This is a genomic window from Streptomyces sp. NPDC044921, from assembly GCF_056432865.1.
The window spans coordinates 1-57671 of the sequence record NZ_JBWKIF010000031.1; the positions used below are offsets into that span (position 1 = coordinate 1).

Annotated in this window: 60 protein-coding genes and 2 pseudogenes (1 of these 62 running past the window's edge); 40 read left to right on the forward strand and 22 right to left on the reverse strand. The window is 69.5% G+C overall.

Annotated features, from left to right (window positions below):
- Window positions 1-295: 295 nt before the first annotated feature.
- From AC07DA_RS33490 to AC07DA_RS33585, 20 genes and pseudogenes are all read right to left on the reverse strand, one after another.
- A complete protein-coding gene (locus AC07DA_RS33490; protein ID WP_351348540.1) occupies window positions 296-1318 on the reverse strand; it encodes a SpaA isopeptide-forming pilin-related protein in 1023 nt (340 codons plus the stop codon).
- Window positions 1319-1434: 116 nt separating this feature from the next.
- Window positions 1435-2145 carry an SPDY domain-containing protein gene (locus tag AC07DA_RS33495; protein WP_479132016.1) on the reverse strand — a complete coding sequence of 237 codons (711 nt, stop codon included), beginning with the start codon at window positions 2143-2145 and terminating at the stop codon, window positions 1435-1437.
- A gap of 33 nt (window positions 2146-2178) precedes the next feature.
- On the reverse strand, window positions 2179-2670 hold the full coding sequence (locus AC07DA_RS33500) for a hypothetical protein (RefSeq protein ID WP_351348534.1): 492 nt from the start codon (window positions 2668-2670) through the stop codon (window positions 2179-2181).
- An 18-nt stretch (window positions 2671-2688) separates the two neighbouring features.
- A complete protein-coding gene (locus AC07DA_RS33505) occupies window positions 2689-3549 on the reverse strand; it encodes an SPDY domain-containing protein (protein ID WP_351348531.1) in 861 nt (286 codons plus the stop codon).
- Between the two features lie 28 nt (window positions 3550-3577).
- A complete protein-coding gene (locus AC07DA_RS33510) occupies window positions 3578-4198 on the reverse strand; it encodes an HAD family hydrolase (RefSeq protein ID WP_470815039.1) in 621 nt (206 codons plus the stop codon).
- A pseudogene (locus tag AC07DA_RS33515) lies at window positions 4195-5312 on the reverse strand (MFS transporter). Before AC07DA_RS33515 ends, AC07DA_RS33510 begins: the two are co-directional and overlap by 4 nt.
- A gap of 32 nt (window positions 5313-5344) precedes the next feature.
- Window positions 5345-6571 carry an ATP-grasp domain-containing protein gene (locus AC07DA_RS33520; RefSeq protein WP_479132036.1) on the reverse strand — a complete coding sequence of 409 codons (1227 nt, stop codon included), beginning with the start codon at window positions 6569-6571 and terminating at the stop codon, window positions 5345-5347.
- Window positions 6572-6662: 91 nt separating this feature from the next.
- Window positions 6663-6983 (reverse strand): hypothetical protein, encoded by a 321-nt coding sequence (locus AC07DA_RS33525; RefSeq protein WP_479132017.1) that lies wholly within the window; start codon window positions 6981-6983, stop codon window positions 6663-6665.
- A gap of 29 nt (window positions 6984-7012) precedes the next feature.
- Entirely contained in the window at window positions 7013-8140 is a 1128-nt protein-coding gene (locus tag AC07DA_RS33530; RefSeq protein WP_479132019.1) for an MFS transporter, read from the reverse strand.
- 86 nt (window positions 8141-8226) lie between these two features.
- Complete coding sequence (locus AC07DA_RS33535; RefSeq protein ID WP_381079679.1) at window positions 8227-8727, reverse strand: hypothetical protein; 501 nt, start codon at window positions 8725-8727, stop codon at window positions 8227-8229.
- Window positions 8724-9575: a winged helix-turn-helix transcriptional regulator gene (locus tag AC07DA_RS33540; RefSeq protein WP_479132020.1), complete on the reverse strand. Its 852-nt coding sequence runs from the start codon at window positions 9573-9575 to the stop codon at window positions 8724-8726. The genes AC07DA_RS33535 and AC07DA_RS33540 overlap by 4 nt, the downstream gene beginning before the upstream one ends.
- A 39-nt stretch (window positions 9576-9614) precedes the next feature.
- Complete coding sequence (locus tag AC07DA_RS33545) at window positions 9615-10037, reverse strand: hypothetical protein (protein ID WP_381079683.1); 423 nt, start codon at window positions 10035-10037, stop codon at window positions 9615-9617.
- Window positions 10038-10059: 22 nt separating this feature from the next.
- The gene (locus AC07DA_RS33550) at window positions 10060-10509 is read right to left on the reverse strand and encodes a hypothetical protein (protein WP_391700684.1); all 450 of its coding nucleotides are present in this window, start codon (window positions 10507-10509) and stop codon (window positions 10060-10062) included.
- Window positions 10506-10973: a hypothetical protein gene (locus AC07DA_RS33555; RefSeq protein ID WP_479132021.1), complete on the reverse strand. Its 468-nt coding sequence runs from the start codon at window positions 10971-10973 to the stop codon at window positions 10506-10508. Before AC07DA_RS33555 ends, AC07DA_RS33550 begins: the two co-directional genes overlap by 4 nt.
- 105 nt (window positions 10974-11078) lie before the next feature.
- Window positions 11079-11414, reverse strand: a complete 336-nt coding sequence (locus tag AC07DA_RS33560; protein ID WP_203349077.1) for an SH3 domain-containing protein — start codon at window positions 11412-11414, stop codon at window positions 11079-11081.
- A gap of 152 nt (window positions 11415-11566) precedes the next feature.
- Window positions 11567-12313: a hypothetical protein gene (locus tag AC07DA_RS33565; protein ID WP_351348526.1), complete on the reverse strand. Its 747-nt coding sequence runs from the start codon at window positions 12311-12313 to the stop codon at window positions 11567-11569.
- Window positions 12314-12326: 13 nt separating this feature from the next.
- Window positions 12327-13022: a hypothetical protein gene (locus AC07DA_RS33570; protein WP_351348523.1), complete on the reverse strand. Its 696-nt coding sequence runs from the start codon at window positions 13020-13022 to the stop codon at window positions 12327-12329.
- 16 nt (window positions 13023-13038) lie between these two features.
- On the reverse strand, window positions 13039-13521 hold the full coding sequence (locus tag AC07DA_RS33575) for a hypothetical protein (protein WP_058082976.1): 483 nt from the start codon (window positions 13519-13521) through the stop codon (window positions 13039-13041).
- Window positions 13518-14066 carry a DUF4913 domain-containing protein gene (locus tag AC07DA_RS33580; RefSeq protein ID WP_058084157.1) on the reverse strand — a complete coding sequence of 183 codons (549 nt, stop codon included), beginning with the start codon at window positions 14064-14066 and terminating at the stop codon, window positions 13518-13520. Before AC07DA_RS33580 ends, AC07DA_RS33575 begins: the two co-directional genes overlap by 4 nt.
- Window positions 14067-14274: 208 nt before the next feature.
- Complete coding sequence (locus tag AC07DA_RS33585) at window positions 14275-15030, reverse strand: DNA-methyltransferase (protein WP_058082975.1); 756 nt, start codon at window positions 15028-15030, stop codon at window positions 14275-14277.
- A 519-nt stretch (window positions 15031-15549) separates the two neighbouring features.
- Here AC07DA_RS33585 and AC07DA_RS33590 point away from each other — a divergent pair.
- The 20 genes from AC07DA_RS33590 to AC07DA_RS33685 all read left to right on the forward strand — a co-directional run bounded on the left by AC07DA_RS33590 (window position 15550) and on the right by AC07DA_RS33685 (window position 33230).
- Complete coding sequence (locus AC07DA_RS33590; RefSeq protein WP_351348516.1) at window positions 15550-16668, forward strand: C40 family peptidase; 1119 nt, start codon at window positions 15550-15552, stop codon at window positions 16666-16668.
- Between the two features lie 93 nt (window positions 16669-16761).
- Complete coding sequence (locus AC07DA_RS33595) at window positions 16762-17079, forward strand: DUF6112 family protein (protein WP_351349559.1); 318 nt, start codon at window positions 16762-16764, stop codon at window positions 17077-17079.
- Window positions 17079-17747, forward strand: a complete 669-nt coding sequence (locus AC07DA_RS33600; protein WP_351348513.1) for a hypothetical protein — start codon at window positions 17079-17081, stop codon at window positions 17745-17747. The genes AC07DA_RS33595 and AC07DA_RS33600 overlap by 1 nt, the downstream gene beginning before the upstream one ends.
- Window positions 17748-17762: 15 nt before the next feature.
- Entirely contained in the window at window positions 17763-19169 is a 1407-nt protein-coding gene (locus AC07DA_RS33605) for an SCO6881 family protein (protein ID WP_351348510.1), read from the forward strand.
- Window positions 19170-19253: 84 nt separating this feature from the next.
- Window positions 19254-20726, forward strand: a complete 1473-nt coding sequence (locus tag AC07DA_RS33610) for an SCO6880 family protein (RefSeq protein ID WP_351348507.1) — start codon at window positions 19254-19256, stop codon at window positions 20724-20726.
- A 40-nt stretch (window positions 20727-20766) separates the two neighbouring features.
- The gene (locus tag AC07DA_RS33615; RefSeq protein WP_351348504.1) at window positions 20767-21222 is read left to right on the forward strand and encodes a DUF6238 family protein; all 456 of its coding nucleotides are present in this window, start codon (window positions 20767-20769) and stop codon (window positions 21220-21222) included.
- Between the two features lie 28 nt (window positions 21223-21250).
- Window positions 21251-22768 (forward strand): VirB4 family type IV secretion system protein, encoded by a 1518-nt coding sequence (locus tag AC07DA_RS33620; protein ID WP_351348502.1) that lies wholly within the window; start codon window positions 21251-21253, stop codon window positions 22766-22768.
- Window positions 22769-22863: 95 nt separating this feature from the next.
- Window positions 22864-23298, forward strand: coding sequence for a hypothetical protein (locus AC07DA_RS33625; RefSeq protein ID WP_351348499.1), 435 nt, complete (start codon window positions 22864-22866; stop codon window positions 23296-23298).
- 254 nt (window positions 23299-23552) lie between these two features.
- Window positions 23553-24116, forward strand: a complete 564-nt coding sequence (locus tag AC07DA_RS33630; RefSeq protein ID WP_479132022.1) for a hypothetical protein — start codon at window positions 23553-23555, stop codon at window positions 24114-24116.
- A gap of 14 nt (window positions 24117-24130) precedes the next feature.
- On the forward strand, window positions 24131-24643 hold the full coding sequence (locus AC07DA_RS33635; protein ID WP_351348493.1) for a hypothetical protein: 513 nt from the start codon (window positions 24131-24133) through the stop codon (window positions 24641-24643).
- A gap of 84 nt (window positions 24644-24727) precedes the next feature.
- The gene (locus tag AC07DA_RS33640) at window positions 24728-25723 is read left to right on the forward strand and encodes a DUF8094 domain-containing protein (protein ID WP_479132037.1); all 996 of its coding nucleotides are present in this window, start codon (window positions 24728-24730) and stop codon (window positions 25721-25723) included.
- Window positions 25724-26255: 532 nt separating this feature from the next.
- Window positions 26256-26873, forward strand: coding sequence for a hypothetical protein (locus tag AC07DA_RS33645; RefSeq protein ID WP_479132023.1), 618 nt, complete (start codon window positions 26256-26258; stop codon window positions 26871-26873).
- Window positions 26874-26917: 44 nt separating this feature from the next.
- Complete coding sequence (locus AC07DA_RS33650) at window positions 26918-27655, forward strand: glycosyltransferase family 2 protein (protein WP_479132038.1); 738 nt, start codon at window positions 26918-26920, stop codon at window positions 27653-27655.
- Complete coding sequence (locus AC07DA_RS33655) at window positions 27648-28226, forward strand: hypothetical protein (protein WP_351348484.1); 579 nt, start codon at window positions 27648-27650, stop codon at window positions 28224-28226. The genes AC07DA_RS33650 and AC07DA_RS33655 overlap by 8 nt, the downstream gene beginning before the upstream one ends.
- On the forward strand, window positions 28193-28756 hold the full coding sequence (locus AC07DA_RS33660) for a hypothetical protein (protein ID WP_479132025.1): 564 nt from the start codon (window positions 28193-28195) through the stop codon (window positions 28754-28756). The genes AC07DA_RS33655 and AC07DA_RS33660 overlap by 34 nt, the downstream gene beginning before the upstream one ends.
- Before the next feature lie 32 nt (window positions 28757-28788).
- On the forward strand, window positions 28789-29238 hold the full coding sequence (locus tag AC07DA_RS33665) for a hypothetical protein (RefSeq protein ID WP_351348478.1): 450 nt from the start codon (window positions 28789-28791) through the stop codon (window positions 29236-29238).
- The gene (locus AC07DA_RS33670) at window positions 29235-29579 is read left to right on the forward strand and encodes a hypothetical protein (RefSeq protein ID WP_345576827.1); all 345 of its coding nucleotides are present in this window, start codon (window positions 29235-29237) and stop codon (window positions 29577-29579) included. The genes AC07DA_RS33665 and AC07DA_RS33670 overlap by 4 nt, the downstream gene beginning before the upstream one ends.
- Before the next feature lie 449 nt (window positions 29580-30028).
- Window positions 30029-30526 (forward strand): hypothetical protein, encoded by a 498-nt coding sequence (locus AC07DA_RS33675; protein ID WP_351348474.1) that lies wholly within the window; start codon window positions 30029-30031, stop codon window positions 30524-30526.
- A gap of 329 nt (window positions 30527-30855) precedes the next feature.
- Entirely contained in the window at window positions 30856-32379 is a 1524-nt protein-coding gene (locus AC07DA_RS33680) for an ATP-dependent nuclease (RefSeq protein ID WP_345576831.1), read from the forward strand.
- Window positions 32376-33230: a hypothetical protein gene (locus tag AC07DA_RS33685; protein ID WP_351348471.1), complete on the forward strand. Its 855-nt coding sequence runs from the start codon at window positions 32376-32378 to the stop codon at window positions 33228-33230. The genes AC07DA_RS33680 and AC07DA_RS33685 overlap by 4 nt, the downstream gene beginning before the upstream one ends.
- An 85-nt stretch (window positions 33231-33315) precedes the next feature.
- Here the strand turns inward: AC07DA_RS33685 and AC07DA_RS33690 are convergent.
- Window positions 33316-33408 (reverse strand): annotated as a pseudogene (locus tag AC07DA_RS33690) (IS5 family transposase); the annotation flags it as partial.
- Between the two features lie 551 nt (window positions 33409-33959).
- Here AC07DA_RS33690 and AC07DA_RS33695 point away from each other — a divergent pair.
- The 17 genes from AC07DA_RS33695 to AC07DA_RS33775 all read left to right on the forward strand — a co-directional run bounded on the left by AC07DA_RS33695 (window position 33960) and on the right by AC07DA_RS33775 (window position 48193).
- Window positions 33960-34400: a hypothetical protein gene (locus AC07DA_RS33695; RefSeq protein WP_345576835.1), complete on the forward strand. Its 441-nt coding sequence runs from the start codon at window positions 33960-33962 to the stop codon at window positions 34398-34400.
- Window positions 34397-34897 carry a hypothetical protein gene (locus AC07DA_RS33700; RefSeq protein WP_351348468.1) on the forward strand — a complete coding sequence of 167 codons (501 nt, stop codon included), beginning with the start codon at window positions 34397-34399 and terminating at the stop codon, window positions 34895-34897. Before AC07DA_RS33695 ends, AC07DA_RS33700 begins: the two co-directional genes overlap by 4 nt.
- Before the next feature lie 14 nt (window positions 34898-34911).
- Window positions 34912-35604, forward strand: a complete 693-nt coding sequence (locus tag AC07DA_RS33705) for a hypothetical protein (protein ID WP_351348465.1) — start codon at window positions 34912-34914, stop codon at window positions 35602-35604.
- A gap of 28 nt (window positions 35605-35632) precedes the next feature.
- Window positions 35633-36391 (forward strand): hypothetical protein, encoded by a 759-nt coding sequence (locus AC07DA_RS33710; protein ID WP_351348463.1) that lies wholly within the window; start codon window positions 35633-35635, stop codon window positions 36389-36391.
- The gene (locus tag AC07DA_RS33715) at window positions 36388-37038 is read left to right on the forward strand and encodes a hypothetical protein (protein ID WP_351348460.1); all 651 of its coding nucleotides are present in this window, start codon (window positions 36388-36390) and stop codon (window positions 37036-37038) included. Before AC07DA_RS33710 ends, AC07DA_RS33715 begins: the two co-directional genes overlap by 4 nt.
- Before the next feature lie 12 nt (window positions 37039-37050).
- Complete coding sequence (locus tag AC07DA_RS33720; protein WP_351348457.1) at window positions 37051-37461, forward strand: hypothetical protein; 411 nt, start codon at window positions 37051-37053, stop codon at window positions 37459-37461.
- Between the two features lie 264 nt (window positions 37462-37725).
- Window positions 37726-38109, forward strand: coding sequence for a hypothetical protein (locus AC07DA_RS33725; RefSeq protein WP_351348454.1), 384 nt, complete (start codon window positions 37726-37728; stop codon window positions 38107-38109).
- Entirely contained in the window at window positions 38106-38909 is an 804-nt protein-coding gene (locus AC07DA_RS33730; protein ID WP_351348451.1) for an SPDY domain-containing protein, read from the forward strand. The genes AC07DA_RS33725 and AC07DA_RS33730 overlap by 4 nt, the downstream gene beginning before the upstream one ends.
- Window positions 38910-38930: 21 nt before the next feature.
- Complete coding sequence (locus tag AC07DA_RS33735; protein WP_351348448.1) at window positions 38931-39293, forward strand: hypothetical protein; 363 nt, start codon at window positions 38931-38933, stop codon at window positions 39291-39293.
- On the forward strand, window positions 39290-40084 hold the full coding sequence (locus tag AC07DA_RS33740) for an SPDY domain-containing protein (RefSeq protein WP_351348445.1): 795 nt from the start codon (window positions 39290-39292) through the stop codon (window positions 40082-40084). The genes AC07DA_RS33735 and AC07DA_RS33740 overlap by 4 nt, the downstream gene beginning before the upstream one ends.
- A gap of 598 nt (window positions 40085-40682) precedes the next feature.
- Entirely contained in the window at window positions 40683-41459 is a 777-nt protein-coding gene (locus AC07DA_RS33745; RefSeq protein WP_351348442.1) for an SPDY domain-containing protein, read from the forward strand.
- A gap of 33 nt (window positions 41460-41492) precedes the next feature.
- Window positions 41493-43283: a type IV secretory system conjugative DNA transfer family protein gene (locus AC07DA_RS33750; RefSeq protein ID WP_479132029.1), complete on the forward strand. Its 1791-nt coding sequence runs from the start codon at window positions 41493-41495 to the stop codon at window positions 43281-43283.
- A 4-nt stretch (window positions 43284-43287) separates the two neighbouring features.
- A complete protein-coding gene (locus tag AC07DA_RS33755; protein ID WP_351348436.1) occupies window positions 43288-43737 on the forward strand; it encodes an XF1762 family protein in 450 nt (149 codons plus the stop codon).
- 229 nt (window positions 43738-43966) lie between these two features.
- Window positions 43967-44764, forward strand: a complete 798-nt coding sequence (locus AC07DA_RS33760) for a hypothetical protein (RefSeq protein WP_479132030.1) — start codon at window positions 43967-43969, stop codon at window positions 44762-44764.
- 125 nt (window positions 44765-44889) lie between these two features.
- Window positions 44890-45762, forward strand: a complete 873-nt coding sequence (locus tag AC07DA_RS33765; RefSeq protein WP_351348430.1) for an adenine nucleotide alpha hydrolase family protein — start codon at window positions 44890-44892, stop codon at window positions 45760-45762.
- Between the two features lie 5 nt (window positions 45763-45767).
- Window positions 45768-47012, forward strand: coding sequence for a DNA cytosine methyltransferase (locus AC07DA_RS33770; RefSeq protein WP_351349555.1), 1245 nt, complete (start codon window positions 45768-45770; stop codon window positions 47010-47012).
- Window positions 47012-48193, forward strand: a complete 1182-nt coding sequence (locus tag AC07DA_RS33775; protein WP_351348427.1) for a DnaB-like helicase N-terminal domain-containing protein — start codon at window positions 47012-47014, stop codon at window positions 48191-48193. Before AC07DA_RS33770 ends, AC07DA_RS33775 begins: the two co-directional genes overlap by 1 nt.
- A gap of 81 nt (window positions 48194-48274) precedes the next feature.
- Here the strand turns inward: AC07DA_RS33775 and AC07DA_RS33780 are convergent, their stop codons facing one another.
- Window positions 48275-49165 carry a DUF5655 domain-containing protein gene (locus tag AC07DA_RS33780; protein ID WP_351348424.1) on the reverse strand — a complete coding sequence of 297 codons (891 nt, stop codon included), beginning with the start codon at window positions 49163-49165 and terminating at the stop codon, window positions 48275-48277.
- 480 nt (window positions 49166-49645) lie between these two features.
- Between AC07DA_RS33780 and AC07DA_RS33785 the strand changes: the two genes are divergently transcribed.
- The 3 genes from AC07DA_RS33785 to AC07DA_RS33795 form a co-directional block, all read left to right on the forward strand.
- Entirely contained in the window at window positions 49646-52603 is a 2958-nt protein-coding gene (locus tag AC07DA_RS33785; RefSeq protein ID WP_351348421.1) for a helicase-related protein, read from the forward strand.
- Complete coding sequence (locus AC07DA_RS33790; RefSeq protein WP_351348418.1) at window positions 52597-56439, forward strand: Eco57I restriction-modification methylase domain-containing protein; 3843 nt, start codon at window positions 52597-52599, stop codon at window positions 56437-56439. The genes AC07DA_RS33785 and AC07DA_RS33790 overlap by 7 nt, the downstream gene beginning before the upstream one ends.
- Window positions 56440-56572: 133 nt before the next feature.
- A protein-coding gene (locus AC07DA_RS33795; protein ID WP_479132031.1) for a DEAD/DEAH box helicase crosses the window boundary here: on the forward strand, window positions 56573-57671 show its beginning. The gene runs 3833 nt beyond the window's last position; only the first 1099 of its 4932 coding nucleotides appear in the window; the start codon lies at window positions 56573-56575; its stop codon lies off the right edge, out of view.

The window sequence follows — 57671 nt, forward strand, 5'->3', positions numbered from 1 at the left end:
CGCTACGAAAAGACCGCCGCCATCTACCTGGCCGGACTCCACATCGCGGGCATCTTCCTCTGGTCCGCCCGGTGATCCAAACGAAACTGCCTAGCGGAGCTGGTCACCTGCCTACGCGGCGCCCGGGAGTTCCTCGTTGAAGGGATGAACGCGCCGATCAACCCATAGCGCGCCGACTTCCGGTGCTCTTCCAAGGCGCCTGGTGTAAGCCACCGCCCCACAGGTGGGCTGAACAGCCGAGAGCCCCCGGTCCGCGAGGGTTCCGGGGGCAATTGGGCTCTGTGCTCAGCTGTGGTCAGTTGTCGGCAGGGGTTTCCTCACTGTCGGTCCTGGCTCGTCGCCGAGCGGCAATGACGGCGGTGGTGCCACCGGCGACAAGGAGTCCCGCGCCGCCCAGGAGCCACGGGCTGGCGTCGGCTCCGGTGTGGGCCAGAGAACCGACCGAGGCCGTGGGCGATGGATCATCGGTCGCGTCCTGCACCGGGGCGGTCGAAGGTGCGGTTTCGGGTGTGCCGGAGGTGGCCGGGTTGGGTCCGGATCCGCCGGAGGTTCCGCTGGTCGGCTCGTCCCCTGGTGCGGACGGGGTGTGGGTGGGCTTCTTGGTCGGGGGGTTCGACGAAGTCGAACGCTTCGAGTTGGTGACGTTCACGGTGACCGGGTCGCCTGGGCCTGCGGTGAAGGTCTTGGTGCGCGTGTAGAGGTCGTATCCGGCGGGAGCCTTGGTCTCTTTGATCCAGAACTCGGCCTTCCGGCTGCTCACCGGCAGGTCACCGGTGGCCGTTCCCTTGGGCCCGGTGGTGAGGGTGAGCAGGATCGTGTCGCCGCTGCCGATGTTCACGGTGGCGCCGGGCAGGAGCTTGCCGGTCTTGTCGTCCTTGGCCTGGAGCAGGACGTGGCCGGGCTTGAACGGGGCGACGATGGCCAGGCGGGTTGTGCCGCCGGGTGTGACGATCACGTCCTGGTCGGCGACGACGTCATAGAGGGGGCTGCCGGCGGCGGTCTCCTTCAGCCGGTAGACGCCCGGGGCGAGGCCGGGGAAGGTCAGCGTTCCCTGTGCGTCGGTTGTGCCGTGCCCGGCCTCCTGGCCCGTGGCGTCGAGAAGCAGATATGAGGCGCCCTGGACAACGTCCCCGGCCGGGTCCTTCGTGGTGAGCGCGACACTTCCGGCATCGGGTGCCAGGGTCTCGGTGAGGGTGGTGCTGGAGGGCGTCGGCTGGGAGGGCTGTGCGGTCGCTGCCGGTGCCCAGGTAAGGGTGCCGACCACTGCGGCGGCGATGGCCGTGGAGCGGACGGTGCCGCGGACGGTACGGGGGTGCACGAAGAAGGGGCTCCTTGGTGGCGGGTACTGGCGTTAGCGGGTTCGGCTCATAGCCAGTCTTGGAGGCGGCGTAGCGACCGGGGGAAAGGGCTCGTTCTGCTTGGCCGTTGTGGTCGCTATGGAGACGTGGTGGCGCGTGAAGAAGGGATGTCCTTCACGGTGCGCTCTAGCGGTTCGGTGGAGAGCAGGGAGGCGGTGAACGCTGCGACCAGCGCGACGCGGGTTGATGGTGAGAACTGCACGCGCCAGTCAGGGTTGGCCGGCAGGCCGCCCCAGATCCGCCAGGACGGCGCGAGGTCGGAGCTGGGGGTCCTGTCGTACTGGTGCTGCATCCCGCTCAGGGCGTCTGGGGCGAGGAAGGTCTGGGTGCCGTCGGTCTTGATCGTGTGCCTCCAGCCGTGGGCGAGCAGCGGGACGTACGCCTCCTGCGCTGGCGTCTGGGACTGGAACAGATGATCTTTGTCGCTGTGTCGGCCTTCGAGGTACAGGTCGAGTAGTTCGCTGTGCACGTCGCCGAGCAGCTCGACCGGCGTGGTGGCGTCAGAGGTGATCTGCCAGGTGGCCGGGCCGAAGGGGTCGCGGTGTGCGGCGGTGATCCACTGCATGTGGCCCCGCCTGTTGGGGTCGGGGACGTAGCCGGTACGGAGCCGAAGGCACGGGCTGCACGCGACCGCCCCTTCCTCCTTTGAAGGCTGATGCAGGGACCAGTCGTCGTCGAAGGGGAAGGGCCAGATGGCTCGGAAGTCGACCGAGCCGGGACCCGCCAGGTGGCGGGGCAGAACGCGCACCGTCTGATCACGGTCGGGGTCTTCGAAGGGGTCGGGCAACAGAAAGGGATCCTGTCTGTGGGAATTTCGTGGTCAGCGGGCCCTCGCGGCGCTGCGTTGAGCCGCCGGCGACGGGACCGGCCGCGCCGTCCGGCCCGCGGCTCGGCTGAGGGCGGGTGCCGGCCACGTACCGGGGAACCACACAGCGCTGTACTGCTCGATCGCATCACGCAGGCCGTTTGTGTGGGCCCCTTCCCACGGCACCCAGTCGGGTCGGTCCTTGAACTCCTTGAACGTGCCGTAGCCCGAGTTGTGCGGCTGAAGGCCGCGCGTGGAGTCGCGGTGATCGAACGTCCCGTGATCGGCGAACCGCAGAACGGTGACGTCCAGTTGCCCGCAGTCCTGGTGGAGGGTAGCGAGGCGGAGGCCGGCGTACTCGTTGGCCCATTGGGTGGGGCTGAAGTCGATCCGCAGCCGCAGCGGTCCCCCGGGTACGGGGGTGGCGTAGTAGGTGTCGCCGACAACGGCACTGTCGGCGAAGGGCAAGTCGAGTTGGGCGAAGAACTCGGGGGCGTGCATGGCCATGTGGGTCTCCCGGTGGTGTCAGCGGTGTGGCCCGGCCAGCACGGGTCGGCTGGTGGTGCTCCAGCGCGGGACGCTGGCAGCGGGCCGGGCGGTCGGGCGGCGGGTGACGGCACGCTGGACATCGAGCGGGGTCGGAGCCGGCGGGCTCGGCGGGACGATGGAGGTGACCTGGCCCTTGCTCTTGACGTAGCTGTAGGTGTCCTCGCGCCAGCGAGGCAGCGGCGCCGGGTCGGAGACGCACTCGGTGACGGCCTTGAGCAGAGCCACGGGGGTGTCCGTGCTGGCAGTGGCGTACCAGTAGGGCCGGTCGATGGAGGTGCCGGCCCACAGCTGCCAGCGTGCCCCACGGGTGGTCAGCTCGGTTTCCGGGTCGAGGTCGCCGGTGGTGTATTCGAGCCCGGCCAGCTTGTCGGGTGACTGGACGGCGAAGACGCCCCAGCGGGGCCGGTCGATGAGCCAGCCCCGGTTGATGAGTGGTGCGACCGCGAGGAAGGGGTCATGGTCTTTGTCCCCCGAGAGGGGTCTGGCCAGGTAGCTGTCCGGCCCCTGCTGATATGCCTCGGCGAGCGCGGTGGTGAAGGCGGTGACGAACTCCGTCGGACAGGAGTCGTTGAAGCACACGCCCCAGACGGGCGGGCCGAAGGGGTCTTTGTAGGCGTTGATGCGCCACAGGCCGTCGTCCTCGCCCTCGGGGAGGTAGCCGAGGCGGACCTTGCTGTCGGGCGCGGTCAGGTAGGCGTTGCCGAGATCGTCGTGGCGGAGTTCCCAACCGAGGTTGCGCAGCGGGTCGAGGCCGGGATCGCCGATCGCGGTGGCGCGGGCAAGGTAGCGCGGGGAGACGTAGACGTCCCCGTCGATGGTGTCGTCGTGAGGTAGCACAGGATCCTGGACAGTGAGGTGGGGCGGTTCACGCCGTGGGGAGCAGTGCCGCTTCAAGGACGGCGGGCCGACCGGTGTAGTGCAGCGCGGTCAGCCCCAGGCTGCGAGCGGCCTGGCAGTTGTCGGCGCGGTCGTCTACGAACAACACGCGCTCCGGGTTGCGGGCGCCGGTGGCCGCAAGGGCATGGTGGTAGGCGGACGGGTCGGGCTTGCACGCCTCCAGCCGGGCCGAGTACAGGGCCTGGGTCATCAGCTGCTGCCAGTCGTGGGTGTCGAGCACGTCGCTGAGGTGGCGGGGTGCGTTGGACAGGAGCACCATCGGCAGTCCCTTCCGGTGGACGCGGCGAAGGACGGCCAGGACGTGCTCGTCCGTTCCGGTCCACATGTCGGTGTCCGCGGTGAGGAGTTCGCGCAGGAGCCGGGGGCCGGGGTGGGAGCCGAGGACGCGGGCCCAGTACGCCATGTCGCTGAGCTGGCCGGCGTCGTAGGGTTCGCGGGCACTCCAGAAGGCGCGCTGGAAACCGGTGAGGTCGTCGTCGGGCCAGGACGCGGTGCGAGCGAGGCGGAGCCACTGGCTGCGAGTGGGCTGCAGGCCGATGACGCCGTTGTAGTCGAGGATCACGGCGTCGAGGCCGGTGTGGCGGGTCAAGAGGTGGTGTTCTCCAGGGCGCGGTGGGCGAGGAAGGCGATGGCGGCTGCGAGGAGGGCGGGCAGCAGAAGTGCCGTGGACAAGGTGGTGGTGCTGGCGAGGGCACCGATGAGTGCGGGGCCGGCCAGCAGGCCGAGGTAGCCGGTGACGGAGACCGCGGCCACGGCCTTCGGTCCGCCGGTCCCGGCGGCGGTGATCAGGCAGGGGACCGTGCCGGACAGGCCGAGTCCGAAGACCGTCCAGCCGGCCAGGGCCGCGGGCACGCTGTCGGCCAGGACACCGACCGTCAGGCCGGTGGCGGCGAGCAGTGCGCCGGTACGGACCACGGTGGGGGCGCCGAAGACGGCGGTGAGCCGGTCGCCGCTCAGCCGTCCCAGGGCCATGGCGGCGCTGTAGAGGGCGAACGCGCTCGCTGCGACGGCCGTGGTGGCGTGCAGGGAGTGAGCGTGCACGGCGGCCCAGTCGGCTGCCGCCCCCTCCCCCAGCAGACTTGCGGCCGCCAGTGCACCCAGCAGCCACAGCCTCGTGGGCGCCAGTGGCGCCTGGGCAGCGCCGGAGCCGGCGTTGTTGGACGTCAGAGGTTGATCGGTGCCGTGCAGGGCGAGGGTGCTTGGTCCGGCAGCGAACACAGCAGCGGTCAGCGTCAGGCCGGTGGCGAGGAACAGGGTGTGGTGGCTGATCGCGGCGGTGGCGGCGGCCAGGGCGGCGGCCAGCGCGCCGAGGGAGTAGGCGGCGTGCAGGGAGGACATGATGGGCCGGCCGTAGGCGTTCTGGCAGCGCACCGCCGCGGAGTTCGCGGCGACGTCCAGGACGCCGTGCGCGATGCCGAAGGCGAGCGACGCCGCGAGCAGCGAGGCCAGGGTGCGGCACTGCCCCAGCACGGCGAGAGCCCCGGCGAGGCCGACAGCTCCGCCCATCAGAAGCACGGGAAGCCGCTTTGGCCGGGCGAGGCGGCCACCGGTTTGCAGGCCGGCGACCATGCCGAGGGCGGCGGCGAGCAGGACCCAGGACAGCTGGGCGGTGTGAGGTGGGCGGCGTGCTGGACGGCGGGCATCCGGGCGCCCCAGATGGCCATCACCACGCCCAGGCCGAGGAAGTAGCCGGTCAGCAGCATCCGGCTGCGGCGGGCAGCGGTGGTGGGACGGCTCACGCGGCGCGACCTCCGGTGCCAGACGCATCGCCCTCGAGGGGCGCGATGTCGATGTGGAGGCGGCGGGCGGCCTGTTCGGCGCGTGCTCGTGCGAGGTCGGCGGTGGGAGCGGTGGTGATCAGGTAGCCGATGCGGGCGGTGAACATGGTGCCGCCGTCGGCCGGGAGGAGGAGTGGGTCTCCGGCCTGGTGCTGGAAGTGGACGCGTTCCAGCCAGCGCGGGCAGATGCCGTCGAAGTAGACGCGGCCCAGGGTGCCGGAGACGTCCGGGTAGATCAGCTGGATCGCGGCGGCCGAGGAGCGGTTGGGGGTGAGATCGGGTGCCCGGCCGCAGGCGATGTCGGCGGCGGCGCGCGGCAGGTCGATGCCGGTCGCCAGGTGCACGAGGTGGCCAATCATGTCGCCGGCGATCCGGCCGTTGACCTCGACCAGCCTCGGCTGGCCGTCGACCAGGCGCATCTCGACGTGGCTGACACCGTCGGTGATCCCCAGAGCGCGGATCGCGGCGCATGCTGCGGGGGCGACCACGTCGAGCAGCGGATCAGCGGCGTCCACCACGTGGGCCAGTTCCTCGAAGTACGGCGGGTCGCTGACCGTCTTGCGGGTCACCGCGACCACGGTGGTCTTGCCCCGGTAGGTGACGCACTCCACCGACACCTCCGGCCCGTCGAGATACTCCTCGACCAGCACGCTCGTGCTCTCTTGCCCCAGACCGGCGGCCTTCTTGGCGAACGCGTACGCGGCCGTGAGCTGTCCGGGGGTGTCGGCGCGGATCACGCCGATGCTGGCCGCGTGCGCGGCTGGCTTCAGCACGACCGGGTAGCCGATCCGCTCGGCCGCCGCCTCGGCCTCGGCCTCGGTGCGTACCGTCATCGAGGCGGCCGACGGGACCCCGTGCTGGGCGAACAGGCTGCGCGAGACGGCCTTGTTGCGGCACGCCTGCATGACCTCGGGGGCGTTGGTGGGCAGGCCGAGCCGGCGCGCGAGGCGGGCGACGGGGACGAGGTACCACTCGGTCCAGGTGAACACGCCTGCCAGGTCGTAGCGGTCGGCCAGCGCCTGCCCGGCGGCCGACAGCTGTACCGGGTCGGCCGGGTCGGGCACCACCACGCAGTCACGGAGATAGGGCACCTCCCACGACGGCTCCTCACCGGTGATCAGGACGACGTCGTAGGCGGCGGCCACGGACTGGAGGCAGTAGCCGCGGTACGCCTCGGCTTCCATGTCGGCGGCGGCGACGACCAGGACGACAGGACGGTGGGACAAGTACGAACTCCTCAGAGATCAACGGGGGATGAAAGGGCCGTGGGAGGCTTTACGGGCTGCGTCGGCGGCGGACCTCGATCACGGACGCCCACTCCGGGTGGGTGGCGAGCAGCCTGCGCGCGTAGAGGGCGGTGTAGTTGTTGTTCAGGCCCTTGACCCCTGCTGGCTGGCGCCAGCGCAGGGCCTCGAACAGCGCCTTCATCCCGACTCGCTTGGCTCCGGCGGCAAGACGTTTCTCAACGAGCCGTTCTAAAGACCGGTAGATCCAGGGGTACTGGGCGTCGAAGGCGCGGAACTGTTCGGTGATCGTGGGTCCGTCCCGGTACGGGAAGTCGAGGCCGGGCAGTCCGTCCTGCACGGTGGAGGGCATGCGGGCAGCGGTTCCTTTCGGGGTGGGGTTCAGGCGGGCGTGGTGCGCAGGGTGCGCAGCCGGGCGAAGGCGGTGAAGAGGCCGAGGGCCTGCATGAGGGCGGTGACGGTGACGGCGTGCCCGATCTGGGCGGGCGGGACGACTGCGACGAGCAGTCCGGCGGCGGGAAAGGGCACCAGGAGCAGCAGGATGGTCAGGCTCAGGGTGCTGCCGAAGACCTCGGGCGGGATGAGGTGGGAGCGCAAGGTGCGCAGGACGACGGTGAGGCCGCCTTCGCCGGCCATCAGCACGGCGATCAGCAGGACGTATTCGGGGTAGGTGTCGGCCTTGGCGACCGCGAAGGTGGCTGCCGCGGCAAGGGCGGCTGCGGTGGCGCCAACCGGCCACAGCCCCCACCGGTCGATCGCCCGGCGCGCGAGTGCGATGGCGAGCAGGGAGGTGACAGCGGCGGCGGACCAGATGAGTCCAGCGTCGGCGCTGGAGCGGCCCAGCTCGGTGACCACGATCACCGGCATCGCCGCCTGCAACAGGGCGATGGCCGTATTGGAGACGAGCAGGCCGCCCACCAGCCAGGCCAGGGCAGGAAGGGCACGCAGAGTGCCCCAGCCTGCCCGCACACCACTCCTGCTCGCGGGGGAACGGCTCGGCGCGGTCGGCCGGCGCGGAAGCAGCGCGGCGGCGAGCAGTGAGAGGGCGGCGAGCGTGCTGAGCATGAGCGCCGGCCCGCCGTACTTCAGCAGCAAGCCGGAAACGAGAGGGCCGGCCAGCATGGCGGTCTGGTCGATCCCCAGCAGGACGGACTGCACCCGGTGCGCCCGCGATCCGGCTGTCCGGCTCGCCTCGCCGCCAGCCGTTTCCACAGCGATGTAACTGCACTCCGTGAGGAAGCCGCTGACCGGGGCGAGCGCCATCACGGTGACCGCCGCCGGCACCCCGACGTCAGGCGCCGCCAGCAGGAGCGCGGCCAGCAGGACGGCAAGAGCCCTGCCGACACACGCGGTACGGAAGATACGGGAGACGCCTTGGCGGTCGACGAGGGAGCCGGCCACCGTGAACGCCACCAGGCGCGGCATCCACTCCAGCGCGAACGCGACGCCCGTCAGGGTTGCCGACCTTGTCATCGCGACCACGATGAGCGGGATGCCATAGGTGGTCATCGCGAACGCGGCACCGTCAGCCGAGCGGGGCAGGTAGACGCTGCGGAACAAGGAAGGGTGGTCGGCGTGCCGGGCTCTGCCAGCCCTCACGCGGCCAGCACGGGCTCGGCGCCCTGGACAAGCTGCGGGTTCTCGTGGAGCCACTGGGTAAGAAGGTCGCCCGGGCTGGCATGCTTCTCACCGGTCTCGATAACCGGAGCGCCTTCCCGCCCCTCCTGCGAAGTGAGAGCGGTAGGCACGGCGTAGAGCGAGAGGGCGTGCTGGACGCGGCTGGTGAAGTCGCAGACCGGAGCGGGAAGGCAGTGGTGGCGCGCCCAGCGGGCCATCGCGTCGTAGACGTCGGCCAGGCCGGATCCGGACGGTGTCAGGGTGAGCCCGGCACCAGGCCGGTTGTGGACCAGCCGGAGAGCGCGAGCTTGTTCGACGGAATGCCGCAGCTGAGGGACTGGCAGGTCGGGGAGGGTGCGGGTCAGGCTGCGCGGCGGGATGGGGCCGTTGTCGTCGATCTCGGTGACAAGGCGGATCAGACCGGGTGCGGACAGCACCGTGCAGGCGTGCCGGATGGCGGCCGGGGTGAGGGTGGTCATCGGCGTGGTGCTCCAGTATGAAGTGCCACCAGCGGGCGGGGTGGGGTGGCGTGGGAGAAGAGGGCGTTGCGCTGCCAGGCCGGCGGCGATGTCTGATCGGTCTTGGTGGGTGCCGGTGTGGTCGCCGGGGTGACGGTCCGCGCCTGGCTGCTGAGCCACATCCGCTGTTGCGGTGTGGCGCTGGTCTGTCCCCAGACCGGGTGCTGTCCGGCCTGGGCGAGGGGCTGGCCGGCGGACCATGCCGACAGGGCGCCCAGGAGGGGCCCGAGGCCGTCGCCGGCGGCGGACAGGCGGTAGGGCTGGCCGATCCCGTCGGTTGTGACGAGACCGTCGTCCACGAGCTGCCGCAGCGGGGGGTAGATGTTGGTCCAGTCGCTGCCGGGCATGACCGTCTGGGCCAGAGCCCGGCCGCTGGCTTCTCCCCGGATCTTGAGCGCCCACAGGATCGCGGCGGCGTGCCGCCGGGTCAGGAGTGTGAGGCTGTCCTCGATCTGTTCGATCGCGGTCAGCGGCTGCTCCGCCTTCTCCAGGTACTGCTCGGCCCAGGTGACGATCAGCGGCAGGACCGGCAGCAGCGCGGTGGCACGGTCGGTATGCCCATAGGTGACGTGCCGCAGGGTGTGCTCGTTTCGCTGGACGAGACCGGCCTCGCACAGCTGCCGCACCTTGGGGTGCAGCTGGCCGTCGCGCAGCCAGGACACCTTGGCCGCGAGTTCGCTGTAGCGCAGCGGCTGCCCGTTCAGGGCGAGCAGGATCCGCACGTTCCAGCGCGGCGTGATCATGGCGAGTGCCTCGGTGACCCGGGCGACGTCGGCGTCGGTGTCGGGCGGCAGACCGGTGAGGGCCAAGGAAGAAACTCCTGTGATCGTGACGGATACGCGTGCGGGTCAGCGGCTCGGCGTGCTGCTCGTGGCGGCAGCGGCAGGGCCCGTGGGCACCGTGGTGGTGGGTGGGGCCGGGGACGGCTCCCGCGGCTCGGCCTGCCCGGCCGGCTCGGTGCGCACCAGGCTCTGCAGCACCGCCGACGCCGCGACCGCCTGGGTGTCCCGGACGGCGACCGCCTCGGCGAGACGGCGGGCGCAGTCGAGCACGTGCACCACCTCGTGGGCACTGATCTTCCGCCCGACGTGGATAAGTTGGGCGAGGCGTTCGCGGTGGAAGGTGATGCTGCGCTCGGCGAAGTCGAGCGTGTCGTGCAGGCCGAGGAGGGCGGTGAGCATGCCGGGCGGCTGGTCTCGGGCATGTACTTCGAGGGCGGCGAGCGGAGCGCCGTAGAGGTCCTCGATCCGTCCGGCAATCTCGGTGGACATCGGGTGGGTCAAGCCGGGGCTTTCACAGTCGGCGGGCCCGGGTCGCCCCGGCACCCGTGGGTGCCGGGGCGACCGCGGTCGGGAACGGGGCGGGGGGACGGGCCGGTTGTGCGGTGCGCGCGGCCCGGGCATGCTGCCCGGGTGCGGGCATGGCACGCAGGAGCTGATCGAGGGCGAAGCGGTAACCGTCGCGGGCATCGAGTGCCGCCTCGAGCCACTGCGCATCCGTCCGCAGGTCCTCGGCGGACAGTTCGCCCATGTCACGGTCCCCGGCCATCGCCGCGTGTACACGGTCACGGACCCGGGCGACCTGCTCCTCGGCCAGAGCCAGGAAGGAGCGCAGCTCCAGAGCCCGGCACAGCGCGGGGGAAGCGTCGGGACGAACCGCTGCCGTGTACAGGTCGCAGACCGGGACGCCGAAGACCTGGTGCAGCCGGTCGTCCGCGGAGCTGGGCTTGAGCCGGGCGCTCACCGCGCAAGGCTCCTTCCCTGCTGCTGGGTGGTCGCCGGCCTCGGCGGGGGGCTGGTGGTGACGGCCGGTCCCTGACGCCCGCGCAAGCGGGCCAGCCGCCGGGCGGCCAGATCCTGCTTGCCCCTGGCCTCCGGGTCGATTAGCCACCGCACAACCATGGCCCGCCCGTCGCGGGCGGTGACGGCAGCGTTGACGCGATGGGCCAACTCCATCGTCGGGTCGTCGACCTCACTGGGCTGGCCGTCCAGCGCGGCCACGAGGGTGTCCTCCGCACGCTCCAGCGCTGCCTGCGATTCGAGGAGAAGGCCGTGCCACTTGACCACGTCGGTGGCCTGCGAGTTGGCGGTCGGCGCAGCGGCGACGGCGGCTTTCAACTGATTCATGCTCATCCCGAAACGGATTTCGATCTGTTCGGTGAGCACGCCCACGACATCGTCTATCGCATCGAGTGGAGCGTCAGACACGAGAGACTCCTCTTGGTAGACACCGGGATCCTCTAACTGGCAGATCCGGGAGGGAATCGAACGCTCAAAAGCGCCGCTATACAGTCGAGTACTGGCGTGCGCGGCTTAGTCGAGGCACATGCGAACGTCGCGGTAGACGTAGGTGGCGGACACCCAGCCCTTCACACCCGTCGTTCGGTCCGTGATGTAGCGCCAGTTGCCGCTGGTCTTGTGGACGGTGAACTTATGCCCGCGGTACAGGATGCCCACGGCGGTGGACTTGGCCGACGCCTTGGAGCGGATGGTCACGGCCTTCGTGCCGATGACCCACGGACCGGGGTCGTTGCAGGACTGGGAGGTCAGGGCGCTGCTCGGGGCGGCCGTGGCGGTGGTCGCCGACGCGATCGGCAGGGCGAGGGCGCCGAGGATCGCAGCGGATACGGCAATGCGGGTTGCGCGCATGCGGAAAGAACCTCCATACGAGGGAAAAGGAATGCTGGGGAGTGCCGAACCCGGGGTGCTCCCGGCGGCCGTATAAGAGTCCGGAGAATCGCCGGTTTGGCCAACCGGCGATCATCGGCTATGTTTCGCCGCGCCGACGGGAAAACGGGGCTTCAGCGTGAGCGGCCAGAGGGCCGGGAGGACGCCGGTTTCGGCGCAGGAGCAGGGCGGGATGGCACCGGGCGGACCGGCGGCAGAGCCTTACTTACGCCACCGAGGCGGTCATCGCACCATTGCAAGGCTTCTTCGACCGAATCGAAGCCGCCCTCGCGCAGTGTGTGCGTTCCCGCTTCGATGTCGACGTCCTCGACTACGACGCGGAATGGGGAGGGGGCGCGCTCGTCCAGGGCCCGCAACACCGCGAGCGTGAGCCAGTCGTCCGGGTCGTCCTGGGTGTGGGACCAGCCGAGCGCGTAGTGGTCCCCGTCTCTCATGAGCCGTTGCTCCAGGGCCTGCGTCGCCTCGTCGGCCGGCGCTGTGCCCCGTTCGGGATCGAGCGTGAGGAACTCGGGCGGACAGCCGCGGCGGATCAGCCAGGACTGCGCCATCGAGGAAAGAGGCAACGTGGCCCGCTCGAAACTGAACGTGCGTCTCTCCAGGTCTCGTTGCAGGTGGAGAGCTACGTACTGCGGCACACCTGGGTGGTCCCAGGTGGCCGAGCCGTCGTACAGGACGTAGAAGCTGCGGGCGCCATCGGCGCTGTGGTGCTCGGCGAGGGAGACGAGCATGTCCTTGTGAACGCTGACGAGACGGAAGAATGCCGCGCTGATCTGCTCGTCGGCGTCAAGGTCGTCCACCCGGAAGCTCAGGGAAGGGGACAGGTCCCGGTCGGCGGGTGGGGATGGTTCGTGGGTGGGCATGCGGTCTTTCAGCTCAGCGTCGCTGTGCCGGTGCGGACGGCCATGCCCCTGGTCGCGCCGTGGGCAACGACGCTTGCGTTGTACGGCGGTTAGCGGTCAGCGCGGCACGGCCGGCGTCGGTCAGACTGACCGGCTGGCCGGCCTGGACGGGATGGCTGGTATCGAGGGCGACGAGACTGGCGGACTGGAGCCGCTGAAGCTCGGCGTAGGGGACGCGGGTGCCTGAGGCGGTGGTCACGGACAGCCGGCCGGTCAGGAGATGCTCGTAGAGCTTGGCGCCGCCGGCGATGGCCAGCAGCGCCGCTTGATCAGCCGCGGTGATCTGCGCCTCGCCGCCACGTTGTGCTGATCGCGCGGCGGCTTCGATCGGCTCCAGCGCGTCGGGCACCCGCCGCATGGCGGCGTCGCGGGATGCGGCGGCCTCCTCCAGCTGGTCCACGGTGCGGTCGATCCGCTCGAACAAAGCGGCATCGACGGGGAACTCCCCGGAGGACAGCCGGTGCAGGAGGGTGCGGTAGAACGTGACGCCGGTCTCGGCCTGGGCCAGTTCCCGATGTCGGTCGACCAGCTCGGTGCGCTCCTGGTCGAGGATGCCGCGGTCGCGGTGGGCCCACAGGGTGTCGACGTCGTGGCCGGTGGCTGCCTCGATGCGAGGGTCGAGCGGGGACACAGCGCGGCGGGCAGCCGTGGGCGCCGGATCAGGGGGCATAGGCGGTTCCTTGTGGTCAGCGAGTGTGAAGCGGGGAGGGGCTCTGCGCGGGGCGGGGCAGGCCCGGCATGGCGGACGGCAGCGGTGCCGGCCTGGGTACGGGACCGCGGGTGACCAGCTGCGGGGAACGGGCGCGTGCCGCGTGGGTGCGGGCGCTGAGCGGTCGGCGGGTCATTCCCAGGCGGCGGCCGACCTCGTCGTAGACGTCGTTGCCCGCCCGCGGCCGTACGGCGACCACGTGGATCTCCCGCCGGTGCGCCGACGACTCGGGCGCCGGGCGGATGCCGTAGACGACCCGCCAGTCCTTGCGAGCGTCCACGAACAGCTTGCGGTAGCCCTCCAGGTCACCAGTCAGGCGGAGCCCGAAGCGCTCGGCGTTCACCACTTCCTGCAGATAGGCGAGGGTGAGATCGCGGATGTCGGATGGCGCCTGGAGCAGGTCGTTCAGGGCACGGGGATCGAAGCTCAGGCCGAAAGCCGGCTGCTGCCCCTCGCTCATGCCGTCAGCCCGTACTCCCCAGGCCCGGACGCCTCCGCCGCGGCGGACTCCTTCTCCGCGCGGGCCGAGGGGGGCGGTCCGGGAAGGAGACGGTGCGCGGGACGGTCCGGGGAGGTCATGCAGGCGGACAGGGGGCCGCCAGGTGCACGGATCGCGGCCATGGCGTGGGTGAGGAAGTCGCGGTGCCAGACAAACATGCCGGCCAGGCCCGCCTCGGGGTCCTTGTGCTGCTGGTAGGCCAGCCACAGGGCGTGCAGCCAGGCGACGACGTCGCTGTGCTCCTGCCATTGCAGGCACCAGGGCGCCGCCGTGGTGACCTCCGCCCCGTAGATCGGCAAGAGGAAGTCGTCGACCCAGTCCGACAGGGCGTCGAGTTCGTCCTCGTACGCCTCGCCCTCCAGCTCCAGGATGGGACGAGGCTCCGGCGCAGCCGGTGCCGGGGATCCACCGAACCCCGGCATGCCGAACGCCGCAAACGGCGAAGCTGCGGGCGGAGCGGAGGCGAGGTGATCCAACTGCCGGGCCTGTTCTGCGGTTTGTTCCATCAGCCGACGGACACTGGCTTCGATCCCCTCCAGCTGCGTGTCCGGGATCCGCACCGGCTCCAGTTCTCCGTCAGCCGGGGGGTCGATGGATTCGGACATGAGAGAAGTAACCTCCTGAGTGCCGCGGAAATGGGGACAGGAACTATCCGGCAGTGCACCGACCGAATGCGGCGGTCGACACGGATTCGTATGTGGCGGGGCGGTGGAGTCAGGCGGTGAGGACCACGTCCTCCTGGCCGAGGGTCTGACGGATCGTTTTCGTCAGCCGGTCGGCGGCGATGGACGCGTAGTGTTCGGTCTTCTCCACGCCGATGAAGTCCCGGCCTTCGAGCAGGGCGGCCACGCCGGTGGATCCGGAGCCAGCGCAGAAATCGAGGACTGTGCCGCCGGGCGCACAGATCTTGACCAACTCGCGCATGACCTCGACGGGCTTTTGCGTGATGTGCTGCCGCTGGGAGCCCGACGGCTGTGAAGCGGAGTACATGCCCGGCAGGTAGACCGGGTTGCGGGAGCCGTCGATGGCGCCCTTCGACGCCCACACGATGAACTCGCAGTTCTGGGTGAAGCGTCCCTTCTGGGGTCTGGCCTGGGGCTTGTGCCAGGCCAGGACGCCGCGCCACAGCCAGCCGGCCGCCTGGATCGCGTCCGTCGTGATGGGCAGCTGGCGCCAGTCGGTGAACAGCAGCGCCGCACCGCCGGTCTTGGTGAGGCGGTGGGCCTCCGTCATGATCTGCGTCAGCCAGAACCCGTAAGAGCGCTGGTCCATGTTCTCGCCGGTGAAGTCGGCCAGGCTGTGCTTGGCGTCGGCGGAGGTGTACTTCTGCTTGGCGGAGCGGCTGGTGCGCTCCTTCGCCGTGCGCCCACCGGAGTTGTACGGCGGGTCAGTGATGACGGCGTCGACGCAGTCGTCCGGGAGCTTGGACAGGACGCTCAGCGCGTCGCCCTGGTGCAGGGAAAAAGGCAAAGAGGAACCCCGATTCGGGTGGGAGTACGTGCGTGGAATGCCCGTCGCGTCGGCAAGCCCCATTGGCCGGAAAACGGGCATGAGCAGGCCCATGACCATGGTCTGGGGAGGGCGAGGGGGAGTTCAAAAACTGTAGCCGTGATTCGGCCGATGACCAAGAAGTGCGCTGCTGAGGGGCCGGATTCCGGCACCTCGCGCCGACTTTTTGGTCAACGGCCGATCTGGGCCTACTGTTTTTGGACCGCCCGGCGCACACCGCCGCTGGCCCACTCCCCCTCTGGCTCGTGGAGGTTCACGCTGCCCCCGCACACCTACCTCACCTGTCGGCCACGCTCGGCGAGCGGCTACTCGCCTGTGGCCGGCCACTCCTGATTCCGCCCACCCCGGTCTGCTGCGCTCCCTTTCCCGCGTTCCCTGCGCTCGCGCGGCGTGCCGGACACCGCACCCGAAGGACCCCTGCATGACGTCTCGTTATCCGCCCCTGCCCGAAACCGGTGATCTGCGCGTGGGCACCACAGGTTGAAGGGGCTCGCCGCCGGCATCGGCGTCGTCTTCCTCTCCCCTCTCCTTCTCGGCGGCGGCGCCGTGATGATGGCCACCTCCAGCGAAGCCGCCCAGAGCACCACCTCATCGCTCGACTGCCTCTCCGACGTGGACACCAGCAAGATCGCTGATCAGGTCACCAAGATCCTCGACGGTGCAGACGCCTCCAAGGTGCACATCAAGGACCTGGACCTGCCCGGCGAGCAGATCCCGAACGCACAGACCATCGTCGCCACCGGCATCAGCCTCGGCGTTCCCAAGCGCGGTCAGATCGTGGCGCTGGCCACCGCGATGCAGGAGAGCCGGCTGCGCAATCTAGGCGGCGGCGACCGTGACTCTCTCGGCCTGTTCCAGCAGCGGCCCAGCCAGGGCTGGGGCACCGCCGCGCAGATCCACGATCCCGTCTACGCGTCCGAGCAGTTCTACAAGGCGTTGCTGAAGGTCCACGGCTGGCAGCAGATGACCGTCACCCAGGCCGCCCAAGCAGTGCAGCGCTCCGGTTATCCGGACGCTTACGCACAGTGGGAACCGCTGGCGACCACGCTGCAGAAGGCGATTGCCGCCACCTTCCCCGACTCCGGGGAGAAGGACGCCGGCAAGACCGACGACAAGCCCGCCCCCGCGACCGGCTGCGACACCGCCGACGGCACGTCCTACGGGCCCATCCCCGAGGGCGCCGTTCCCAAGGGATACAAGATCCCCAAGGGCACCGACCCGCGAGCCCGCAAGGCGATCGTCTGGGCGATGCAGCAGCTCGGCACGATGTACCAGTGGGGCGGATCCTGCACCAACCCCCACGGCCCGGACGCCATGGCCCGCTGCGACTGCAGCTCCCTGATGCAGCAGGCGTACGCCCACGCCGGCATCACCCTCACCCGCACCACCTACACCCAGGTCGGCGAGGGCAAGGCCGTCTCACCGAAGGCCCTCAAGCCCGGTGACCTGCTCTTCAGCCGTGGCACCGCGGCCCGGCCCGAGCATGTCGGCATGTACATCGGCGAGGGCTTGGTCATCGAAGCCCCCCGGACCGGCAAGCCCGTACGGATCACGCCGCTCAAGGACTGGGCCGTCCTCGCCGCCCGCCGCGTCATCTGACGCCGGCCTCTCTCCCGCCGCTCGGCACACCCCCTCTTTCTGAAATGCCCCTCCCGCCAGGGCCTTCGGGCCTGCCCACGCAAGGAGCCCTCCATACCCGCGTCACCCCTCGCTGCCCGTGCCGTCCAACTCGCCTACGATCCCGGCATCTCCCCCAAAGGCGGCGGCCTTCCGGGCCTGACCGTCCTGAAGAACGTCGTCAACAGCATCAACATGTTCGCGATCATCGCGGTCGTCGGCGCCCTGGCCGTCAGCCTCGCGGTCTGGGCGTGGGGCCACCACACCGGTGGCCACCAGGCCGAGGCCAACGGCAAGAAGGGCGCCACCGTCGCCGCCGGCGCAGCCCTCGGGCTCGGCGCCGCGAACGGCATCGTGGCCTTCTTCTCCGGTCTGGGGTCGCAGGTCCACTGATGCTCAAACGCCTCCCCGGATACAGCCTCGGCTGGGCCCCGAATCGCCGCATCATCGCCATTGCGGTCGGCCTGGCCTGCCTGCTCGCCCTGGCTGCCGCGGCGGCCATCTTCTCCGGCCACGGCAACCGCACCCACGCTGCCCCGCCCGTCCCGGCGCCGGTGCACGGCTCCGCTTCCCCGACGGACCAGCCTTCCTCCGCCAGTGGCCCGGTGGCCGGGCCGCCGAGGATTTCCGATCCGGTGGAGTTCGCCAAAGCCGCCGCGAAGATGCTCTGGTCCTACGACACCCGCACCACCAGCCAGGCCCAGCAGCTGACCGGCATGGAGGCGTGGATGACGAAGGAGAGCGAGTACGGCGACTGGGCGTCGGTCTCGGCGCAGATACCGGACCCGGTGCTGTGGTCTCGGATGGCGGACCAGAAGCAGCACGCCACCGCGACCATCAGCGAAGGCCACTACCCGGCCGCCTTCAAACAGGCCCTGTCCGAGGACCCTGCCGCGATCACCAAGGCGTACATCTACGCAGTCACCGTCACCGGCCAGCAGACGATCACCTGGACCAAGGGCGGCGGGGGTGCGGAGGACCGCTCGATGACCCTCGCTGTGCAGTGCCGCCCCTCCGCCGACTGCTCGCTCGTCGCCATCGCCCCGCGCGTCGCGCCCTGACCGAAAGGAGTCCTCATGGGGTTTTGTGATCTCCCCGTCGCGGACAAGGTCTGCGCGGTCGGCGAGGCCATCGACTTCGCCTCCGACCCGGGCAAGTACATCGGCGACTGGATGGCGAAAAGCGCCGGCGAACTCGCCGCGTCCGCAGCCGACCTGGCGTCCAAGGCCGTCGACGCCACCACCCGCGTCGACCTGAACGCGGGATGGTTCCGCGACAACTACGAGACGATCCTGCCCATCGGCCTGGTCATGCTCGTGGCCACCTTCTGCGCGCAGCTGGTCCGTGCCGCGATCCGCCGCGACGGCCAGGCCCTGACCCAGGCGTTCACCGGCACCGCCTCCGGCGTGATCTTCGCGTTCGCCGCGATCGCCCTGACCACCGTCGCGATCGAAGTCACCGACGCCCTCTCCGCCGGCCTCTTCCAGGCCGCGCACACGGACATAGCCTCCGCGGTCCGCCGCATGGTCAAGGTGGCATCCCTGCCAGGACTTGCCGGGCTCGGCTGGCTCGTCGCCGTCTTCGCCGGCATCGGAGCCGCCATCGGCGCCTTCCTGTACTGGTGCGTGATGATGGTCCGCAAGGTCGGCATCCTGGTCATGGTCACCCTCGCCGTGTTCGCCGGAGCTGGCGGCGGCTGGGAAGTCGCCCGCCGCTGGCGCAAGGGCTGGATCGAGGCCACCGCCACCCTCGTCGTCTCCAAGCTGCTGATGACGATCGTCTTCGTCCTCGGCATCGCCGCCATGGGCAAGACCGACGCCAAGGACGGCCTGGCCGCCCTCGCGGACGTCCTCGCCGGCATCGTCGTCATGATCCTGGTGCTGCTGTGCCCCTACGCCACCTTCAAGTTCGTGCACTGGGCGGCCGAGGGATCCGACGGAGAGACGTTGCACCGTGCCGGCGGAGCGGGCGCGCAGCTGGCCAGGCAGCACGCCGAGCGCGCGGGCCGGAAGGCCGCGGCGATGGCGGCCACCGCTGGAACCGGCGGTGCCGCGGCCGGAGCCGCAGCAGCTCCGCAGGGCCCGGACACCGTGCCCGGCCAAGACGGGTTCCCCGGCGACATCGCCTCCCACTCGTCCGGCAACGGACAGGACACTGCCCAAGGCGGTGCCTCCGATGGCCCGTCGGGCGGCAGTTCCGCCAAGTCCGGTCTGGAGCAGGCCGTCCAGCCGCCGCCGACCCACGTCGCCGACGACACCAGCGGCCAGATGGGCGGCAGCCCTACCAGCGCAGGCACCCCCGGTGCGAGCGGATTCGGCCAAGGTGCCGCAGCCGCCGGCCACAGCGGCGGATGGCAGTCCGCGCCGTCGGCCACGACTCCGCCGCCACAGGGCGCCCCGCCCGCCGCGGGCACACAGACCGCTGGCACGACCTCCGCGCCTAACGGTGCGGCCTCACAGCCGCCGCCCGCGACCGGTCTCTGATCTCCTGCCCGATGCCCGATCCCTGGGGGCGGGAAGGCTCACGGTCCTTCCCGCCCCCGGGCCCTCGCTCCAGGAGCAGCCTCCTTGTCCGACCTCGCCGTATCCCCGGCCACCGTCAAGTTCCCGCACCGCAGCCGCCGAGGCATCCTGCTCGGCCTCACCCTCCACCAGCTCGTCCTCGCCTCTGCCGCGCTGGCTCTGCTCCTGGTCACGGTCCTGACCACCGGGCTGCTGGGCGCCATCACCCTGACTCCGCTGTGGGCGGCGGTGGCCGTTGTGGTCGCCGTTCGCCGGCAGGGACGCTCGCTGATCGACTGGGCGCCGATCGTCGCGCGCTTCGCCTGGCGCCGCCACAGCGGACAGACCCTGTGGCTGGCCCGGCCCGTCACCCGGCCCCGCCAGGACGGCATCCTTCATCTGCCCGGCACGGCGGCCTCTCTCAAGGTCGTCACCCCCGGCGACTCCGTCAATGGGGCCGCCGCCGTGCACGACCCGCACCATCAGACACTCACCGCTGTCGCCCGCGTCAGCAGCCGTGCCTTCGCCCTGCTCGACCCGGCCACGCAGAACCACAACGTCATCGGCTGGGGGCGTGCGCTGGCGGGCACCGCCCGCACCGGGCACGTCGCCACCGTGCAGGTCCTGGAACGCACGGTCCCCGACTCCGGTGACACCCTGGCCCGGCACTGGGCCCAGCACGGCCGGCCCGAAGCACCGGTCGCAGGACAGGTGTACGCAGACCTGGTCGCCTCCGCCGGACCGGCCGCCGCCCCGCACGAGACCTACTTGGCGATCTCCCTCGACCTCAAGGCCGCCAAGCGCCTCATCTCCCAGGCCGGCGGCGGACTGCCCGGCGCGTTCACCGTCATGGAACAGACCACCGCCTCGATCGCCCAGGCCGCCCGGAACGCCGGACTGATGATCACCGGGTGGCTGTCCGCGCGGGAGATCGCCGCCGTCGTGCGCACCGCCTACGACCCCAAGGCCCTCGCCGCGCTCCAGCAGTGGTCCCCGACCGGCCGCGCGGAAGCCGACCCGGCTGCCGCCGGCCCCGTCGTCCAGGTCGAGGAGTACGACCGCATCGCCACCGACTCCGCCCGCCACGCCACCTACTGGGTGGAGAACTGGCCGCGCACCGAGATGGGCGCAGGCTTCCTGCACGGCCTGATGTTCACCGCCGGCGTGCGCCGCACCCTCTCCCTCACCTACGTCCCACAGCGGCTCGAGTCCGCGCTGCGCGACGTCCAGCGAAAGAAGGCCGCGATCATCGCCGACGCCTCCGAACGCGCCCGGCGCGGGCAGGTCGACAGCGAGGAGGACTCCATCGAGTACGCCGACGTCAAAATCCGCGAGCGCCAGCTGATCGCCGGGCACGCCGACGTCGCTCTGACCGGCCTGATCACCGTCACCGCCGACACCGACGCCGCCCTCGACGCCGCCTGCGCCCAGATCGAGACCGCCGCCGTCACCGGAGGCGTCGACCTGCGCAGGCTCTGGTATCAGCAGCCCGACGCCTTCGCCGTCGCGGCACTCCCCCTCGCTCGCACCACCCTCTAAACGCCACCGCTCCCGCCTCCACGGCGGCAAGGACCCCCGATTGCCCCAGCCCCGCTCCAGCGAGACCGACTCCCACCCCTACCTGCGGGCCGCCACCGCAGGCATCCGCCATCACAGGCGTGTCTTGAGCGGCTCTGTGCCCGCGATCCTCCCGGACCGGGGGCACCTCGACACCCTCCACGCCCACCTCACAGAACTCCACTGGCTCCTCGACCAGTTGGCCGACGCGGCACGGCCCCCGCATCCCGCAGCTGGCCGACACCTTGCTGCGGCGCGCACCCGGCTGTGGCAGGCCACCACCGACATCCACGCGGCCTTCCACCTTCTGCCGGCCACGTCCGCGGACTCCACCGAGTGCCAGCCCGGACAGCTCCCGGAAGGGCCTCCCTTCCTGACCATCTGCCAGCGCCACCTCGCCGCCGGGCACATCGTCCGCCGCAAGACCACCCCCACCGACCTGCACCACGCACCGCACACCACCTCGTGCGTGCGCTGAGCACCATCCGCCGAATAGAGGGCCCCCGATGAACCACCGGCCCGCCCGCCGCGCCCGCCGCGCCTCCGCCAGCCCGCTGTTCACCCCGCACGGCACCGACCGCGCCGCCCGGCGCGCCGCCCGCAGGCAGCTCGCCGAAGCCGCCGCAAAGGCACGCGCCGAGACAGCCACCCACCCGGCCACAGGCCCGGCACCGGACGAGCACGCCGCGCCTGCACCCGTCTATCCGCCCGGCGGGCGCCCCGGACGGGCGTCCGCCCGAGGAAAGCGGCTGAAGCTGCCTGCCCACCGCATGACCACCGCCATCGCGGCGGGCGCCTATCCCTTCCTCGCCGAAGGGGGGCTCGGCGCGGAGGGCATCTACATCGGACGCGACGTCCACGCCGAAGCATCCTTCGTGTTCGACCCGTTCGCGCTGTACGGCAAGGTGGAGGGCTTCACCAACCCGAACGTGCTGCTGGCTGGCGTGATCGGCCAGGGCAAGAGCGCGCTCGCGAAGTCGTTCGCTCTGCGTTCCATCGCCTTCGGCTACCGCGTGTACGTCCCCTGCGACCCCAAGGGGGAGTGGACCCCGGTCGCCCAGGCTTTGGGCGGCACCTCCGTCGCCCTCGGCCCCGGCTTGCCCGGCCGCCTCAATCCCCTGGACGCGGCCCCGCGCCCGGACAGCATCACCGAGGCCGACTGGGAGGGCGAGATCCGCAAAAGGCGCCTGCTCCTGCTCGGGTCCCTGGCCCGGACCGTCCTGGGCAGGGACCTGCTGCCCATGGAGCACACCGCGCTCGACGTCGCCCTCGACGCCGCAGTCAACCGTGCGGCCGGCACCGGCCGCACACCGCTGCTCGGCGACGTCGCCTCCGCCCTCAACAACCCGGCCCAGCTCGACGAGGCCGCCGGGACGATGTCCGGCCACCTCGGCGAGGCCGCCCGCGACCTCGCCCACGCCATGCGCCGCCTCGTCCACGGCGATCTCGCCGGCATGTTCGACGCGCCCTCCACCGTCCGCTTCGACCCGCGTGCGCCGATGCTGACCATCGACCTGTCCCGGCTCGGCGGATCGGGCGACGACACCGCCCTCGTCCTCGCCATGACCTGCGCCTCCGCCTGGATGGAGTCCGCCCTGACCGACCCGCACGGGGGCCGGCGCTGGATCGTCTACGACGAGGCATGGCGCCTGATGCGCCACGTCGGCCTGCTGCAGCGCATGCAGGCCCAGTGGAAGCTCTCCCGCGGACTCGGCATCGCCAACCTCATGGTCATCCACAGGCTCAGCGACCTGCTCACCGCCGGCGACGCCGGATCACAGGGCCGGGCACTCGCCGAGGGCCTCCTCGCCGACTGCTCCACCCGCATCATCTACCGGCAGGAAACCGACCAGCTCCACGCCGCCGCCTCCCTGCTCGGCCTGACCTCCGTCGAAGTCGACGCCATCGCCCACCTCAACCGCGGCCGTGGCCTGTGGAAGGTCGCCGGCAGGTCCTTCATCGTCCAACACCTGCTACACAGTGGCGAGTTGGCATTGTTCGACACCGACGCCCGCATGCACTGACCCTGGACGGCCTCGCCCACCGCACCGGAGACTCCTTGTCGCCACGCCCCTCCACACAGTCCGACGGCCCCGCTCCACCCTGCGACCTTTATCGCATGGCCCGCCGCGACGCCGAGACCTTCCTGGCCCACCACCCGCTGCCGGACCAGCCCACCCCTCTACCGGACCTGACGCCGTACCTCCAGGCGCTCCCCGCGGCCAAGACACCTGCCGAGGTCAGCGCCATCACCCACCAGCTGGTCGCCGCCACCGCACCCGTCCTCGACCACATCGCCAGCCACTTCATCGCCGTAGCCCTCTGGGCCGGCACCGAGCACCGGCACACGCCCCAGTCGGTGCGCCTGCTGCGCGAAGCGGCCCTGAGCATCCGAACCGCCCTGGCCAAGGTGGCCCAAGCCGACCTGGAGAACCTGCGCGCCCACTACGCGCCACCGACAGCAAACGCAGAACCGACACGCGCGACCGCGCCCACGGCCACCACCTCGCCGGGCCCCACCGCCCCACGGCACACGCCCGGGTCCCGCCGCTGACGTTGCCGCCCTGGCCGCCCCCTTCCGCCCCCAGGAGGAGCCACCTGTCATCACAGACTCACAGCGCTTTCGCCACCGAACTCGCGGCGCACCTCCCTGGGCAGTGGCACCGCCGGTACACCGGATTCCCACCGCCCCAGGACCAGCCGCATGTCGCAGACCAGGTCTGGGACTGCGGGCCGACCCACTCGGCCCTGCTCGACTGGGACCCGCCGACCGCCTTCCTCGACGGGCCAGCCGGCGAACAGCTCTGCGTGATACCGCGCCCCCGCTACCCCCGCCAGTACCTGGTAGCGCCGCTACGGCCCGACGGGTTCAAGCCGCACCATTTCCGCGGGAGGGACGAGCCGAACGGCATCGCCGTCCCCGACGATCCGGTCCGTGCCGCCGCCCAGGTCGTCCGCCGTGTCCTGCCCCGCTACGCCGAAGCCCTGAACGCGGTCCGGCGCAACGCCCTCCATCAGCCGGAGCCACCGCACCGGCCCGCCGCGCCTGAGGTCACCAAGTCGCTCACGCTGATCTGGTACCCCGACGGCGTGGTGGGCGCCCCGTCCGCCAGCGTGCCCGCCGTGGCCCGCACCGTGCTGTACGCCTGCTACTTCCAGTACAGCCCGCACGAGGCGGCGTTCGTCCTCCCCGCCTCCTACAGCACCGAGGCACGCGCCCTGCTGCTGCAGAGCGCGGTCCGGCAGCTCACCGTTCAAGGCATCGGCGTCAACTTCCGGCATGCCGCCCCCATCCCATCCGTTCCGCCCCGCACGGCAGCACCGGCCCTGGGCGCACCGCCCGGCGCGAGGCAGCCGACCGCCCGGCGGTAGAACCGGACCTCCCTGTGCGCACACCGTCGCTGTCCGATCCCGACCAGCGGATGCTGCTGCACGACGTGGCCGACCGGATCAACACCGTCGCCGACCAGCTCCCGCTTCCTGACCAGGTCCAACCGGGCCCCGGACTCGGCGAGATTCTGGACGATGAGGTACGGCACCTGGCCCGGCTGCTGGGCTACCTGGCCGGCGAGAGCGCCTTCCGCCACCGAGCCGCTGCTCGTCATCCGGACCAGGCCACGCCGTCCCAACGCCGCGCCGCCCTCGCCCTCGGAGCCGCACTCGCTGCTCTGGGCGGTGCCGTCCACTGCCTTGGCGTCCTCGCCGATCTCAGCCACCAAGATCCTGGCCGCGCCGGCAACTGGACCGTGGACACCGCGCACCAGCAACTCGTGGAACGCCTTGCCGAGAGCCGCGCGCATCTCGCCCGTGCCGCCAAGTCCCTGCGCACTGCCGCGGACGCCCGATCGATACGGCCAGCCCCGTCACCGCCGACGCCCGCGCCAGCCCGCACCCGCTGAATCACGATCCCCCGGAGTTTCCTCATTCCCCTGCACACTTCTGTCCGCCGCACCACACTCCTGCTCACCGCCGCTGCTGTCGCGCTGACCGCGTCCGCGTGCTCCACCTCCAGCAGCACCCACGACAGCACCACGGGCGCCCCGCACCGCACCGCGCAGCCCACGCCGACCGCTGAGCCGGCGCTCGCGAAGCAGGAGGCTCTGGCCCAGATCGCCCACTACTCAAAGATCAACAACACGGCCAACGCCACCGGCGACACCAAGCTCCTCGACACCGTCGAGGACGGACCGCTGTACGCGATGTCGTCCGCCGACCTCAAGGAGGAGGCGGCCCTGCCGAGGTCGGACCGCGAGCCGTACCGGCCGTGGGCGTACGACCTCGACGCAACGGATGTCTACATCCCGCGCATCACGCCAGGGCAACAGCGGTGGTTCGCCGCCGTGACCCGCTCCGGCAGCAGGAAGCAGTACGCCCGCGTGCTGGTCCTGGCCGAGAACACGAAGGCCAAGCGCTGGGAGATGGTCGCGGCCGTCGACCTCGACGACCCCGAGCATCTGCCGAACATCATCCTCGACAAGGACGGCTACGCCACCGCGGTCGACGCCTCCTCCGCCTCGCTCGCCGCGCCGGTCGGCGTGCTGCGGACGGCCATCGCGGACAACTTCGCCACCGGAGGCGAGAAGACGGGGAAGAAGGTCTTCACCCCGACCGAGGCGTCCCGGCGGCAGACCAAGGTCCACGACCAGACGACCCGCAAGTTCGGCACACGCGGCACCACCCGCTTCTCCTCGGCCGATACGGAGTTCCCTGATGCGTACGCGCTGAAGACGGCTACCGGTGCACTCGTGATCTTCTCCCACACGCACACGCAGCACGACGCCGTGGCCGCCCCGGGGCTTCAGATCGTGCCGGACAAGCTCGACCGCGCCTGGCTCAACGCACCGGCCCCTGCCTTCACCTACACCTTTACCTGCTCCGACGTCGCTGGTGTCCCGGCCACGCCGAAGCCCTCCAGCCTGCTGGGCTACGGCTGCCGCCGGACGGACGCCAAGCCCACTGTCCCCGACTTCTCTCTCTAGGAGCCGGCCCTGCGAGATCCCGACTTCGATCTGTACGACAACGTCGGCCGAGACGGCGACCAGATCGCCGCCGCCCGCTACGGCATCGCCACGGACAACGACCTGCTGCGGTGGGCCCGGCGGGACGCCGAGCCGTTCCTGGCCCAGCACCCACTGCCCGAGCAGCCGCTGCCGGCGCCCGACCTCGGCCCCTATCTCCATGCCCTTGCCGCCGCCGAGACCCCCGCGCAGGCCAGTGCGGTCACCCAGCGCCTGCTGGATGCCACCGCACCCGTGCTCGAAGCGGTGAGTGAGTACCTTGTGGCTGCAGCCCGGTGGCGGGGCCAGAACCGCGGAGCGGAGCTGGGCTCACCGCCCAAGATGCTGATGAGGGCGGCCAGCGACAGCCTGTCGGCGCTGGCCCTCGGCCATCAAGCGGATCTGGCGATCCTGCGCGCCGAGTACGACCCGACACCGCCGCCCACTCCCAGCCCGTTCCCGGGCCGCGCTGGGCCCGGCCTCCCGCCCGCGCCGCCCGGCGCACCGCCCACCGGTGCGGCCCCGGGTCGCTGATCACAACCTCTGGAGGCTCCTTCTGTCGACCCGTTCCTTCATCGCCCGCCCCACCACCAGTGGCTATGACGGCATTTACGTCCAGCTCGACGGCCAGCCGAGCACGAAGCTGCCCCTGCTCCTCGCCGCCTTCCAGTACCGCTTCGAAGGCGACGTCGAAGCCATGGTCCAACACCTCGTCGACGGCGTGGCCGTCGGCTGGGACGAGCTGGGCACCAACCTCCTTGCCGGCGCGCCACCACAGGTATTCACGGCGCTGACCGGCGGCGAGCAGTGGCCCAGCCGCACCTTCGACCACCTCATCACCCCGGACGGATCCCCACCAGTCCGTATGACGGTCACGGAACGAACCGCCGCCGACCAGGACGTGCAGTGGGGCTATGTCCTGCGCTCCGAGGGCATCGAAGTGATCAGCGTGCCCCACGCCGACGCCGGTCCGGTCATCGGCTGGGACACCGATCCCCGCACCCTCTTCAGCGACCATCCGGCTGACTGGCCAGCGCCCACGCCCTCGCCGCTCGCCACCTCCACGCGCACGGTCCCGCGGACCGCTCGGGCCGCGGTCTCGCCACGGCCCCGCACGGCCGCACGCCGCTAACCCACCCGCCCCCGCACACCGGAGACCTCGCCCTGTCCACCCCCCTGATCACGGTCGTCATCGCCACCCGCCTGCGCGAGGACCGCCTCGGCTTCCTGACCGCCATGCACCGCAGTCTCTGTCGGCAGACCGTGCCCTGGGAGGCCGTCCTCGCCCTCGACGGCGTCGGCCCCGACCGTCTGCCGGCAGCGCTCGCCAGCGATCCGCGCGTACGCACCCTGACAGTGCCGCGGCCCGTCGGCGCCGCCTGCGCCCGAAACCTCGCCCTCAATCTCGTCCGCACTCCGTACGTGAACTGGGCGGACGACGACGACCTGTTCCCAGACCACGCAATGGCCGCCCGGCTCGGCGCCCTGGAGCAGGCGGGGGTGGGCTGGTGCGCCGGGTGGAGCGAGGACCTCCACCCCGACGGCAGCACCACGCTCTGGCGGTGCCCCGCGCCGCCCGGCCGGCACCAGGCGGGGGATGTATGGACGTACTGGCGCTCACCGGCCGACACCATTCCGATCGGACCGACCACGATCCTGGCCCGCACCGAGCTGGTGCGCGCGGCCCCGATGGGCGGCCTCGTCCAGGGCGAGGACTACATGACGGCCGTCAGCATCACCAGCCTCGCTCCCGGGATCCTGCTGCCACTGCCGGTCTACCGCTACCGCAAGCACACCGGGCAGATGACCGCCCAGCCGGGATACGACCAGCTGGAGAGCGCCGCCCGCGAGCACGCCTGGCAGTACGGCCGCAGCCTGCGCTCGCTCCTGCACCGTGAGGCCCTGCGTGGCTGACGCACAGATCACGCTCACCTACAGCCGGAATGTCGGCGTCGTCGCCATTGCGACCGGCGAGCAGTACAAGTCCGCGGAAAGCGCGTTGAACGATGCCGGTTTTCGCCGGGGCGAGGCCGGGGTGTACCAGCTGACCTACACGGACGAGGCGGCAGTCAGAGCCACCCTGGCCCACTCGGCCGAGCGTGCCGAGGCGCGGGGGATACAGGTGACGGCCAGCAGCCGGCGCTTCATCGGTGACACCGCCCAGGACATCGCCCGTTGCTTGCCCGGCCAGTGGGACACCCGGGTCGAGATCTACTCCCACCCGGTGTGGCAGGAAGACCTCGTGGCCTACCTGTGGGACTGCGGCGAACTCGCCCGCGTCGTACAGACCGACCGAATCCCCTACGCCGCCACTCTCACCGACCCCATCTCCGGCACCACCTTGCTTCTCGTCGAACACCCCGGTCATCAACTGAGCTACCTCGTCGGCGCTTCGTACCAGAGCCGTTCGGTGAGGGGTTCGACGATCCGCACGCTCCCCGCAGCATCACCGTGCCACCGTTCCCCGGCCGCGCCGCGCAGGTGATCATCCAGCGCTACCTGCCCGCCTACGACCGCGCCGTCCACGAGCGCCGGATCGCGCACGTGGCCGAGGCCCTCGACCTCATCCAGTCGGAGTGGGGCTCCTGGAATGAGTTGCCTGCCGCCCCCCAGCCCGGCGGCGCCGTTCGCGTCGAACCCCCCGTGTTCACCACGGCCGTCGGCGAGTTCCTGGAAAGCGCGTGGCGGGAGTTCCTCACCGTCCTGGACCACGCCCCGGCGCTACTCGACCAGTGCCGTCCAGCGGCCAGCGCGTGGCCGCAGGACGCCGAGGTGCTCGACCAGCTCGCCGTCGCGCTCCTCACCACGCTGCAGGTTCGCGAGGACCTGAACAGCGGCGTTCCGCTGTCTCGCGCCGAGCACCGAGCACAGACCCGGCCGGCCATCGAGACCTGGCTCGCCCACAGCCAGCAGTTTCTGCGCCAGGCCCGCGCTGCCTCCCCTCGCCCACGCCCCACTGTTGCCCTTCCCCAGCCGCCCCACCGGCTCACGCCCGGCCAGGCACGCCATCGCTGACCGGCACCCGATTCCTAAGGAGACCCACCTACTTGGACCCTGGTACTCACTTCGCCTTCGGCACTCATCCCCAGCACGGCTTCGTCGCCTCCTTCACCGCCACGATGCCCGCGCACCTGGCCCACTGGTTCCTCACCCGCGAGCAGTTCGAGCCCACCCCCGATCGTCCCGGGCTTTACCGCCTCACCGAGCCCGACCGTGAGGGTCCGCGCCGCACCCGCCAGGCCGTCCGCGATCTGCGGGCCCAGGGCTACTCGGTGTCCGCCGACATGGGCCTCGATCCGGACGCACCGGCCGCCGCACCGCGCCCGGTACGGCGCCACGATGTCTCGGATCGTCGCGCCCGCATCGCACAGGCCGCGGCCATGCGCTCCCCCCAACGCCGTGCGGCGCCGACCACCACCGCACCGGCCACGCGAGCCATCCCACCGAAGCCCACCTACGCTCCGACCGTTCACCTGTCGGCTGGACGCTCCCGATGACACCCTGCGGTGAGACGATCCGCATCACCCGCGGGCGGGGTGGCGAGGTCGAGGTCACCGGCACCATCGACGCGTTCGCGCGGGACATCCTGCTCCGAGCCGGGTTCCTCTTCCTGCCGGCCCTGCGCGGGCACTGGATACGGCTGCCGTTCGACCTCGGCCAGGGCTGGGAGAACGAGCACGCGGCCTGGGCAGCAGACATGCTCACCGCCGCCCGCTACCCGGTGCACCTCGACCCCGGTCTTCGCCCTCACCCACCCGGCCAGGAGGCGCCGGCCGCGCCCTCACGGCCGCCGGCCATGACTGCCGATGCACCGCCCAGCAGGCCGCCCCGCCGCTGAAACCTTCCGATGCAGGAGCTGCTCCAAGAGGTCATCGAGGCCCGCACCGCCGGCGAGGTCTCCGAGGCCCTGCTCACCGCCGCAGCAAGGCTACGAAGCCGGTCCCTTGGTCCGGTTGGAGCGCCTCCTTGATACGGCGGGCCGCTTCTCTTACAGCTGGACACCGTCCGCCGGCAGCAGTTCGACGCCATTGGCTGGCAACTCACGTTCCTCACCCGCGAGGTGCACGACGCGGCCAAGGATCTCGCCGCCACGGTCGGCGTGCTGCCGCCATACCGCACCCCGCTACCACCGCGGATGCGGCCCCGCCCCGCCCTGAGCACCACACCTCCCCCAGCGCCGCCCCGTAGCACGGCCGTCACCCGCCGAGCGTAGGACCGCCTGCGGATTCGGCGGGCTGGCCCCTTTTCACCTTCACTCACACACGACCCGTTCAAGGAGATCGATCTATGGCTGTCCATACGAAGTGGACCGTCGAGCACGCCTGCGGCCACGAAATCGTCCATGACTTGTCCGACCGCGCCGCCGACCGGCGGGCCGGGTTCGCCCGCTGGCTCGGCGAACGGGACTGCACCGACTGCTGGAAGGCCACCCGCGGCAAGGACACTGCCTCCAAGGAAGAGTGGCTTGCCGTCAAGCGGGCCGAGGAACAGCGGGCCGCCGCCGAGTGGGCCACCAAGTTCGGCATGCCCCCGTTGGAAGGGCCGGAACGCGCCGTGGACTGGGGTGAACGCTCCCGCCACCAGCTCATGACTGCAGCCCACACCACGCTCGTTGTCGAAGGCACCTGGGACGAGGCCGATTGGGCAGATCTGGAGGAGAAAGCCCGTACGGTCACACGGGCCGGGTGGTGGATCGATCAGCGCGACGCTGACGGTACTGACCTGCCCGAACTCCTCGACGCCGCCACCGAGCATGACCGTGGTACCGAGAACCCGTTTCGCTAGGAACTGACCGCGCCGAAGTAGTGAGCAGGGGACCTCGCGCGACCCGCCCGGTACTCGCCATCCATGATGATGGGGAACTGCCTTGTGCGTTTGATCCACACGCCATGACCGGCCTCATGGTCCGACGCCTCACCAACGAGACCACCATCTCCTGGCGCAACCCGACTCCAGACGTCAAACGTCGCATAAGTGATGAAACACCAGGAAGAAACGACCCTTTATTTGCCGACCGGGTGGGCAGCACGTCGTCCGACTCAGGGTTTCTGTAGCTGGTCGCGGTCTTTGGATTACAGTGTGATCAAGGGCGAGCTGGGGGATGAGGGGGCGTCATGCAGTTCGTGGTGGTGGAAGGGCCACGGGATCTACCTGCGGAGTTCGACGGCGCCTTTCTGGTGCCGGACAACTGGAACGACTACGGCTTCGTGACGCTATACAAGTTGCGCATCAAGCGTCGCGGGAGTGTTTCGCAGACCGTTGGCGGTGTCCGTATCGGGCACGTTGAGATGGGGTCAGGTGGCCGTGGTGAGTTCAACGCCACGGAGAGTCGGCTGCCACGCCGATTCACTGCTCTCGACGAGGACTTCTTTAGCCTGGGCGTCGATGACCGGTACTACGAGGCGCTCAGCACGCTGACTGATGGCGAGAGAGTCAGCGTGCTGACTGCCCTGCGAGACATCGCATACGACTACAGCGACGACGTTGTGGACCGTGTGCGGGATCTGCGGGTTTTCAGAGACTCCCTAATGCGGGACGTCCGCCATCCTCGAGCGGAACTGGAGCGCCTGCACCTAATCGCTCGAGGCCGAGAGCGGGTCGTCACCTTCGAGTGGGACTATACGCCTCCCCGACCTCCCGATGCTGGCCATGAACCGCCCAAGTTGCAGTTCCGTGCCATCCCGGCGTCACTGCCGCCGAGCAACGTACACGCACTGATCGGCCGCAACGGAGTGGGCAAGACCAGCATGATGCGTGCGATGGCTGCCGGGGTAGCCTCGGGAAGTATCGAGGTCAGACAGCTCACGACGTCCCGATCTGCCCAGGTCACACCGAACGTGGTGCTGGTGTCCTTCAGCGCCTTCGATGAACTACTTCACCACCAGGACGCGCCTGCGGGGTTCGCGTACATCGGGCTGCGGGACGGCAGTGATCCGCAGCGCCTGAAGACGGGTGAGGACCTGTCCGAGGAATTCGCCAGCAGTCTTGCCACGGCCCGTATCGGTGCCCGGCGCAGCCGCTGGGAACAGATCATGGCTACGCTCCGGTATCCGGAGTCCGGCTTTCTGGACGACTACGAAGGCGACCTCGAAGCGCTGTTGTCCGAGGGATCTGACCGCCGGTTCGAAGCCGCCGCGAAGCAGCTCTTTGAGCCGATGAGCTCTGGCCACAAGATCGCTTTGCTGACCTTGACACGGCTAGTCCATGAGGTGACCGAGCGCACGGTTGTCTTCGTGGACGAGCCCGAAGCCCACCTTCAGCCACCCCTGCTCTCGGCGTTCATCCGCGCCCTGTCGGACTTCCTGTCCGACGTCAACGGGATGGCGGTCGTGGCTACGCACTCACCGGTCGTCCTGCAGGAGGTACCGCGGTCGTGCGTCTACACGCTGCGCCGCTACGGCGACGTGGTGAAAGCGGAGCGGCCCCAGATGGAGACCTACGGGGAGAACGTCAGCGCACTCACGCACGAGGCATTCGGCCTGGAGTCCGCCGCCACCGGCTTTTACGCGGCCTTGGCCAGGGAGGTTGACGCGGGGCGGAGCTACGAGGACATTGTGGCGGACTTCGAGTCCCTGGGCAGCGAAGCCCGCGGTCTGCTGCGTGTCCTCACCCTCCGCCGGGAGGGAAGCACCTCATGATTCCGATCGACCCTCCGGCCATGACGGTGAAAGACACACTGACCGCCGCCTGCAGACGCCTGCAGGACCCCGTCCTGAAGAAGCGGCTCCTGGCCCGCGAAGGAGACCTGTCCGCAGCCGAGAAGAAGTACACCTACTTCGCCGAGCAGGACCGGCTCTACGCACTTGCCATCTACGAGCGCGACGCCGAGAAGAAGACACCGGACCGTGACGGGGTACATCTGAAGACCCTCTACAGTGCAGGGCTGGTGGGGCGTCGCGACGGGAGAAGGAAGTACGACGAGCTCAAGGCCCGCGCACCGTTCGGGCGCTGCCTCCTGTGCGGCAACAGTGAGATCGGTTCGCTCGATCACCACCTGCCCAAGGAGGCACTGCCGCTGTACGCAATTTGTCCGGTCAACCTGGTGCCGGCCTGCGGCAAGTGCAACCAGATGAAAGGCGATCGGATCGGCATCACCGCTGGCCAGCGCACCCTGCATCCCTACTACGACCGCCCCGGCGAAACTGGCCGGTATCTCGTTGCGGACATCACGGGCTGGCCCGTGCAGTTCCACATCCAGGCCCTGCCCAACTGGGACGCTGAGCTCCGTGCCCGCGTGGAGTACCACTTCGACACATTCCAACTGGCTGACCGCTATGCCGAGTTCAGTGTGTCCGTGGTGACTGCGGACCAGTGGCTGCACCGGCAGATACGAAGCGAAGGAGGCATACCCGCCCTGACCGATCACCTATATGAGGCCGCTAAGCAGCACGCCCGTACACATGGGCCAAACGCCTGGGATACAGCCCTGCGCTACGGGCTAGCCAGCAGTGATTGGTACCTCCACCACGGCGTCGATGAAGCCCCTTAAGAGGTCGCTTTTCTCGGTGTTTCATCACTGCATGTGACGTTTGGCCTGTGGTGTCGGGTCGGGCCAAGAGATGGTGTCCGCTCCACAGCCCATCGTTTCGGAATTCGAAGCGCCAGGCCGACAGCACCGGCTCGATCAACTCCCAGCGAACATCGGACGGATCACTCGGGTAAGGGCGTCACGTCGGGGTGTCTCCACGTACCGCCGCGGACTGACTTCGCCCCGGCGCACAGCCGCGACAACGGAAGCACTCGGCAGCGAAGGCCGGGCACCCTGGCGTGAGACAGGCACAAGCCACTTCCAGCCTCGCCTGTCACCCCACCTGATTAGCAGTAATCAACCCGCCCCTCAGCAGTAAGATCACCAGAACCCAGCGGTCTAACAATCCACTGGATACACGGGCAACTCAGGCGAAAACGACCTCTGGGTCTGGCCCAGTTAAGACCACCGGATGCTGCGGCCTCCAGGATGAACAGCGTCGCCACGATCCCTGCCGGAAATCGGTGACCGTCGCATTGCTACCCCCCCCAAGGTGATCCGACATGCCGTTCTCCCCGGCGCTCTACCCACGTGACAGCGTCTACTGCGAGTGACTTTCCGCCAGAGCACGGCGCATACCGGCCTCCGGATCGGGGCGCAACATAGCCGCAGATCGCCGGTTAGCCAAACCGGTGATCCTGCGGACCATTGATCCTCCCGCCGCCACACGCACAGCGTGGAAGGATCCGCATGCTCCCACCATCCTGGACCCCGCCATCCACCCCGGCCTTCGCGCCGACACCCGATCCCCTCACGCCCTATCGGGACATCACTCATGGGCACTTCGAGGCCGGCGACCAAGTCGTGGTCGTCAAGGGTGTGTCGGGGGCCGAGTTGTGGGGGGATGCGATGCAGGTCGTCGCCTCGTCCTGGCACACCCCGACCGACGAGGACGGCTGGCGGCTACGCGATCCCAACGGCGGAGCGCAGACGTTCATCACCGCGCACCCCCGCTACCTCGTGCACCTCTCGCGCCGCTGCCCGGACTGCATGAGCTACCTGCGAGCCATGGCTGATCATCTGATGCCGAAGTACGCCGACCACGCCGACGCTGTTATCGACTGCGGCTGGTACACCACCACGGCCCTCGGCCAACTGGTCCACATCGCCGATGCCCGGGGCGGCCGGTGAGACTGCCTCTCCGCCGCCCCGGCCGCACCCCCACACTGGCGCGCCCACGGACCCAGGCCACCAGGGACACATCGTTCCGGTTCTGGCCAGCACGCCTGGCAGCCGACCTGCTGCAACGGCTCGCATCTGATGCCCACCGCCTTAAGCAGGACCTGCGCCTCACCACCACCACGTCCGCATCCGACGACCGGCAGGGGGCCAGGGCCGTACCGACCGCTTCCGCTCAACTCGCCACCGTCCTCGCCCAGCTCGCCGACGAGCGGTCCGGTCCGCTGGCCACCGTGCGCGGCCTCATCGAACACACCGCGTACCGCGCCTCTCTCCAGTCCTCAACCGGTCCCGACACTGCGCACCAGCTGGAGCTGATCGCCCGCCGCCTCTACGGCATCCAGCAGGACCTCGATGACGCCGCTGCCCGCCTGACCACCTGCTCCAAGCGGTTGACCGCAGCGCCAGTGGTACCGGCCGCCCGGGCCTGTGCCGGGCACTCACCTTAGGAGAAACCTTTCCCTTGCCTCTGGCCGACCGCGCCCTGACCATCCGCCGCGACCCGCACTCCGAGGAGGTCCTTGCCCGCGGTGGCGATCCGGAAGCCCACAGCGTGCTTCAACGGGCGGGCTTCGTGCCCGTCCACCGCCTTCACGAGACCTACCACCGCGCTCCCGCCGGCCTGGTGCAGGACGAGGAGAACCGCCTGGCCACCGAAGCCGTGGCCCGGCTGCGGGCGGTCGGCTACCGCGTCGACTGCGACCCGGCCTTCGACACCGACCGCCGCCCCGCGCAGTACGAGCCGCTGGGTGCCTCGGTGGCCCAGCTCGCCGACCGGATCCGGCAGGCGACCACCACAGAGGAGGTCGCTGAGATCCTGACAGAGCTGGCTGCACCCTGCGACGGCATCCTCGATGCCGTCGGTCAAGTCCTCACTGCGGCGGCTGAGTTCCACGACGGTCTTGGCGCACCGACTGCCCCGTACACCGCGCGACGGCTGCGCTACCTCGCCGAGGAACGCCTCGCCGTCGTCCGCACCGACCTGGTGCACACGCGCAATGACCTCGCCGACCGGCATGCCCTGCACCCCGGCCGCGTCGCGTGCACCCAGGAGGTCCCTGCCGACGAACGCGAGCGGTCCGCCGTGTGCGCCTGCCCACCTCCGCCGCGCGCCATCCCGGTCCCCCCGCCCGTGGCCGCCGGACCGCGCCGCTGACACCACCCCCTCCCCCGCCAAGGACTCCATGCACCACCACGAAGACCCCGAGCGCCTCGCCTCCTTCGCAGACGTTCTCGCCGGTGAACTCCCCGGTACCTGGCGCAGCACCCACCACCCCGCCAAGGACCAGGAGGCTCTTGCCGAGCTGGCCGACCGCGTCTGGGACCTGGACCTCGTCGCCGAATCCCTCGCCGCGCACCCGTTGCACCAGGCGGCCGTCCTGTCCCGTCCGGACGGTGCCCAGCTGGTCATTCTCGACCGGCACGACGAGCGCGACGGTTTCCTCATCGCCGCAGTTGCACCGCGCGGCCTGCCCAACGAGGCGTACCGCGGCGTGCCCGAGCCCAATGGCATCGCGGTGACCGACGATCCCTTCCTCACCGCAGAACAGGTCGCCGGTGACCTGCTCGCCCGCTACGACACCGCCCTGGCCCGCGTCCGCCTCAACGCCATGGACGACATCGTGCCCTCGCAGCCGGACCGGGTCGTGCTGACCTGGCAGCCGGACGGCAGCCTCGCCGCCGCCCCGGTCGGGGATACAGCCGCGAACGTGCTGGCCGCCAACGGCTTCGTCAAGGACGAGCAGACCGGCGTGTACCGGCTCTCCGGCGACGACACCTACAAGCAGGCGCGTGCCGTCCGCCAAACCGGCCAGCAGCTGCGCGCCCACGGCATCGGCACCGCACTCCAGCACCCCTCCGGCCGGATCGCCCCCACTGCCACGGCGCCGGCAGCCCCGCCGGCCCCGACGGCGTCCCGGGCGCCGGCGGCCCGGACGCGATGAGCGAGGTCGAGCCCGACTTCGATGTCCTGGAGTACGTCACCATCGCCAAGGACGCGCGAAGCGGACTGGTCGTCGCCCTGGGCGGCACCGAGCAAGCCGCCGCTCTCCTGCAGCGAGCCGGCTTCCTCGATCACCCCGGCCCCCGCGGCACGTACCACCGTCTTCCCCATGGTCTTCCCGCCGCCGAACAGCGTCGGAAAGCCACGGCCGCATCGCACGCCCTGCTGAGCGCCGGATACAGCGTTCACCTCGACCCAGCTTTGAACGCCCTCGCAGTACCCGACGCCGGCCGGGAGGCCGCACTGCGGTACGTCGCTGAGCTGGCCCAACAGGGCACTCGTGCCTCAAGCGGCGAGGAGAGGGCTGCCCTCCTGACCGAGATCGCCGCACCCGCCGAGGGACTTCTGCCGCTCATCCGGCAGGCCATAGCGGTCGCCTGCTTGTGGTCCCTGCAGCCCGGCGCCAGTGGCGCAAACCTGGAACCGGCTGCGCAGCTCGGGAGCGCGGCTGATGCGCTCTCGCGGGCCGCCGACCAGATCCTCCGCGTCCGGAACGACGTCGCCCGCATGCCCGCCCAACCGGGTCAGGCCGTGAGGACGCACAGCCCAGCACAGCGTCCTGTCGCTGCCGTATCCCGCAACCGCTGAAACAGGAGAGTCATGGGCAACCGTGCCGACGAGTACGGCACCGACGTCGAGATCTACCGCAGATGGCTGAATACCACCATCTACGTCGAGACGCCGACCGGTGCGCCCGCGAAGCTGCTCGACCAGCTCGACCAGCTGGGCTTCGAACGACACCAGTTCCCCACCCCGGAGCCCGTCTACATCTGGCACGAGGTCCCCGCACACCTCGACAGCGCCGAGCAGCAGCGCCTGGCGACCTGCGCCATCCCCACCCTCCTGCTGGCCGGATACAAGGTCAACTGCACACCCGAGGTGTTCGACCAGGCCGCCTACCAGCAGGCACTGCACAAGATCCGATCCGGCACCTCCCGCCAGACCACCCACCCGCCCGGCGGCCCTGCCGCCACCTCCCGGCGCCCCGCGCCCACCGGACGTACCCCGTAAACGCGGCGGGCCCCAGCCGGGGCCCGCCCTCACCCCCACCCGAACAACCACTCGGAGAAGCCCGTAACTCCCCGCACACCCCCGCCGATGAGCCGGCGCCTCAGCCCCCGCTTGGCGACCGCCGTGTTCCGCCGCTACCTGCGCGCCTGCATACCGGCAGGTCCCGACCGCACCTGTCTCCTGGCCAGTGCGCGCCCCGAGGCCGCCCTCAGTGAAGCCCGCCGGACCACCCGCCCGTAATCCCGATCTACCGCCTGGAGGAGCATGCCGCACCCGACACAGAACACCGCCCGACTGACCGCCGAGATCACCCAGCGGCTCGCACACCTTTCCCACGATCTGCACCAACTGCCTGCCGACGAAGCCGTCCAGGTCATCGCGCGCATCGTCAACCCGGATGACGGCATCCTCGGCGCTTTCACACAACTCGTCGAAGCCGGGTCCCGCCTTGCCCGGCACCAGGCCGAACGCGGTGCGCTGCCGGCAGAAGTGTGGCTGTCCCTGGGCCGGGCCGCGAACGAGCTGTACAGCATCGGCCGGGACCTGGACGACCACAAGGACACCCTCGTCCAGTTCGGCACACGGACGGGCCTGGCAGCGAGCAAGCCTCCCGCCCCGGCCCCGCTGGTCGCCCGGCGGCGCCGGTGAGGAACACCCAGTGGCAGGGCTGGGGGCCGGGCGAGCAGGCCGAGCAGCACTACCTCGTCGAGCCCCGGGCGCTGGCCGGCGGAGGCGACATCCGTCACGTCTCGGAGTTCCTGCGCGCGTCCGGCTGGCAGGACAAGTCCAAGAAGGGCGGCCCTCTGGTCATGGAGAGCCCCGACCGTGCGGTCCGCCTCTCCTACGCCCCCTACACCCAGCCCGGCGGCTGGACCATCCGCAGCGCGGCACAAGGCAACCAGGCCGAGTGGTGGGCAGTGATCGGCCGGCAGGCGCCGGTGGAGATCGTCGCGGGACTGACCGACGCTCTCACCCGCTCCCGCTCCGCGCACGCCCCCAACGTGTGGGCGCCCCTGCAAGAACAGCACTGGCACACGCAGTTCGAAGGCCGGAACTACACGGCGGCCAGCCCCGACGGTACGGCGTGGATGCACTTCCGCCAGGACGGTGACGGCAACGCCCTGTGGTGGTCAGGCGCCCGGGACGAGCGCGGCAACGGCTGGACCGCCCAGTTCGCACCCAGCACCCCCATGCACCTCGTCCAAGCCTTCTCCACCGCGCTGGCCTCTCCGGAGCCGGTCATGCGCCCCCGCGGACGCGTCCCGCACAGCACGAAGATCCAAACCACCTCCGTGTCCGTCCTGCCCTCCCAGCTCAGCGCCTGGCAACAGGCCCGCATCACCGCCGCCCGCGCCGCCACCTGGGCCCGCAACTCCGTCCGCAGCCCACGCCCCCGCACCACTCCCCGACACCACGCCGGTGCCGGCGCCTTCCGCGCCCACCGCTGACCCGCACCACCAAGGAATTCTGTGCCCGACCTCACCCCCGACAGCGTCCACGCCGCCACCGAGACCCTCTCCCGCCTCACCGAATACCTGCGCCAGGACCCGGACCCCGCCGAAGCCCTCGCCCTGGTCGAGCCGTTGCTGGACGAGTACACCGGCCTTCCCGTCCAGCTCGCCGACGCCCTGCGTGCCCTCGCCCGCACCGTGCAGACCCACCGCCCGCACACCCCGCTGGACCATAAGGTCGACCTTCTGGTCCAGGAACTGCGCAGTGCCGCCTGGGAACAGACCGACCAGCACACTCTCCACTACGTCATCGACGACCTCCGCGCCTTGTACGCCTCCTCCGAACCGACGCGCACGCTGGGGTGCGGCACGTGCCGGTGAGCGGACAGCAGCTCGAAGAATTCGCCAGGAGGCACGCCTGGCGCATCCCGTTCGACACCAGTCCCCGTCACCTCGCCGGCCCCGGCGACGCCCGCCATGTCACCCACGGCCTGGCCGCCGCCGGATGGAAACGCACCTCCGACCCACTCAGCCCCGAGATCGTCCTGAGCAGCCCGGATCACCGCTACCGCCTCGACTTCGTCCCGGAGTCCGGCACGTTCGCCTGGTGGCGGCTGTGGGTCGGATCCACCGACACCGAGCCGGGCTGGACCGCAACCTTCGGCGAACTCGTGCCCGCCGAGGTCCTCGCCGGCTTCACCGACGCCCTCGTCGCCCCCGCACCCACCGAACACAGCAGCCCGCTGGATGTGGCGGACGCTGCGGGATGGCTCCTGGACGCACGCGGCGCGGCCAGCTCACCGGACGCTGTCTGCCGCCTCAAACGGCGCTCCGACTCCCTCCCGTCCTGGCAGGTGGAGATCCACGATCCCGACCGCGGGCGCCGGCTGTGGCACGCCTCCTTCGACGACCGCACGCCCGACCACCTGGTCAACGCCTTCCTCACCACGCTCGTCGACCCCGCCCCGCTCCAGCGCGGGATGGGCGACCGCACCGCCCACCACAGCGCCGTTCAGACACCCAGCCCGCTCAGGCCGGAGCAGATCGTCGAGGCACACACGGACCGTCTCAACAGCATCCGTGCCAAGGTCCGTGCCGCCCGCCGGCAGAACAGCAAACCCAGCACCTCCCCGGCGGCGCCCGCCGCCGCACGGCTGGCCGCCCGCCGCTGACCCCGCGAAAGGACACCCCTATCTCCTACCCGCACGCTCACCGTGAGTTCCTGGGCCACCTCGACGGCTACATCCGCGAGGTCAAGAAGATCCTCGACGCCTGGAACGTCTACTCCGACGAGCACACCGACCTCGACGGCTGGCCGTACGACGACCACGCCTACGGGCTGCGCCAGCAACAGCGCGATGCCGACACCGCCGCAGCGTTCGAGGACCTGCGCGCAGGCGCCCAGCAGCTGCTGGACACCGCCGACGCACAACTGTCTCTGGTTCCGGCCGGCACCGCGCAGACCCGCTGGATCTACCAGCTCGGCGTCCTGCGCGACGCGCTGGACCGCCTCAACACGCTGCACGAGGAGTGGCTCCGCACCCGCGAAAGTCTCCCGGCCGACGGCAAGCCCGGGACGAACGTCTTCGACGCCGCCCTTGCCGAGCACCGCGCCGAGTGCTGGAGCTACCTCGACGACTGGGCTACCCACGGTCACGTGATCAGTGAGATCAACAACGCTGCCCGGCACGCGCCGTCCCCGCTGGCTCCCCCGCCCACCACGCGACCAGCCCGGGCCACTGGCCGAACCGCGGCAGCGCGGAGGTGACGGTGCACGACGGCCCTTCCCAGACGGTCGACGTCGACTTCATTGCTCCACGTCACCTGGCCGGCGGCGGTGATCCCGCATGGATCACCGTCCCCCTGCACCACGCCTGCAGCTGGAGCCACGGCCACGACCCCCTGATGCCGCGCGTCATCCTCTCCAGCCCCGACCAAAAGGCCCTCCTGCGGCTGGAACCGGACCCCTACGGCCAGTGGTGGACGCTCCAGCACGCGCCCACCGAGGACCGGCCCGCCTGGTACGCGAGCTTCGGCGCCCGCACCCCCGTCGAGATCATCGCGGGCTTCACCGACGCACTCACCGATCCCACCACCGACCGGGACAAAACCCACGACCCCCTGGCACCGCTCCTGGCCGCCGGGTGGTCGCCGTCCTACAACCCCCACCGGTTCGTCTCACCCGACGGCACCGTGCGGGTCGACGTCCACGAGACGACAGGGACCTGGTGGATCGGCGCCGTCCTGGACGACGCACGGCCCCCGGTGTGGCAGGCCCGCTGCGGCGAGCACACACCCAAGCACCTGATCGCCGCATTCACCACCGCGCTCACCGACCCGCACCCGGCAGCACGCACCGGCACGGTACTCAGCCTCCCGACCCGCAACCCAGATCTGGTCACCCACACCCGCCAGGAAGTACCGGCCCAGCAGGTCGCCTCCGCGCTGGAGGACCGCGTCCGCCAACTCGCCGCCCGACACGCGGCCCCGGCAGCGCCAACCGCCATCCCCCGACGCCCGTCCGCCGGTCCTGGCCGCACCCACTGATGCCCTTGTCCCCGCACCGAAGCACGTAGCCCTTTGCCTCCCACCTCCGCCAACAACTCCGACGGCTACGACATCGCCTTCCGTCTCCTGATGGGCGTCCTCGCCGTCGTCGTCCCCCTGTCCCACCTCGCCTGGCTGTCCGGCAACATCACCGCCTGCCTCACCGAACACCCCTGGGCGTCGTACCAGCCGACCACCGCCCTGCTCCACCCCGACCAGCTCTGGCCGACGGCCGGAGAAACGTCCCTGCTGATCGGTGCCCGCATCATCCCCGTCACCGTCCTTCTCGCCCTCGGTGCAACAGCCGGCCTGCTGTGGGCCCGGCACAAGAGCAACGGCGGCGGCCGGAAGAAGAAGATCACCGGAATGGCCAAGCCGAAGGACATCGAGCCTCTGATGGCCAAGGCGATCACCGACAAGGCGCGCTCGCTGCGCCCGAGCCTGAAGACCGCTAAGCACATCGACGCCCGCGACACCGGCATCCTCCTCGGCAATCTCCAAGGCACCAGGCACGAGGTCCGCATGGGGTACGAGGACGTGGCCGTCGCCATCATGGCGCCGCGGTCGGGCAAGACCACCTCGCTGGCGATCCCCTCCATCCTCAACGCGCCGGGCCCCGTCCTGCTGACCTCGAACAAGGCGGCCGGCGACGCCTACACCGCCACCCTCGACGCCCGCGCAGCGGTGGGCCGGGTGTGGTCGATGGACCCGCAGCAGATCGCGCACGCCGCCCGCGAGATGTGGTGGAACCCCCTCGCCGACGCCAAGACCCTGGACGGCGCCGGCCGCCTGGCCGGTCACTTCCTCGCCGCCTCCGTGGACGCCTCCCAGCAGGGCGACTTCTGGTCCAAGGCCGGATCCAACATCCTCAGCCAGCTCTTTCTCGCCGCCGCGCTCGATGACCGGCCGATCACCGACGTGATGCAGTGGCTGGCCTTCCCCGCCGACCGCACCCCACTCGACATCCTGCGCGACCACGACTTCACCGCGGTCGCCGCCCAGCTCAAGGGCACCGTGGAAGGCCCGCCCGAGACCCGCGACGGCATCTACGAGACCGCCCGCCAGTACGCCGCCGCCCTCCTCAACAGCGAGATCGCCGCCTGGGTCACCCCGCAGAAGGACGTCCCCGAGTTCCGGCCCGCCGAGTTCGTCACCTCCACCGACACCCTGTACCTGCTGTCGAAGGACGGCGGCGGAGGCGCGTCGGCGCTGATCGCCGCGTGCGCGGACTCCGTGATGCGTGCCGCGACCGCCCAGGCCGAGCGCGCCGGCGGCCGGCTCGACCCGCCGATGCTGGCGATCCTGGACGAGGCCGCCAACGTCTGCAAGATCAGTGACCTGCCGGACCTGTACTCCCACCTCGGCTCACGCGGGATCATCCCGATCACGATCCTGCAGTCCTACCGCCAGGGCCAGAAGGTCTGGGGTGACGCGGGCATGGACGCGATGTGGTCGGCCGCGACCGTCAAGGTCATCGGCTCCGGTATCGATGACCCGGACTTCGCGGACAAGCTGTCCCGACTGATCGGTGACCACGACGTCGAGACCACTTCCACCTCCACCTCCGAGTCCGGGAAGTCGACGTCCGTGTCGATGCGGCAGGAGCGGATCCTGCCGGCCGATGCGGTCCGCGCCCTGCCCAAGGGAACCGCCCTGGTCTTCGCCACCGGCATGCGCGCCGCGATGCTCGACCTGCGCCCCTGGTACGCAGAGCCCGGTGCAGACGAACTGGCCGCCGCCTCGGCCCGCGCCTCGAAGGCGATCACCGAGCGTGCCGTCGCCAAGCACGCCCCGAGCCAGTCCGACTACGGGCAGGCCGCATGAGCGAGTGCCGGCTGCACCTGGTGCCGGTCCGCTCCGCGAGGCCAAGGACTTCGTCCGGACCTGGCACCGGCACCACGCGCCCCCGCCAGGACAGATCTTCGCCGTCGGAGCCGCCGACGAGGAAGGCACCCTGCGTGCCGTGGCGATCGTGGGCCGACCCGTCGCCCGCCACCTCGATAACGGCACCACCCTGGAGGTGGCCCGTACCGCCAGTGACGGGGCACGCAACGCCAACTCGCTGTTGTACGGAGCGGCATGGCGAGCGGCGAAAGCCCTCGGATACCGGCGGTTGATCACCTACACACAGGACGGCGAGAGCGGCGCGTCCCTGCGCGGGGCCGGCTGGCGTGTCATCGCCAGCCGGCCGCCCCGGGCCGGATGGCACACCCCCCGCCGGCCCCGGACCGACCGCGGCAACGACCGCATCGCCCGGCTCTTGTGGGAAGCCCCCTGAACCCTTGCGACGGGGCCGGAGGCCGGCGGTCCACCACACCTGGCGCTCTTGAAATCCCTCGTCATGAACCGGAGTCGAGCCTGTCTGTGAGATCGCACAGCCGCCCGGCGGGCTCGCCGTGCCGGCGCCACTCCCCGACCAGCGTGCCGCCCGTCTGCGCTGACCCCGTCTACCTCCGCAACCTGTGATGACGACACCACCCGACCACAACCACACGCCCCTATTCGACGTGGACGCGCCCGTGCCGCTGATGCCCGTGGAGCGGCTGCTGGCGCTTGCCGACCTGTACACCGAGCACAACGACCGGATCGACCTGCTGTTCTCCGGCCGCGCCCCTCATGATCCGGGTGCTTCCGTGTCATCCGCCCGGCGTCTGGAACGCGAGGCCCTTGCCTCCATCACAGCGGTCCGGCAGCAGCGCCTGCCTGCCATCGAACCGGTGTCCAGCGCCGTCGTACGGCTTAAGCAGATCGCCTACCTGACCAGCGGTGCCACCCGCTACCTCACCGCCGCCCAGCAAGCTCTGCCCGAGAGCGATGCAGCGCACGCACCCCCCGATTCCCGTCGCGGGCTCGGTCAGTACCTGCGGCTGGCCCGCGAACTCACCGCCCTCGCTCCCGCCGCCATCGTCGAGTCCGCCACGCATATTGCCGCCAGACTTCCCGACCGGGCGCGCAGCAGCACCACCGTCCCCGGCATGGACGCCGGCCATCGCGACGCCTTGCTCGAAGTCGCCCGTGGCCATGTCATCGTTACCGGGCAGTACGAGCAACGCGGCTACGGCCACACCGTGTCGGTGGGCATCGACGTGCTGCGCCACCTGGAAACCCAGGAACTGGTCACCCGCGAGCCCGCCTCCGCACCCCCCTTCTTCCCCGGCGGGCCGCTACGCGACCGCGTCCGCCTGACATCTCTCGGTCTTTCCGTCCTCAGCACGGTCATCGGCTCCCCCCTGCACATCCGCCTGTCCGCGGCCCGCCCTGTCTCCACCCCGGCTACGGCCACCACCGCCCGCGCACGCCGCTGACGGCGCCACACGCGCACACCGCCTGCCTTCCTGCCGCAGCCTCGTTCACACAAGGAAGCCCCCAGATTCCCGCATCGCCCACGCTCGTCTGTATATCGCTCGGTGCCGGCGTCCAGTCCAGCGCCATGCTCGCCCTCTCCGCCAACGGCCATCTCCCCAAGGCCGATTACGCGATCTTCGCCGACACCGGCTGGGAGCCACACGCCGTCTACCGGCACCTCAACCGGCTGGAGAAGGAGATCGCCGCTCCCGCCGGGATACCGATCCTGCGCGTCTCCTCCGGCAACATCCGACGCGACGCCCTCGACCCCGGTCACCGCTTCGCCTCCATGCCCCTGTACATCCTCAACCAGGACGGCAAGCAGGGCATGACCCGTCGCCAGTGCACCGGCGAATACAAGATAAAACCGATCAAACGACAAGTCCGGGAACTCCTCGGCTACCCCTACCCGCAGCGCGTCCCAAAGGACGTCTTCGTCGAGCAGTGGGTCGGCATCTCCACCGACGAGTTCCACCGCGCCAAGGACGCCGACGTCCGCTACATGCGCAACCGGCACCCGCTCATCGACCTGGGCTGGTCGCGCACCGACTGCGTCCGCTACCTAACCTCGCTGGGTCTCGCGGACACCCCGAAGTCCAGCTGTCTGGGCTGCCCGTTCCACGGCAACGCGCAGTGGCGGCACATTCGGGACACGAGCCCCGACGAGTGGCAGGACGTCGTGGAATTCGACGCCGCCATCCGCCAGGGCAACGCCCGCGCGAACGCCGGCGGCAACCAGCTGCTGGGGCAGGCGTTCCTCCACCGCTCCCGGGTGCCGCTCGACCAGGCCCCGATCGACCACGTCACGGCTGCCGAGTGGGCCGCCCGCCAGCAAGAACTCGACGACCGCGCCCCCATGGAGGAGGAACTGGAGAACGGGGTGGTCGACGGCTGCTCTCCCTGGACCTGCCGAGGAGAGACCGACCTGGTGCAGGACGACTTCGCCCTGGCCTCGTGAGACGGATCATCCTCGACCTGTTCGCCGGCCCCGGCGGGTGGAGCCACGCCCTCTCCGTCCTCGGGGCCCGCGACATCGGCCTGGAATGGGACACCTGGGCCTGCAAAACGCGAGCCCGAGCCGGGCAGTTGACCATCCAGACCGATGTCGCCCGCTATCCGGTATGGATCTTCGCCGGCCGCGTGCTCGGGCTGATCGCCTCCCCGCCGTGCCAGGCGTGGTCGATGGCCGGCAAACGCCTCGGCCTAGTCGACCAGCCCCTCGTCCACCAGGCCGTCACCGACCTCGCCGCCGGCCGCGACACCCGCGAGCAGCTGCTCGCCGCGTGCGCCGACGCCCGCTCCCTGCTCGCGGCCGAGCCCATGCGCTACCTGCACGCCCTAAATGCAGTGGGCGAGCCGGAGTGGGTGGCCATGGAAGAGGTCCCCGACGTCCTGCCTCTGTGGAAGCAGTACGCCGCGGTGCTGCGTACCTGGGGCTTCTCCGTGTGGACCGGGATCCTGAACGCTGCCGACTACGGCGTCCCCCAGACCCGCCGTCGTGCGATCCTCCTCGCCTCCCGCGTCCGTACCGCCGAGCCGCCGCCGCCCACACACGCCCAGGTCGCCGAGCCCGAATCGTTGTTCGGTCCCGGCCGCGCACGGTGGGTGTCGATGGCTCAAGCCCTGGGCTGGGGCCGTACCGACGGCCCGGTGCCCACCGTGTGCGCCGGGGGCGGACCAGGAGGCGGCCCCGAACCCTTCCCCTCTGGGGCCCGCAAGACCCTCACCGACGCCCGCACTCGCGGCACCTGGACCCCACACCCGGGCGGGGCCGCCAGACACGGCAGGCGCACCGACCAGCTGGTCGACCGCGAAATGCAGCCGTGCCCTGCGGAAGCCAACCGCTGGGCATGGTCCTTGCGGAGCAACAACCAGGCCAACGCCACCGTGCGACGGGCAGACGAGCCGGCCGGGACACTCTTCTTCGGGCACCGCGCGAACGAATGCACCTGGGTCGCCGAACCCGCCGCTCCCGTACCCCTGCACGTCCCTGAAGGGCAGAACCTGGCGATGCCGGAGCCGATCCGGATCACCGCCCGGGAGGCGGGGATCCTGCAGTCCTTCCCGGCCGACTACCCCTGGCAGGGCAACAAGGGCCAGCAGTTCTCCCAGATCGGCAACGCCGTCCCTCCCCGGCTGGCCGCCCACCTTCTCGCTCCGCACCTCAACGTCCCGCTCAACACCGACGACTTCACTCTGGCCGCCTGATGCCCCGCACCCCACAACCTGACGAGGACGACCTCGCCACCATCACGTCGTGGCCGCCGGTGTACTACGCCGAGCAGGCTCTACTTGGCGCCCTCCTGTCCGACCCGCAGCACCTCGCTGACGTAACTGGGATCAGCCCAGAAGCGTTCTCCACCGCGGCGCACGCCGCGGTGTTCGCAGCGATCTGCGCCGTGCCCGCCCCCGCCCTGGCCGACAACACCGACTACGCCGCCGCGTTCGCCGCACTGCGTGCGCAATCACCCTCTGGCCTGGCCGAGCGCACCGAGCACATCGTCTGGCTCGGCAAAGTGCTCACCACTGCCCGCAAGCAGGCACGCGGACTGACCGCCGCACACCTGCACGGACTCATCAGCGCATGTCCCAACCCCCGGCACACCCCCGCGTACGCCCGGATCATCGCGGCCGAATCCGCCCGCCGCCGCCTGCGCAAGGCCGCCGACCGCCTGGTGCACACGGCACGGGAAGCCTCGCTCCCGCATCCCGTGCCGGCCGCACTGGCCGAGGCCGACACCCTCGCATCCGTCGTGGACGACATCGCCGCCGCCTTCCCAGCGCACTCCGGGCCCCTGCCGCGCACTCCCGCACCACCGCCGGCGCCCCTGCACGACGGCGGCGAAGCCGCCCAGGAGGAGCGGCTGCTGCTGGCCACGTGCACGGCACGCCCGGCCGAAGTCGAGCAGATGCGCTGGCTGACCCCCGAGGACTTCACCCACCCCCTGCACGCAGCGCTCTGGCAGTGCCTCACCGCACTTGTACGCCGCGACGTGCCAGTCGACCCCGTTACCGTCATATGGGAGGCCCAGCAGCGCGGTGCCCTGAGCGCCGCGGACGACCCTCGGCACCTGCTCACCTTCCTTGCCGAACCGGACGTGTCCGCGCTCTACCTGGGCGAGCGCATACTGCACCGGTCTGTGATTACCACGGCCCACCACGTCGGCCGCCGCATCGTGGCGTTCACCGACGACCCGGCCAACACCCCCTACCAACTCGTCGTCGGCAGCCGCCGCGCCCTCGCCGAAATGACCGCCATTCGCGCCCGGTGGCACCACGCCACCACGTCCACGCCAACAACCTGGTCCCCGCGCCGCACGGCCAGGACGGCGCCCCGCGCTGGCCCGCCGCCCACCACAGCCCCACCGACCAGCCGCATCGCACGCTGACCGAACCTTTCCGGCGGCCGGACCCAACCGGTGCGGCCGTCGGCAGAAGGAACCCCCTCGTCGGCGCTACCTGTGAGCCCATCAGGCAGCTGCGTAGCTGGCACGGAACAGGTCTAGCGCTCGATCAAGGTCCCGAAGCGTGCGCAGCTGCACCTCAAGGTCACCCGTCCCGTGATGACCGAGCCCCGTCACGTCCCGGGTGAAGCCGGGTACCAAATCGACCTCCTTCGGATCGACCTTGAGGTAGACAAGGAGCTTGGTCTTCTGCGGCGGGCAGGCGCAGGCAAAGTTCCGCAGACGCTGATACGCCCGGTACGTCTTACGCTGAACGCAGTTCACGCCATCCCCGAGACCGAGCAGTGTCTCATCCAGCGCCTGCGCCAGCTCGTCCAGCGCCGTGCTCGGGCCGCCCTTCACTGCCAGTACGGTCGACCGCCTGCGCACCCGTCGCACAGCCGGCGACCTGCCGCTGACGGAGGCCACGGTCTCAAGGCCGAGCAGGTCCCTGCCGAAGAGTCGGTAGCGGACCAGGTCGATGCTGCGCCGGTGCTCGCGCACGGCGTGCACGTCGTAGCGGGTGAAGTCCCCGGCGACGCAGATCAGCCTCGGACTGCTCCACAGCACCTGGGCCGCGGCCGTGGCCCCGAGCCGGTCGCGGACCAGGTGCTCGAACTCCGCCCGGTGGTCCACGAGCCAGCTCAGGTAAAACAGCCCCTGGTTGATGACGCCGGCGTCAACACCGCGCTTGTACTCCACAACGACGGGTGATCCGTTCTCATCCAGGCCGAGCGAATCAATCCTGCCCCCATGGAAAGGTCCAGTGCTGTACTCGCTCGCCAGAAACCGGACGCCCAGAAGCGTCTCCATGTGTGTCTCGACCAGACCCTGCACATCTGCCTCGGTCTCAGCAAGACGCGGCGCGACCTCGGTCGCGCCGCTCGTCGTCGTGTGGAACAGCTTCAGGCCCGACACCTCCGCCTCCTAGGGTCGGTGATCCTCAACGCCAGGCAGGCTCGGGATTGTTTCCGCGAGGGGCTCTGGGCCTGTGAAGATGGTGTAAGACGCTACGTCCGGGCCCCCGGCGTCCCACCGTCCCGGGAAGCTGGAAACCCACATACGTCCCAGCTGCGACATTCGCAAGCATCTGAGATACTCCGTCTTCGCAGGTCAGGACCCGTAGCTCAGTGGACGGAGCAGGCGTGTTCTAGGCCCCTTGCTCCATATCTCATCCACATTCAGCACTCTGCCGCTGCAGCCACTCTGCCACCTCAACAACAGTCGCGGACGTCCTGCACAGATCCCCTATCTTTCGCCAGGCCCGGAACCGCACTGTGGGGTGGGACTATGATGCCGCGCTACCCCGCGAGACCTGATTACCTGATCTGTCTCCCTGCGATGTAGGTCCAGGTAGCCTTCTACCTGCTCATCAGCAGGTAGGGAGACACGTCAGTCATGTACGAGCGCGGGATGCGGGTACGGCTCCGAGATCGCGTGTGGGAGGTCGAGGCTGTCCGCGGCGCAGGCAGCGAGACATTCCTTGATCTACGCCGGGCCGATGAGCGCCCCGGGCCACGCCATCTGACGGTGCTTGCCAGTAGGGAACCGACAATCAGCCTGGAGGCGCCGACCAAGCTACGCTTCGAGCCAGGTAACGCCGTCCTGCTTAACGAACTGCATGACGCGCTGGCCCTCACTATGGCCCACGGCCGCGGAGACCTTCTGGCGGTCGAGCACGGCCGGATCGATGTGGAGCCCTACCAGCTGGTGCCCGTCCTCGTCGGCATGCGTCAGCCGCGCGTACGCCTGCTGGTGGCGGATGATGTCGGTCTGGGCAAGACCATCGAGGCCGGCCTCTTGCTGATGGAGCTGGCCCGCCGTGGCCGCGCGGACCGCGTACTGATCGCCTGCCCGGCAGGACTCCAAGACCAGTGGGTCGAGGAGATGCGTTTCCGCTTCAACCTCGACTTCGCCAAGGTCGATAGCAAGAAGTGGCTGGAGGTCCGCCGGGACAATCCGACCACGGTCAGTCCATGGACCGCCATCCCGTACGCGGTGTCATCGATCGACTACCTGAAGAACAACGTCGGGGCCATTCATGCCGCGCCCCCGTTCGACGTGGTGATCATCGACGAGGCCCATCACGTCGCCCGTGCATACGCGGGAGAGGGGCGCTCCAGCGCCACCGACCGCAGCCGACTGGCCCGCGCACTGGCCGACCACAGCCGAGAGCTGGTCCTGCTGTCGGCCACGCCGCATAACGGGTACCAGGAGTCTTTCGCCAGCCTGCTCCAGCTCCTGTCTCCGCACCTGGCCGCCGATGACGGGCGGCTGGATCCAGAATTGGTCCAGCCCTACATCGTGCGTCGACTCAAGGACGACGTCACCCGCGGCGAACCGCCACAGCCCATCAGCCGACGCCTTCCACCGCAGCCCATCGAGGTCCGCCCAACCAGCCGAGAGAAGGAGATCCACCAGCGGCTGCGCGGGCACAGCAAGCGCACGCTGCACGCCCTGCGCGGCACGGACTCCTATTACGTGCAGGCATTCGCCCTGGAGGTGCTGCGCAAGCGCGCCCTGTCCAGCCCCTACGCGCTCCTGCAGAGCCTGCGCCGGCGAGCGGAGAGTCTCGGCATCACGCCGGTCGATCATGTCGGTCGGCAGCGCATGGACGTACTGCAGCAATACCGCGGGGACACCGCACTTCCGGAAGCAGACCTGCGGGCCGCCGAGGAACTGGCACTGGAGGGCGTGGCCGCTCATCTCCCAGAGGATCATCTGCGCGAGGAGCAGCGCCTGGTCGGCAGGCTCCTGGACATGGTCGAGGCTCTCAGCCCCGGCGATGACAGCAAGCTCACCCGCCTACAGGGCTGGCTGGAGGGCTTCCGCGCCGGGCGGCGGGGGGAGAGGGTCATCCTCTTCACCGAGTACCGCGACACACTGGACTACCTGGAGAAAAACCTGGGCCACGGGCCGTTGCTGCGGATCGACGGCTCCATCCCGCTGGCAAAGCGTCGCGAAGTGCTGGAGAAGTTTTCCGCCATGCCCGGAGCAATCCTGCTGGCCACCGATGCCGCTGGCGAAGGGCTCAACCTGCAGGACGCCTGCCACGTTGTGGTTCACTACGAACTGCCATGGAACCCAAACCGGTTGGAACAGCGCAACGGCCGCGTCGACCGCTATGGCCAGCCGCACGTCGTCGAGATCAGCTACCTCTATCTGGCCGAGACTCGTGACGAGGAAATCCTTCAGCGGCTACGTGACAAGCTTTCCACCATCACCAAGCAGCTCGGCTCCAGCAGCGACGTCCTGGGCGTCGCCGGCCGAAGCGACGTGATCGATGGTCTCCTGGAAGACATCGACGCTGAAGAACTGGAACAACGCCTGGAACGGGCAGTCCAGCAGGTCCGTGACTACCTTGAGCGCAGCGGTGCCCTCGTGCTTATGCAAAGCATGAAGAACGAGAAGCAGGTCGAGGGCGAGACCACGGCCGCCCTCGAACAGGCCCGCTGGCTCCTACCGGACTTCGACGAGTTCCGGCAACTGGTGGCCTCCGTGGTGAGGCAGTGCGGCGGCTCTGTTTCGGGCAACGGTGACATCGTGACCATCGAGCCTGGACCTCTCCTCAAGCAGTATCCGCTCGTCCCTCAAGAGGCATTTCAGGCCACCTTCAGCCGCTCCGTCGCCCTTGAGCCTGAGCACCACGGAATTGCCTTCCTCACGCCAGCCCACCCCCTGGTACGGGCAGTCCTGCAGCGCGTCCGCACCCGCCTTTATGACGAGCGCGCCGCCAACCGCGTCGCCGTGCGACCCGTGGCTGTGGGCCATGCCGGGTGGCTGTTCACCTACGTCGCCCGAATCACCTCCGACGACGGCCGTGTCCTGGAAGAGCCGCTGGTACCCGTCTTCGTCCCTCGCAATGCCGATGGCACACCCGCCGCGCCCAGCCAGGACCCGACCGCAGACCTGCGCCGCCTGCGCCAGCGCCCCGCGCCCTCGGGCAGCCTCGACATCATCGACAAGGCCCGTCAGGAACTGGCTCCTGGTTTCGACACCGCCGCCCTCCTCGGGCAGCAAGAAGCCTCTCGTCGAATCGCCGTCCGCGCCGAAGTCATGCGAGAACAATTGAGCGCCCAATCTCAACGCCTACACGCCGACCTTGACCGCTGGCACGCGGCAGAACTCGCCGAGGCCGAAAGACGCTTCGCCACGAGCGCGGGTGACAGTGTCCAGTTCGGCCTCTTCGCTGACACCGGACACGGTGCCTTCCACACCCTCGAAGAAGCCCGAGCCGCCGTCGACGACGAGTTTGGCCGACGCCGCAAGACTCTCAGCCGCGGCTACCAGGTCGCCGATGTCACCCCCAGTGAAGCAGTCGGGTGCATCGTGTGCGTGGAGGTGCCGGCATGCTGAATATCACCGTCGCTGGCACCACTCTGTCCACGTACTACCTTTCAGACCCGGCGCTCTTCCTGCGCGAACAACACGACCGGGTCGGAGCCGACGACGCGGCAGATGGCATCCGTCACGCCAAGCGTGAGCTGCGGCGCCTGGTCGCCGATATCGACGAGACCAGCACTACGGGGGACACCCGCAAGCGCATGCTCACCTGGCTATCGTGCTTCGGTTGGAGCTTTGCCGGCAGCCTCCCGACCATAGATGAACCCGTCCCCGGCCGCGCCAGTGCTTCCGATGGCCAACCCGGTTCTACCGATCTTGTCTCCGTGCTGATCACCCCGCCCGGGCAGCACCTGGACGCCTCACCCACAGGCCGCCGCGCAGGCAAGCTGCGGCCCCAGCGTCAGGCCGAAGTGTGCGCACGCGAGCACCGGCTACCCGCCGTCCTGCTCAGTAACGGGAGCGAACTGCGTGTGATCAGACGCGATCCCGGACTCGGCGGGGAAGCCAGCTACCTCTCAGTGGATCTCGTCGGCCTAGCTGAACTCGGTGATGACCACGAATGGCGTGTTCTGTGGGCCCTGTTGCGACCCGAAGCCTTCGTCGCCGACTCCACCGGCGAAATCCTGTGGAAGCGGGTGGAGGACGCCAGCTCCGACACCGCCACCGCCGTTAGTGAAAATCTTTCCGGCGGCGTGCGCACCGCCATCAGCGCCATCGCCAACGGCGCTCTCCACCACTGGCGGCAACACCAGCAGCCCGTCCCCGAGCCACGCGACCTCTTCGCCGACGCCCTCAAGATCGCGTACCGGCTGCTGTTCGTAGCCTACGCAGAGGACCGGGGCCTCCTTCCCGTCGGCACCCCCTCATACGACCGGGGCTACTCCCTGCGCGGCCTCCGGCGGGAGATCCTCACCGACACCGGTTGGGCACCCGATGGCGGTCTTCTGTGGAACTCTCTCCAAGCGTCGTGGTCCCTGCTTCGTGACGGCATCGACGCTGGCGAGCTCCAGATCACCGGCTTCAACGGGGGCCTCTTCGACCCAGCCAAGTGCCCGCTGCTCGACGACCCGGCCATGACCGTCGGCGACATCTTCGTCCGAGACGCGATCGACGCCCTCTCTTGGACCGAGGCCGAACGCCCCACGAGCAAAACAGCCATGGGACGACGAGTAGTCAACTACCGCGAGCTTGGCGTCGAACAGCTGGGGAGCATTTACGAAGGGCTGCTCTCATTCGAGCCTCAGATCGCCGACTCCCCCAAGGCTCTTGCCCGCATTGGACGAGGACAGTCGGCCATCGTGCAGGTACTCGACGCCGAGCAGCTGCCCGCGGGCGCCGAGATCCTAGAAACCTACGGCCCTGGCACCTTCTACCTCTTCGAAGCCAGCGGTCAGCGCAAGGGCTCTGGCTCCTACTACACGGCTCGTCCGCTGGCTCACTTCGTCGTTGGCGAGACCCTCCGGCCCCTGATCCAGGACGCCGCTCCCGAAGACATTCTCAACCTGCAGATCTGTGACCCCGCCATGGGATCGGGTGCCTTCCTCGTCCCGGCCGTGCACCAGTTGACCGAGGCTTACGGTGAAGCCCTTGCCCGAGAAGGCGAACTACTCGACCACAAGTTGGACGACGCTGAGCGCGCCACCTATCGCCGCCTTATCGTCGAACGCTGCATCTACGGCGTCGACCTCAACCCGATGGCGGTCGAGCTTGCCAAGGTATCCCTCTGGCTCACCACAGCGGCAGCAGGAAAGCCCCTATCCTTCCTCGATGCGCACCTCCGCTGCGGTAATGCAGTCGTCGGGGCCGAGATCGGGAGCTGGTCAGGCGTCCCTGTGCCAGCGCAAGGAGGGCGCGCTCAACGCGCCTCTGCCACAGCGAGTGACTTGCAAGATGCGCTGTTCACAGTGGAGGAACCCGATCTCGCCTCGGTCGTGCGCGTGCGTCAAGCGCTAGCGTCTAGCCCCTCAGAAGACCGCCTCCAGGTACGAGCGAAGGAGAAGCGTTTCGAGCGGCTTCTTGAAGGTGACGACTTCACGAGGCTACAGGCGCTCGGCGACTGGTGGGTGGCCCCCTTCTTCTTCTCGGACGAACTCAAAGGGAATAGTGGACTGTGGCTCGCCGCGCATGACGCCATCAAGCGCGGAGATCCCCTTCAGCGCCACTTGGCAGCCCTACCAAAACAGGTTCGCACAAAGATCCGCCCGTTCCACTGGGAGATCGAGTTTCCCGAGGTGTTCTTCGACACGAACGGAGAGCGGCGCCCGAATGCAGGCTTCGACGCCATAATCGGAAACCCCCCGTGGGAAGGCATCGCATTCAAGGCAGCCGAGTTCTATGGCCAGTTCGACCCGTCTTATGCGCTGCTGAAAAAGGCAACCGAGCGCACCGCCCGCCAGCAAGAACTGGACGATCGGCCGGAAATTCGACAAGCCAGGGAATCCGAGAACGCGAGACTTGACGGAATTAAGGCATTCATCAAGTCGTCCGGCTTGTATCGAATGCTATATTCTCATGGTATCGCATTCAATTATTACCGCACCTTCCTTGAGCGGGAAATCTCCTTGCTGTCCCCGTCTGGGCGCATCGGCTTGGTAATTGACTCCGGAGTCGCCTCGGACGTGTCCACGGCTGACCACCGCCGTGAACTGTTGGACCACTTTGACATCGACAGATTCGTCCTGTGCGACAACACCAACGGCATCTTCCCGATCGACCGGAGAGAGCAGTTCATCCTCCTCGTCGCGGGCCGTGGCGGTCACACGGATCCCCTTCCGTTCACCTCGAACGTGTCGGAGTTGGAACACCTCTTGGACCTGGAGCGTCGCAGCCTTCCCATCTCACGAGCGACACTTGAGGCCCTTGACCCCGAATCACTTGCAGTGCCGGATGCCCGAGACCCCGGCCTGCTTCAGTTGATGGAGTCGATTTACAAGGATCGTCCTCTCTTCTTGGACGCCATGCCGATTGGCAGGTGGCAGATCGAATGGGGGCGTGAGTTCAACATTTCCGACGACCGTTCCGCTTTCTCCCCGAGCGGTACCGGAATTCCCATGCGGGACGGCAAGGATATTCATCAATACGTTCATGATTTCGCGGAGCCCGTCAATCGACTCAAGGAGGGAATCGGCGAGTCCGCACTCGTAGGACGGGCAAGAAAGCGCGCGAAGAAGAAGGACGTTCGATCCTTGACTCGCTCACGCGGAGAACTCTTCCTCAGGACTACCGGACCCCGACGGGAAACACTGGAAGTCCCTGCCGACTCTTACAGGCTGTGCTTGAGAAAAAAGGCTCGTTCCAATGATGAGCGAACCCTAATTGCTGCCATCGTGCCTCCGGAAACGGCGGTCACCGAGATGCATTTCTTCTATCGGTCCGTCTTCGATCATGCCGCTAATGGCTATCGCACGGTGCTCAGCTCGGAAGCTATGGTCTTCGCGGCTGCCCTTCTCAATAGTTTGACAGTGGACTTCATTGCGCGGAGGAAGGTATCGACCACCGTCAGCAAGGCCATCATCTCGACGCTGCCCGTGCCGGATGTGCCCCTTGACGAGGGGCCGGGTGCAGAAGTCGTACGGCTCTCTGGCCGCCTCACATGCCGTACCGCCGAATTCAATGAGTTGGCCGAAGCCCTGGGTGTCGATTGCGGCGGCCTAACGAAGGAAGAGGAAAAAGCTCTACGAGCTGAGCTCGACGCCCGAGTCGCCCACCTCTACGGGCTGTCTGCGTCGCAGCTGGAGCTGATCCTGGCTGACTTCCGGCAGAGCGCAGACTCCGATGGCAGTCCGGTACGGCCCAGCGAGGAGTACAAGGCCCTCGTCCGCGAGCACTTCGCGCGCCTGGCTGGCTGATCTTGACCGCCCGCGCGGCACGCGTTGTCAGTACTCGGCACTACGCTCAATCCAAGTCGTAGGCGGGCTCTCCCTGTTCGGGAGCGCCCGCGGTTCGACTGGTGATCAACAACGGGTGCAGGAGGGGCAAGAGATGAATCCGCTGGAGCTGGCTGATCGGTTGCGTGAGGACTACCGGCGGTTCACCTGGACCACCTATCCCATCGCCGACTCTGGGCTGCGGTCCCGCCTGGAGCGGCTGGTGGATGACGAGGCGTTGCTGTGGCGCGGCCCGTACCTGTCTGTCCAGCCGCGCTTCCAGTTGGATGCTACGTTGTCCGACCTCGCGGCGAGCATCGGCTTGCCGCCTGAGGTCACGACCGCCTTCCCTCGGGTCGAGCGACTCTTCACGCATCAGGTGACTGCGGTGACCCGGATCCGACAGGGCCTGAACACGTTGGTGGCCACCGGTACCGGTTCGGGTAAGACGGAGTCCTTTCTCATCCCAGTTATCGCGCATGCCTACGAGAACAGGCACCGTCCCGGGGTGAAGGCGATTGCGCTGTACCCGATGAATGCCCTGGTCAACGACCAGGAGGACCGGATCAAGGCGGCCTGCGAGGCGCTGGGTCTGACCTACGGGGTCTACACGGGCGCGACGCCTACGCACGACCGGACTCGTATGCAGGAGATGCCCCCGGACATCCTGCTTACCAACTACTCCATGCTGGAGTACATCCTGACGCGCCGGGAGGATCGGGAGCTCTTCCGGAACGGCGTGCTGCGCCATCTGATCTTGGACGAGATCCACACCTACCAGGGCGCGCTTGGCACCGAGATCGCCGGCCTTGTGCGGCGGCTTCGCGGTCATGTCGCCGATGAGGGGTTGATCTGTGTTGGCCTGTCCGCGACGGTGAGCGCGGGAGGCGACCACGCCGTCGACCTGCAGCGCACCGCCGAGTTCGCGAGCAGCTTGTTCGCCGCCCCGTTCGATGTGGACAGCATCATTGAAGAGACGGCCGTGCCCCAGCCCGAGCCGGATGTGGACCTGATCGGCCCGGCACCGGACCGCGACCAGCTTCGCCAGGCCCTCGCCGACGGCGGTAACACGTCACGGCTGCGGGCCGTGCTGGGCGATCCACAGGCAAGTCCGGTGCTGGATTTGCTGCGGTCGCACCTGTCCGAGCCCAGCACGGTTGATGAGCTGATGGATCTTCTCGCGAGTCTGCCGCAGCGGCAGGGCGCAGACCGGG

Excerpts from the sequence above, each read along its gene's own strand:
- AC07DA_RS33500 (WP_351348534.1), bottom strand. The coding sequence starts at position 2,670 with ATGGCCATGCACGCCCCCGAGTTCTTCGCCCAACTCGACTTGCCCTTC.
- AC07DA_RS33520 (WP_479132036.1), bottom strand. The coding sequence starts at position 6,571 with ATGGAAGCCGAGGCGTACCGCGGCTACTGCCTCCAGTCCGTGGCCGCC.
- AC07DA_RS33525 (WP_479132017.1), bottom strand. The coding sequence starts at position 6,983 with ATGCCCTCCACCGTGCAGGACGGACTGCCCGGCCTCGACTTCCCGTAC.
- AC07DA_RS33530 (WP_479132019.1), bottom strand. The coding sequence starts at position 8,140 with ATGACCACCTATGGCATCCCGCTCATCGTGGTCGCGATGACAAGGTCG.
- AC07DA_RS33535 (WP_381079679.1), bottom strand. The coding sequence starts at position 8,727 with ATGACCACCCTCACCCCGGCCGCCATCCGGCACGCCTGCACGGTGCTG.
- AC07DA_RS33545 (WP_381079683.1), bottom strand. The coding sequence starts at position 10,037 with ATGTCCACCGAGATTGCCGGACGGATCGAGGACCTCTACGGCGCTCCG.
- AC07DA_RS33560 (WP_203349077.1), bottom strand. The coding sequence starts at position 11,414 with ATGCGCGCAACCCGCATTGCCGTATCCGCTGCGATCCTCGGCGCCCTC.
- AC07DA_RS33565 (WP_351348526.1), bottom strand. The coding sequence starts at position 12,313 with ATGCCCACCCACGAACCATCCCCACCCGCCGACCGGGACCTGTCCCCT.
- AC07DA_RS33570 (WP_351348523.1), bottom strand. The coding sequence starts at position 13,022 with ATGCCCCCTGATCCGGCGCCCACGGCTGCCCGCCGCGCTGTGTCCCCG.
- AC07DA_RS33575 (WP_058082976.1), bottom strand. The coding sequence starts at position 13,521 with ATGAGCGAGGGGCAGCAGCCGGCTTTCGGCCTGAGCTTCGATCCCCGT.
- AC07DA_RS33580 (WP_058084157.1), bottom strand. The coding sequence starts at position 14,066 with ATGGAACAAACCGCAGAACAGGCCCGGCAGTTGGATCACCTCGCCTCC.
- AC07DA_RS33600 (WP_351348513.1), top strand. The coding sequence starts at position 17,079 with ATGCTCAAACGCCTCCCCGGATACAGCCTCGGCTGGGCCCCGAATCGC.
- AC07DA_RS33605 (WP_351348510.1), top strand. The coding sequence starts at position 17,763 with ATGGGGTTTTGTGATCTCCCCGTCGCGGACAAGGTCTGCGCGGTCGGC.
- AC07DA_RS33620 (WP_351348502.1), top strand. The coding sequence starts at position 21,251 with ATGAACCACCGGCCCGCCCGCCGCGCCCGCCGCGCCTCCGCCAGCCCG.
- AC07DA_RS33625 (WP_351348499.1), top strand. The coding sequence starts at position 22,864 with ATGGCCCGCCGCGACGCCGAGACCTTCCTGGCCCACCACCCGCTGCCG.
- AC07DA_RS33670 (WP_345576827.1), top strand. The coding sequence starts at position 29,235 with ATGACACCCTGCGGTGAGACGATCCGCATCACCCGCGGGCGGGGTGGC.
- AC07DA_RS33675 (WP_351348474.1), top strand. The coding sequence starts at position 30,029 with ATGGCTGTCCATACGAAGTGGACCGTCGAGCACGCCTGCGGCCACGAA.
- AC07DA_RS33680 (WP_345576831.1), top strand. The coding sequence starts at position 30,856 with ATGCAGTTCGTGGTGGTGGAAGGGCCACGGGATCTACCTGCGGAGTTC.
- AC07DA_RS33685 (WP_351348471.1), top strand. The coding sequence starts at position 32,376 with ATGATTCCGATCGACCCTCCGGCCATGACGGTGAAAGACACACTGACC.
- AC07DA_RS33695 (WP_345576835.1), top strand. The coding sequence starts at position 33,960 with ATGCTCCCACCATCCTGGACCCCGCCATCCACCCCGGCCTTCGCGCCG.
- AC07DA_RS33710 (WP_351348463.1), top strand. The coding sequence starts at position 35,633 with ATGCACCACCACGAAGACCCCGAGCGCCTCGCCTCCTTCGCAGACGTT.
- AC07DA_RS33715 (WP_351348460.1), top strand. The coding sequence starts at position 36,388 with ATGAGCGAGGTCGAGCCCGACTTCGATGTCCTGGAGTACGTCACCATC.
- AC07DA_RS33720 (WP_351348457.1), top strand. The coding sequence starts at position 37,051 with ATGGGCAACCGTGCCGACGAGTACGGCACCGACGTCGAGATCTACCGC.
- AC07DA_RS33725 (WP_351348454.1), top strand. The coding sequence starts at position 37,726 with ATGCCGCACCCGACACAGAACACCGCCCGACTGACCGCCGAGATCACC.
- AC07DA_RS33765 (WP_351348430.1), top strand. The coding sequence starts at position 44,890 with ATGCTCGCCCTCTCCGCCAACGGCCATCTCCCCAAGGCCGATTACGCG.
- AC07DA_RS33775 (WP_351348427.1), top strand. The coding sequence starts at position 47,012 with ATGCCCCGCACCCCACAACCTGACGAGGACGACCTCGCCACCATCACG.
- AC07DA_RS33785 (WP_351348421.1), top strand. The coding sequence starts at position 49,646 with ATGTACGAGCGCGGGATGCGGGTACGGCTCCGAGATCGCGTGTGGGAG.
- AC07DA_RS33790 (WP_351348418.1), top strand. The coding sequence starts at position 52,597 with ATGCTGAATATCACCGTCGCTGGCACCACTCTGTCCACGTACTACCTT.